This window comes from Nostoc sp. LPT (genome assembly GCF_017115165.1).
Classification (GTDB): Bacteria; Cyanobacteriota; Cyanobacteriia; order Cyanobacteriales; family Nostocaceae; genus Nostoc.
In genome coordinates this window covers 173015-226802 of record NZ_JABXKF010000145.1, presented here as the reverse complement: position 1 = coordinate 226802, position 53788 = coordinate 173015, and the positions used below count along the sequence as shown (strand labels likewise).

Below are 53788 nucleotides of genomic sequence, written 5' to 3'. Positions count from 1 at the left end.
TGCTAGATGCAAGTTTTCAGCTTACCTGCTTTGTATACCAATTAGATAGCTAGGGACTGTTAACAATTATTGCCAGAAGGCATAGTTTGAGAATGTACTGAAGCGGCTGATTAATATTCATACAAGTCAAATAAATTAAATAAAACTTTTGATATAGCAATCCTAATTGAGTTACGAACTGGGGTTTGAGTTGGGTAAAACCAGTCATCATTGCTTTGTTGGGTACTTTATCTAAATGGTTTATTGAAGGCAGTGGTTGCTGCAAACGAACCGCCGACATTTTAACTGCCATAAGAGCCAAAAATGATGCCATTGGGATTTACAAAAAACAGATTAGCTGTGCCATTAATACGAATTAAGCCATCAATATTAGAAATATTGTTATCAGTCATACGAGTAAAAATGTTCTAAATATCTAAAGGATTATTAAAATAAGCACTACTACCAGTAGGTACGTCTAATTCAGAGAAACTGTGAAACAAGTTCTCGCCTACTTGAGTGCCACCCTGGATAATTATAAAGCTGTCAGCGATCTTGACATTAGAAGAATTAACAATAGAGGCATCTGGGGTAATTTGAGCCAACACATAACTTCCAGGCAAAATACTGTACTTAGTTAAAGTAATACTAAGTACACTTCTTCAACAAGTAAAACGCCAGTTAAATATTACACGCCTCCACAACTATTACCAGTATTAAAGACTAGCCAACCATCAATCAGGTTACAAGCTTTTTATTATTTAGCAATTAACCTAATAAAATTTCATTCTCAAACTCAAATTTTTCGCAAAAACTTAAAAATTTTACAAACCTTTACAAACATAGCCCTTAAACTACGACGAACGCTACTCATCCCACTTCACCAGCACCCTATCCACACAAGCGATACCCCACTGTGGAAACTTCGCCAGTAACTTCTTGATCACGATCTGCAAAGCCGGATCATCATTCCAGCACTCCTGCAAAAAGTCAAAGCCCGGATTCTGCCCCGAATTCGCCGCAAGTTTGAGTTTCTGCATCCGCTTTGGTCGTGCATTTGACCGCGCAACAATCGTCTCGTTGCTGAGTTTCCAAGTCGTCGGTTTTTAAATCTCAAAACATTTACTGGCGTGAAGTTTGTGCCACAATGCTAGAAAGTTATCAGGAGACTACAAAACTTAGACGCAAAGCAACAGAACAAGGTTTTGAAATGAACGTTTATGTTCCCTTGGAGTTGCCAGATCGCTGAAAAAGCGGGAGTCTCGCGTGCACATCGGATACCGTCGGATCTATCCAGGCGATCGCATTGAGCGTTTGTGCTGTCGTCAGGGGGAAGAGTTAGCAGACAGTTTGATAGATAATGTTGTGGGATTGTGGTACGAAACCCGTAAAGGAAATCAAGCTGATTTTGGCACCCAAGCTAAATATCAGTCCAGCATTAATCGCCTTTTAGGTGTTTTTGAGCAAAAGTTAACTAACTCAGCCTACCTATTAAATCAATACTTCGGACAAAATTAGGCAGCAATAACACCGTAATCACGTAGGTTTTGGTAGTTAGGATGGGATTTAATTAGAGTCGGCGAAAGTCCTAACCTTGAAATAAAGGTGTCGAGCAAATGGTCATTGAGTGCGCGTCGCTTAACACTCGCCATTGAAAAAACAAAGGGTTTTTGACTCAACTGCTGTCGATGAGCATCAAGCTTGGCAATATTGAGGGCAGTGAAACTAGCATTGAAATGAAAGTCAAGCTTTTTGACATCACGGGCTTGACAATCACTTAGTCCAGTAAACTGTTTAGCATCGCGGAAGATAAATATGAGAGTGAAAACGCAGTTTGTAAAAACGATAAATCTCGTCTACCGATTGGTTAATATCTGTTGAGAATAAGACAGCGGAACTCGGTTTGTTAGGGTTACGGCAGTCGAGTAAATAGACCAGAGGGATCTTGCGTTAATCGGCAACACTAAACATAAACTAGTAACGCTTTCTTCAGAGACAATAGGAAAAGCCTATATAATATCAACGCAGTTATGACAACCACACTTACCTCTGCTGTTAAACCAAGAGCCGAAGATAGTTTTGCCATTACCTTTGCGCCGTTATCTCTGGAAGAAATCTACGCCAAATCTGACGATCCAGCCAATGGAGCTGTGGTTGTGATGAGTGGTATGGTTCGCAATCAAACCGATGGTAAACCTGTGATTGCTTTAGAGTATCAAGCTTATGAACCGATGGCTTTGCGGATATTTTATCAAATTGCTGCTGATATTCGCTTATCTATGTCTGATGTGAATCGAGTCGCAATTTATCATCGCGTTGGACGTTTGCGAGTTGGGGAAATCAGCGTTTTAGTAGCTGTGGGTTCTCCTCATCGGAGTGAGGCGTTTGAAGCTTGCCAATATGCTATTGATACGCTCAAACATGAAGCACCCATTTGGAAGAAAGAACATTGGCAAGATGGTTCTAGCACCTGGGTGAGTATTGGTGCGTGTGAAACATCAGGAGAAAATTGTTGATTTGACAAAGAATTCAGAAATCAGAATTCAGGAGTCAGATTGACAAAATCTTGACAAGCACAGGTAATATTATGTCCGGTTAAAGACTTATCATTAAGAAGGCAGTTCTTGCTGTTATTGCTGGGGGAGAAAGAGTTTTCAGGTTTTTACACAGATGCAAGAATCATAACTAATCAGCCGGACATGATATAAAATGCTATGCTCTTTTTGCAAATGTATTGAACTCATCAACACCACTCGCCAGAAACTTGAAAACCGTCATAACTTCGTTGACTGGTGTCGATTGTTTCCACAGTAAGGGTTTCAGGCTAGAAAATCGATTGCTTATTGATAATTACTTGATGGTTGTTGAAAATTTGAAAAGTGGTGTCGATTTTGTCGCTGTGCAAAAGTACTCTTAACGAACTCTGCAATCTCTATACGATTCCCACCGGGATCTCGGAGGAAAAACCGCACGCATCCTGGAAGTGGTCGTTGATCGGGAATAATTTCTATCCCATGCTCTTTTAGGTGTTCTTCAAAGGCGTTCAAGTTATCGACTTGGAAACAAAAATGCCGTCTAGATGCTTGGTTATTGGCGTTTTTCTCTCTACTAACGTGCAGTTCAATGTCTCCCAACTTGTACCACGCTCCTGAATCATTTTTGATCACATCAGGTCTGGCAATTTCAGTCAGTCCCAAAACTTCGCTGTATAAAGATAGCATTGCTTCCTCCACTTCAAAAGGATAGGTTACTTGAATATGATGAACTGCATTAAGCTTCATAAATTTTTTTCCTAATTTGGGTTAAATTTGGTACCGCTATAATCACCTTTTGCCGTAATACTGGCGTATTTCTAAAGTTTTTCTGTTCCGACTCACCAAACATCTATACGACAAGCTTTCCCATACTGATGCGTTCTTCTACGAGATAGCCAAGTTTTCTATAAAACTCAACTACTTCTGCGTTGGAGACACGAACTTGGAGATTGATTTTGAGGCATCCCATCGCGATCAATTCCTTCTCTGCGTGCTGCACTAGATTGCTACCAATACCCTGCCGTTGATACTGAGGACTGACCGCAACTGTGTATAGCCAACCGCGATGCCCGTCATATCCTGCCATGATAGTGCCTACAATTACAGAGTTAATCTCAGTAACGAAAAACAACTCAGGCTGTACAGCAAGCTTCTGACTGATTACCAATTTTGGGCTGCTGTGCGACGGGTTATTAGGAAACACCTCATCCCACAAAGCACTGACTAATTCAGCATCAGATTCTTGGTATAGTCTTATATTCATCTACATCTCTAAATCAAAGGACTTGCCTTTGCACATTGTTTGTGAAATACTAACCTTAAACTACGGTAAGTCGATATATTTTAAGTTGTATTGTACAAAAATTACCATAAAACATCGCGTCCTGAAAACAATTACAGGCTAATTCTAAGATGACAAACACAGAAATTCGCACTGCTCGAGTTAAAGTCCCTAACGGAGATTTGCAAATTGATGCTTACTTAGCTGAACCAGCCCAAAAGGGAACCTTCCCAGCCGTTATTGTGATTCAGGAAATTTTTGGAGTTAATATTCACATTCGGGAAGTTGCTGAGAAATTTGCCAAAGAGGGGTATGTGGCGATCGCACCGACTTTATTTCAACGCACCGCCCCAGGTTACGAGGGTGGATACACCCCTGAAGATATCCAGCAAGGGAGAGGGTATAAGGAGCAGACTACAGCAGATGAAATATTGAGTGATATTAAGGCTGCGATCGCCTATTTAAGAACCTTACCAAATGTGCAAGGAGATGCGATCGGTTCTATTGGTTTCTGCTTTGGTGGTCATGTCGTTTATCTAGCTGCCACTTTACCAGATATTAAAGTTACAGCTTCCTTCTATGGTGGCGGTATTCCCAACTCAACTCCCGGCGGTGGAGAACCAACCATCACCCGCACTTCAGAGATTAAAGGCCCCATTTACGCCTTCTTTGGTCTTGATGATCAGGGAATCCCCTTAGAACATACAGAACAGATTGAGGCTGAATTGAAGAAAAATCAGATTACTCATGCTATCTTCCGTTATCCCGGTGCAGGACATGGCTTTTTCTGCAATCATCGCGCCAGCTACAATGCCGAAGCTGCCGCCGATGCTTGGAAAAATGTTCAAGAACTGTTCCAAAAGAACCTTCAGCTTCAAAAAGTCTAAATCTTTAGATTAGAAGCAATACAACACTAGAGGCGCACACATGTGCGCCTCTACGACTGAACATAGACCAATATTAGCCAAATAAGTCAAAAGCAAATAAAAAACAAAGTATCACGTCCATGATTACCACCTTCAAACAGCCACGAGTTAAGATTTTCCAACGTTTTTCACTATTCCTTTTACCTGGATTATTAACAATCTCAACAACCTTAATCAGTTGCTCAGTCCAAACCCCAAATTCAGAAAATCAAACTACTGGTTTGAAAACCAAAGTTGTCCGAATGGGATATCAAAGTTCTGGGGATATTGTCAGACTTAAAGGATTGATCGAAAAACGTCTCAAGCCTTTAGATATTTCTGTAGAATGGGCGCAATTTGCCGCCGGGCCACAACTGATGGAAGCGATGAATGTGGGTAGGGTTGATATTGGCTCTGTAGGCGAGACTCCCCCGATATTTGCCCAAGCAGCTGGTACATCTTTAGTTTATGTTGCTAGTAATAAACCCAGTACTGGTAAAGGAAGCGGAATTATCGTCCAAAATAATTCATCGATTCGGACTTTAGCTGATCTCAAAGGTAAAAAAGTAGTTTTTCAAAAGGGTTCTGCTTCCCATTACTTATTAATAAAAGCTTTGGAAGAGGCTGGTTTGAAATATAGTGATATTCAAGCTATTAGCCTCCCTCCTTCAGAAGCCCGTGATGCTTTTATTCAAGGCAAAATAGATGCTTGGGTAACTTGGGACCCTTATTTAGCCGTGGCCCAAAAAAAGGCCAATGCTCGTGTTTTACGAGATGCTAGTGGCATTTCTACTCAAGGCGGATATTATATGGCTGCGCGAAAATTTGCCACAGAAAACCCGAAATTAGTGCGATTGGTTCTTGAGGAGATAGATAACACAGGTAAATGGAGTGAGAAAAACCGATCGGAGGTTGTAAAACTGACTATTCCTCATCTCAAAATTGATGAAGATATTTTAACAACAATGGTTGAAAGGCGAACTTACGGTTTAAGACCAATTACACCTGAAATAATGGAAAAGCAACAGAAGATTGCAGATTTGTTTGCCAAAGAAAAAGTGATACCTAAGCCAATTAATATTAAAGAAGCGATGCTGACTAGCGAACAATATGCAGCCATCACACCGGAAACCATTAGCCAGAAATAGCGCCAGGAGATAGGAAAATGGAAGTTTTTTGGTATTTGCCGACACAGGGAGATGAGCGTTATTTAGGTACTACAATCGGCAGGCGACCAGCCACTTATCCCTATATGCAGCAAATCGCCCAAGCTGTTGATAAATTGGGCTATGGCGGGATGTTGATTGGTACTGGACAAAAACAAGATACTTGGATTGTAGCTACTTCGTTAATTTCAGTTACAGAACGCTTACGGTTTCTTGTAGCCTTTCGTCCGGCAATTATGTCGCCTTCTTTGGCAGTTAGAATGGCTGCTACTTTTGACCAGATTTCTAATGGTCGAATTATTCTGAATGTTGTCACTGGTGGCGACACAAAAGAACTTGCAAAAGATGGGATTTTCTTAGATCACGATCAGCGTTATGAACTCACGGATGAGTTTTTGACAATTTGGCGATCGCTCATGCAAGGTGAAGAAGTAAACTATAGTGGTCGCCACTTGCAAGTTCAAGGCGCAAAACTTCAATTTCCTCCCATACAAAAGCCTTATCCCACCTTATATTTTGGTGGTTCTTCAGATGCTGCTCTCCAAGTTGCTGCCAAACACATTGATGTGTATTTAACTTGGGGTGAACCACCAGATCGAGTTGCTCAAAAGATTACAAAAGTACGCCGATTAGCAGCAGAACAAGGTAGAACAGTCCGCTTTGGGATTCGGATGCACGTCATAGTCCGCGAAACTACGCAAAAAGCTTGGGATGCAGCTAATGAACTGATTCAGTATGTGGATGATGAAACCATAGCAGCTGCACATCGGCGGTTTGCTGATTCGGAATCAGAAGGACAACGCCGCATGGCCCAACTGCATAAAGGTAATCGCAAAAACTTAGAAATTAGCCCCAACTTATGGGCAGGTGTTGGCTTAGTGCGTGGGGGCGCTGGGACTGCCTTAGTTGGAGATCCAGAGACAGTTGCAGCGCGAATGTTGGAATATACCGATTTAGGAATTGATACCTTCGTTTTCTCAGGGTATCCCCATCTCGAAGAAGCCTATCGAGTCGCAGAATTACTGTTTCCTCGCTTACCAGTGCAAACTCCAGCGATCGCATTACCGCAGCAAGTTGCAAGTACATTCAGTGAATTTGTTACCAAAACAGATTTACTCAAACCCCAACCTGTGTAAGCAATTCAAAATTCAAAAAACTAGCGTGTATTTAACTCATGACACCTTAGTACAACATTGCATAAATTCGGCAAAACTCTGCGTTCCTCTGCGCTTACTTTGCGTGCCTTTGCGTTTAAAAACATTATGATTTTACAGAAAAAAGCATGAGTACGAAAAAACCTCAACTTAGACTAGGTGCATTCTTGCCCAGCACTGGCCATCATGTAGCATCATGGCGACACCCCGAAGCACAGGCTAATGCTGGTTTGAACTTTCAGCATTATAAAAGGCTGGCACAGACGGCAGAACGCGGCAAATTTGACATGATCTTCTTTGCAGACGGTGTGGCTGTGCGCGATCGCAATCAAAGCGCCGACCTTTTGAGCCGCAATGGTAAACTCGTCCACTTTGAACCTCTCACCCTGTTGTCAGCTCTGTCTGTGGTGACGGAAAACATTGGTTTGACGGCGACAGTATCGACCACCTACAACGAGCCTTATCACCTCGCCCGCAAGTTTGCATCACTGGATTATCTCAGTGGCGGTCGTGCCGGCTGGAATCTCGTGACTTCTGCTACTGAAGCTGAAGCGCTAAACTTCAATCGGGAAAAGCACATGGAGCATACCCTACGTTATCAGCGTGCCAAAGAGTTTGTGGATGTCGTCACCAAGCTTTGGGATAGTTGGGAGGACGATGCCTTCTTACATGACAAGGAATCGGGTATTTACTTCGATCCAAATAAACTGCATGTTCCCAACCACAAAGGCGAACATTTTTCAGTACGCGGCCCGCTAAATGTGGCGCGTCCCATCCAGGGTTATCCGGTGATCATTCAAGCTGGATCTTCCGAGGATGGTAAGGATCTTGCTGCACAAACGGCGGAGGTAATTTTTACTGCCCAGCAGACCTTGGCAGAAGCTCAGGCATTCTATGCAGATGTGAAGGGGAGACTGGCTCAATACGGGCGCTCACCTGACCATCTCAAGATTATGCCAGGTGTATTCCCTGTTATCGGCAAAACCGAGCAAGAAGCTAAGGACAAATTTGATCGAATTCAGGAGTTGATCGATCCGGTGGTCGGCTTAAATTTGCTTGGCTCAATGATCGGTGGATTTGACCTATCCGGCTATCCATTGGACGGGCCGTTGCCGGAGCTACCAGAGACTAACGGGGGTAAAAGCCGTCAGCAACTTCTGATTGACCTAGCTAAGAGAGAGAATTTAACGATTCGACAACTGTATTTGTCGATAGCTGGAGCGCGTGGGCATCGTCAGATTCTGGGCACACCAGAACAAATTGCCGATCAGCTAGAAGATTGGTTTGTCAATGGCGGGGCAGATGGCTTTAATATCATGCCGCCCTGGTTGCCTGGAGGATTGGATGAGTTTGTAGACTTGGTAATTCCTGAATTGCAACGTCGGGGTCTGTTCCGTACAGAGTATGAAGCACGAACCCTGCGCGAGAATCTCGGTTTACCTCGTCCAGTAAATCAGTTTAGCAAAGTTGCTACTCGTGAAGCGGCGATCGCCTAACTTTTTCTAAAGCAAGTTTAGCAGCAAAAAGGCTCAAGCATTCCTGCCTGAGCCATGACTAAATTCAATTTATAGACTAGCTTCAAGAGCTATATCTTTCGATCGGTAGTGGATAAGCTCAGTTAAAATTTCTGGCTATAGTAATGGTAAGATGATTATCTGGATGATGTCTGGTTGAAATCTATAACCTAAACAAAGTCTAAATTACTAAAACTGAGAGTTGGGAAACTCCGGTGAAATTCCGGGACTGTGCCGCAGCTGTGATGGGATCGCCTAAGTCAGAATGCCAACTCTCAGGATGTCCTCAAGACACACTCACCGTCTACTCCCTGCGTTGCACGGGGAAGGAGTTCTAAGTTTGGTTTCTGGATTTGCCACTTGTCCTGGCTTGTTTTATGCTACTCCCGCCGCAGATGGTATATTATCTCGCGTTAGAATACCAGGTGGAATTATTAGTAGTCAGCAGTGCCGTGCGATCGCAGATATAGCAGAACAGCACGGGGGCGGTTATATAGATGTGACTAATCGAGCTAACCTGCAAGTTCGTGAAATCCGCACGGGGATAAATGCTGAGGTTTTGAAGTACCTACAAAATATGGGATTGGGTTCTGACAATACTGTTGTAGACCAAATCCGCAATATTATGACCAGTCCAACTGCTGGTATCGACCCGCTAGAATTAATCGACACTCGCCCTTTTGTCCAAGGTTGGGATGATTATATTGCAGCACATCCGGCGCTTTCGGGACTGTCGGCCAAATTTAGCGTTTGCTTTGATGGTGGTGGGATAATTCAGGTGGGCGATCGCTTGAATGATATCGCTTTTGCCGCTGTCTTACTTAACGATAATGTTTACTTTCGCCTCTATCTCAGTGTCGGCGAGAAGGGTCAACCGCCCAGCGATACGGGAGTTTTGTTAGCACCAGAGGAATGTTTGCCCGTCTTGGCAGCTTTGGCAAATGTCTATCTAGCTTATAGTCATACTACAAGTAAACGGCGGCTACGTTTGAGAGAGTTATTGAATACTTTGGGTTATGAAAATTATCTCCAGGAAGTTCAACAGCGTCTACCTTTTTCTCTTTTGTATAGTGAAACAAGAAAAGACCTACTCCCCCAGCAAGGCAAAGGAGAGAAATATCACCATATTGGCATCCATCCCCAACGTCAGCAAGGCTTATTTTACATTGGTGTCGTCTTGCCTCTTGGCCGATTAGAGAGTAGACAGATGCGGGGTGTAGCAGATTTAGCAGCAAAATACGGTAGTGGAATCAGGCTAACCCCTTGGCAAAATTTGCTCCTTACAGATATTCCTCAGCAATGGGTTGCTGATGTCCAAAGTGAAATTGCTTTATTAGGATTAGATTCCTCTGCAACCAACATCAAGGGTGGATTAGTTGCCTGTTCTGGAAAAAAGGGTTGCGCCGCTTCTGCTACCGATACCAAAAGTCATGCGTTGGCATTGGCAGGGTATCTTGAAACTCGCATTACTCTAGATTACCCAGTTAATATCCACTTTAGCGGCTGCGAAAAATCTTGTGCCCAGCACAGCAAAAGTGATATTACTCTCCTCGGCGTTAGCATTGAGGCTGAAAATAGAATTGTGGAAGGCTATCACGTTTATGTTGGTGACAGCAATCAGAAATTCGGACGTGAACTATATCAATATGTAACTTTTGCCGAACTACCTGCATTAATAGAGCGGATGCTATGTGTATATAAAATTCAACGCTTAAATTCTGATGAGTCCTTTGGGGAATTTGCTAATCGATTTGCACTGGCACAATTACAGCAATTATTTAATATAATCCCTCAATCAATTGCGAACAACAAGATTGCCACCTTTTCAGAAAAGTGGGCAATCTGAGCCTTTCGATTTTTATATGTCAATCCAAAATTTAAAATCCCAAATTTAATGCCCAACTATATCCGAGATGCCAACGAAATTTACCGTAATTCCTTTGCAATTATCCGGTCAGAAGCGAACTTAGATGTGTTGCCAACAGATGTAGCAAAAGTTGCTGTACGTCTCATTCATGCCTGTGGAATGACGGATATTGTCACAGACTTGGGATATTCACCAACAGCAGTACAATCTGCCAGGGCAGCACTGGCAGCAGGAGCGCCAATTCTGTGCGATTGCCGAATGGTTGCCGATGGCGTTACCAGACGACGGTTGTCTGCAAACAATCAAGTTATCTGTACCCTCAACGAGCCAGAAGTGCCAGAACTTGCCCAGAGTATGGGTACTACAAGATCGGCGGCAGCTCTTGAATTATGGCGATCGCACATAGAAAGCTCAGTAATCGCAATTGGCAATGCGCCCACCGCCCTGTTCAGATTGTTAGAAATGCTCGATGCAGGAGCGCCCAAACCTGCGATTATCTTGGGCTTTCCAGTGGGGTTTGTCGGTGCAGCAGAGTCGAAAGCCGCATTGGCAGCAGACAGCAGGAATGTACCATTTTTAACCTTACACGGTCGGCGCGGTGGAAGTGCGATCGCGGCAGCAGCAGTTAACGCTTTGGCAACGGAGGAAGAATGAATATCAAACCCAAAGGTCGTCTTTATGGAATTGGTGTCGGCCCAGGCGATCCCGAACTATTGACTCTGAAAGCGCTGCGGCTATTACGTGCTGCTCCTGTGGTAGCTTATCAATCAGCCACAGATAAAGAAAGTATTGCTAGAGCGATCGTCGCGCAGTATCTTCCTGGCAATCAAATCGAGGTGCTATTTCACCTCCCCCGCGCTTTGGAACCAGAAAAGGCAAAGTCTATTTATGACCAGGAAATTGAACCAATCGCCGACCATTTAGCGGCAGGTCGAGATGTTGTGGTTCTATGTGAAGGTGACCCCTTTTTCTATGGCTCCTTTATGTACCTGTTCACGCGGTTATGTGACGAGTACCAAACAGAAGTTGTCCCTGGAGTTTCTTCACTGATGGCTTGTCCAGTCGCCTTGGGTGTACCTTTTACCTACTACAATGATATTCTCACAGTTCTGCCTGCCCCACTGCCAGCAGAAGAACTGACTACACAACTGTTGATGACCGATGCAGCAGCAATTATGAAACTAGGTCGTCACTTTACCAAAGTCCGGGACATTCTGCATAAATTAGGGCTAGCATCGCGGGCAAGATATATTGAGCGAGCAACAATGACACAGCAACGTATTATACCCTTGGATGAAGTTGACCCCGCAGAAGTACCTTATTTCGCAATGATTGTAATTCCCACCAAAAATCGACTATAGGACTGCTATGTGATTGCCTGAAAAAACTCGCCTTAACAGATAAATTTTTCTTAACCCAAGCGTATTGCTGCTGGTTCTACTATTGTCGAACTCACATTCAGTTAATAAAGTAGGTAGCTTGAGTCAATAATATACAAAGATAAATCCATGCTCATGTTACTGTTTAACGTTGGCAACGAGCGGTACGCGATCGCCTCTCAAGAGGTTGTGGAAGTTGTACCGCTAGTTTTGCTCAAATCTTTGCCACACAAGCCAGAATACATCGCTGGTGTATTTAACTATCGCGGACGCATTACACCAGTCATCGATTTATGCCAGTTGATGCGGGGCGAAGCTTGTAGCCATAACTTGAGTACGCGGATTATATTAGTTAACTATTGTGAGTCTAATAATATTAAATATATTTTAGGTTTGATGGCACAACAGGTTGTGGAAACATTGCACAAGTCTGAAAGCGAGTTTGTTGATTCTAATATTCAGATAGATGCAGCACCATACTTGGGCAAGATAATCTTAGATGACAAGGGTATGATTCAGTGCATCCGGATTGAGTACTTGTTATCTGAGGCAGAGCAAATTAATCTCTTGCCTGAAAGTATTTTAAACACAGCAGTTTAGATTGGTCTGAAGACTACATAAATCGTGCAATCTGTCATCGAAGCTTTACTGAAAAGCAAAATTGGTTTAGACGTTAACTCAATTGGTTATGGTGCGATCGCTAGTGCTATTTATCAACGAATGGCAGATTGTGGTATCAAACAGATATCCAGCTATTTAGCACATTTACAGGATTCTCCGCAAGAATGGGACATATTAATTGACAGTGTAATTGTTCCAGAAACTTGGTTTTTTCGCGAACCAGAATCATTTGCATTTCTCAAACATTATGTTTTATCGGAATGGTTGCCAAAGAAACCCCAAGGTGTACTGCGGGTTTTGAGCGTACCCTGTGCCACAGGAGAAGAACCATATTCGATTGCGATCGCCCTTTTAGAAGCAGGATTAACATCTGCTCAATTTCACATTGACGCTGTTGATATTAGCAAACAATGTTTATTAAAAGCCCAACGAGCAATTTACGATAATTACTCGTTTCGCGGCAATCATCTTTTCTTTCAAGAGCGCTATTTTGAATCAAGAAATTCCAGATATTATCTCCGAAAATCAGTCAAAAACCTGGTAAATTTTATCAACGCTAACTTAGCTAATCCTCATTTTTTAGTTAATACACAGGTTTATGATGTAGTTTTTTGCCGGAATTTATTGATTTACTTTGATAGCGCCACTAAAGAACAAACTATTCACATCTTAGAAAGGTTGCTAATCGAAGGGGGTTTATTGTTTGTCGCCCATGCTGAAGCTGCGTTACTTATGAAAACTCAGTTTGTCTCAGTGCGGCAATCTTCAGCAATTGCCTATAAAAAGTTGAGTAACCATCAAAATTTGGTTGAGAAAACTTATACTATTCCCAGCAATTATAAATCAACATTCGATCCGCAGTTACCAACACAAAACCGCTATCAATTTCCGATTGAGAATAAGGTAGAAGTTCCTCCGCAGAAATCGGAGGCTGCAAACAACCTCAACACAGACTTATTAGAGTTAGCTAAAACTGCTGCTAATCGAGGTTGCTTAGATGAGGCAGTGCAACTATGCAACGATTACCTCAATCAAAATCAAATGAATGCTGAAGCTTATGTTCTTCTGGGCCAAGTGCAGCAAGCAATGGGAGACAATGAGCAGGCGGCGCAATATTTTCATAAAGCAATTTATCTACAACCTAGTCACGAAGCAGCATTGACTCATTTAGCATTACTCAAGGAACAGCAAGGAGATAGGATTAGTGCTAATCTGCTTTGGCAGCGCATCTACAGATTACAGCGTTAAACAATCGGTATGTGGCTGAATAAATAAGCTGTTTCACAGCTAATTTGCATATCTAAATTTTATAAAGTTAAGAATTGTTTACATTGTTTTGAGCAGCTTCATAAATTTCCTTAAATTTTAAAACTAGTAATTGTTAATTTGGTTCCTAATTTGGGAATTCTAGGCACTGAAGGCTTTTTTACCTTTGATATAAGTCTACGACAATCCATCTAATCCCAATTTTGAATTTTTGATTTAGAATTCAAAGTTTTTTGTAATTGGCTATTTCAAGTATCAACAACAATACTACCTAGTCTGATTTAACATCAGGTTAAAGAGTTTGAAATTGGGGCAATTATTTGTAGTGTATGTTAGGCTGGCGTTTTCAAATCATTAAATAGTCTAAACAAAAAATGCTTGCTAATTGGAAACTAAAAGACCAGACTTTATTAGGATTCTCTATCCCTACAATTTTAATTTTTGTTTTTAGTGTCATAGTTTATGCTACTACCAATCAGGTAGGAAAAAGTTATAGGCAGGTAGGAATTTCACACGAAGCCATCTTAGGAGCAAATAATATAGCTTTGAGCGTATCTAATATGAATCTTTCTATTCGTCGATATTTATTCGAACCGAAAAGGTATCAGGATGCTTTAGAAAGATATACAGATTTTAAAAAAGATTTTCAGGATGCTTTAAATCGTGCATCTAATGTTGTTGAAGATACATTACAAAAACAAAGATTAAAAGTAATGCAGAATATGTTTGAGGAATTTGATGATTTGGTTCAAAATACTATTGCAACACCAGATATCGACCAAAACAAACTTTTAGTCGATAAATATCTGGAAAAATCGAAAGATATAAACGATAAATTACTTAAACTCAACGATGAGTTTAATAATCGAGAAAAAGAAATTATGGGACAAAGTATTGAAACTACAAAAGCAATGCTCAACTTTCTGGGCTTATTAGCGGTGTTGGTGACACTTTTAACTGTAGCGATCGCCATTTTTATAACTTCCCTAATTTCCAAGTCTTTGGGCAGTAGAGTATCTACTGCTGTAAATGTAGCAGGTAAGATTTCTGCTGGTGATTTAACCCCATCTTTGGCTGATAGTGAATTTAATAGTAAAGATGAAATTGGACAACTCTTGGAATCTTTTAAAACTATGATTCAAAAGCTGAGTACCTTGATTCGTCAAGTACAAGGCTCAGGTATTCAGGTAACAACCTCAGCCACGCAAGTAGGTGCTTCCGGCAAACAATTAGAAGCAACACTCGCAGAACAAGTGGCTTCGACAAATCAAGTCACAGCCACGGCCAAAGAAATCGCCGCCACTTCTAGAGAACTGGTCAACACAATGGATCAAGTGGTCACAATGTCCCAAGCCACAACAACCGCCGCCAACATCAGCCAAAAAGATTTAATGCAAATGCAAATAAGTATGCGGCAGTTAGCAGAAGCAACAAATAGTATTGCTGCCAGATTGGGAATTATCAGCGAAAAAGCTAACAATATTAATAATATTGTTCTCACAATTACCAAAGTAGCCGACCAAACTAATCTACTGTCGTTGAATGCAGCCATCGAAGCCGAAAAAGCTGGAGAATATGGTTTAGGTTTTGCCGTAGTTGCTAGAGAGATTCGCAGATTAGCAGACCAAACCGCAGTCGCCACCCTCGACATTGAGCAGATGGTCAAACAAATGCAATCTTCCGTATCTACAGGGGTGATGGAGATGGATAAATTCGCGGCTGAAGTTGGGCGCAGTGTGGCAGATGTCGGCAATATTAGTACCCAGATTGGACAAATTATTCAACAAGTGCAGGATTTAAACCCACGTTTTGAATCTGTAAATAAGGGAATGGAAATTCAATCAGTAGGGGCACAACAAATTAGTGATGCAATGACGCAGTTGAGTAGTACTTCTATACAAACAGCCGATTCACTGCGGGAAATTAATCATGCGATCGCTCAACTTAATCAAGTCGCCCGTAGCTTACGTCAAGAAGTTTCTGTCTTTAAAGTTAATAACACGATTGTTGAACCTACCCCATCGTAATTTAAAAATAATTATCCTCAATTACGAATATCAATCTTTCTCTTCGGTAAATTTTCTGAATTGTTGGAAAATATAGGTTTTAAAGGTTATATAAAATTTGCTGTCAAGGATTTTACAGGGACAATATAATGTTCAAGAACATGACTTTGCAAACGCGAATGGTCAGTTCGTTTTTATTTATGGGGCTGATAGTACTGATTGTTGGCTTGTTGGGATGGTTTACAACCAGCGAGTTAAATCAGTATATTGACAGCCTTGGTACAAATCACATACCCACTATGAACGGGTTATGGAAGATAAACGAAGGACAGACACAAATTCAATCGGCAGAGCGCTTCCTCTTCGATCCGGAAATCACTGTTGCTGAAAGACAGAATACATTAACTCAGATCCAGCTTGCTTGGAAACAAATTGACGAAGGTAGTAAGGAGTACGAAGCAACACCATTTACCGAACAAGAGAAGAAAGAGTATGACGCATTCCAACGAAGTCTGACTCTCTGGAAGCAAGCCCACGAGAAATTTTTACAAATTGAGCAACAATACAATCAACTCGGTATTCGCAATCCCTGGAAAAAATCTCTAGAATTAATTCGTCAGAAACAAGAAAATTCATCAGAGTTTACTACCATTCAAGCTGCATTAAATTTACGCCAGCAGATGGATTCTGAAGGAGCGAACAACGAAGAACCTTTATTTGTAAAAACAAAAGAGCAAGCATCTAGTCTGTTGTAACTTACTCAAAGTTTCATATTAGATATACAACAAGAAGTTAAGAATAACCTGGCTCACAGCATCTTCTGGGTTTCTTTGGGAATTATTATCGGCCCGATTACTGCCATCGTTTTGGGACTTGCGATCGCTCGACAAATTGCCACTCAAATTATCGGTGTTGTTAGGGTTGCAGAGGAGATTTCCCAAGGAAACTTGACCAACCAAATCAGTGCTGACTCTAGCAGTAAGGACGAGATGGTTAGGCTATTAAGTGCTTTCTCCACAATGACCCAAAATCTGAATGCCTTGATTACTCAAGTACAAAACTCAGGAATACAGGTGACTACCTCTGCTACCCAAATAGCTGCTTCGGGTAAGGAATTAGAAGCAACGATCGCCGAGCAGGTAGCCTCCACTAATCAAGTGAGTGCTGCTGGCAAAGAAATTGCTGCTACCTCCAAAGAGTTGGTAAACACAATGGAACAAATCGTCACCATGTCACAACTGACAACCACAGCCGCAACTGTTAGCCAAAAAGACTTAATTCGCATGGAAACCACTATGCGACAGTTATCAGAAGCCACTAATACGATTGCGACTCGACTGGGAGTCATTAGCGAAAAGGCCAACAATATTAATAATATTGTGGTGACAATTACCAAAGTCGCAGACCAAACAAATCTACTGTCGTTAAATGCCGCCATTGAAGCTGAGAAAGCTGGAGAGTCTGGTTTAGGTTTTGCTGTGGTTGCCAGAGAAATCCGCCGATTGGCAGACCAAACCGCAGTTGCGACCATCGACATCGAGCAGATGGTCAAGCAGATGCAATCTTCGGTCTCTACAGGCGTGATGGAGATGGATAAGTTTGCCGCAGAAGTGGGAAGAAGTATGGCAGACGTTGGCAGCATCAGTACACAAGTTGGACAAATCATCCAGCAAGTACAAGACCTGAACCCGCGTTTTGAGTTGGTGAACCGGGGGATGGAAACTCAATCTGTGGGAGCGCAACAAATTAGTGAAGCAATGGTGCAGTTGAGTAGTACCTCAGTACAAACTGCCGATTCTTTGCGGGAAATTAATCGGGCGATCGCTCAACTCAATCAAGTTGCACAAGGTTTGCGTCAAGGAATTGCCCGGTTTCAGGTCAAGGTCGAATCTTCCACCTCTGCACTCTTAGTCTCTTAAGCAACTGCCATGAATACTATCACTACCCAATTAAATATAGAACGTTGCTGGAATTTTATTGGCATTGAAGGCGATCGCTCTTGTCCCCAACTATCTACATACGTTCATTGTCGCAACTGCCCGGTTTATTCGGCATCTGGTCGCTACTTACTAGAACGCACGACACCAGAACAATATCGCCATGAATGGACGCAATTACTGGCCGAATTGAGAGTCGAGAAAAATCCGCAAATGTCTTCCCCTGCTGTGCGTAGCACAGAAATGACAGTTGTGATTTTTCGTTTGCAACGGGAATGGCTGGCGCTTCCGGCTCAAGTCTTCAAAGAAACGACTCCTGTGAGCGTTATCCATACTTTACCCCATCGCAACAACCAAGTTTTACGGGGATTAACCAATATTCGCGGGGAATTGCTGTTGTGTGTTTCCTTAAGCCACTTGTTGAATATCGAATCTAGCGATACTCCCCTGCAAGTACTAAGTCCAGTGGTGCATTCGCGGATGATGGTAATTGAAAAGGCTGGTAACGCTTGGGTGTTTCCAGTAGATGAACTCTATGGCCTACACCGAATTAATCGTGAAGAATTGGGCGATGCTTCCAAGAATATGACTCAAGCAACCCAAACCTACACTAAAGGGTTATTTTCCTGGCAACCTGCTAATTTTCAGACTTCGCAGCAGGAAGTACGTTCGCAGACTGTCAGCTATTTGGATGATGAACTATTATTTACCACTTTGGCGAGGAAGGCGCAGTAATGATAGAAGATTCCAATCTCAGCCAGCTTTCTTTGTTGGATTTATTCAACATGGAAGTCAAAACTCAGGTTGTGGCGCTAAACAACTTTTTGTTGGCGCTGGAAACAAATCCTGACCCCAAATTAGAATTAGCAGCCTTAATGCGGGCAGCCCATTGTATTAAAGGCGCAGCGAGAATTGTCCAAATTGAGCCAGCTGTCACCCTAGCCCATGTGATGGAAGATTGTTTTAGTGCGGCTCAAGCAGGAACAGTGAGTTTAACTGCTGATGGCGTTGATGTGTTGTTGCAAGGGGTAGATATGCTGCAACACATAGCCGAAAACCCAAATCTGCAACAAGGGAATCATCCTGATATTCAATCGCTAGTTAAGGCGATCGCTAATCTTTCGACTTCTGTAACTATCCCGGCTATTGTTCCCCAAGTCAATATCTTGCAGCCAACGCCGCAGATAGAATCTGTGCAACCGGAAATCGCCCTGTCCCCAGTTGAAGAATTAGTTACTACCCAAAACCGAACAGTGCGAGTAAGTACGGATAATCTCAATCGTTTAATGGGATTAGCTGGAGAAACAATAGTCGCAACCAAATGGTTAGAACCATTTACGAACTCTTTTTTAAAAGTCAGAGCTAATCAAGTAGAGCTATTTAACCTAGTGGGTAAGTTACAGGAATTATTGAGCGATCGCCCACTTGATAAACACATTAAAGAACATTTGAGTGCGGTATATCAAAAAACTAGCGAATGTAGTCAGTTGATTAGCGATCGCCAAAACGAATTAGAATCATTTTCTCAACGTTCTGGTAATCTGGCCGATCGCCTGTACCGGGAAGTAATTGCGATCCGAATGTGTTCCTTTGCTGAGGGCGGAAAAGGGCTTCCACGCATGGTACGCGACCTCTCTCGGCAGTTGGGTAAACGCGTGAAGCTGGAAATTAAGGGTAAGTATACTCTAGTAGACCGAGATATTCTCGACCGATTAGAAGCGCCGTTAACTCATATCCTGCGAAATGCGATCGACCACGGAATCGAATTTCCCCAAGACCGAGTAGCCGCAGGCAAACCAGAAGAAGGAACAATTGAAATAGAAGTTGTTCATCGCGCTGGGATGTTATTTATCACCATCTCTGATGATGGACGGGGAATTGATATTGAGTTTTTGCGTCAAGAAGTCGTCAGAAAACAAATGACGAATGCAGAAATGGCAGCCCGGCTTACTGAAGCTGAGTTAATGGAGTTTCTGTTATTACCCGGATTCTCTACCACGCAAATCGTTACAGAAATTTCTGGTCGCGGTGTGGGGTTAGATATCGTCCACAGCACAGTGCGGGAAGTTGGCGGGACGCTGCGGGCAGTTTCTCGTCTGGGAAAAGGTATGGCTTTTTACTTGCAGTTACCGCTTACCCTATCAGTAGTTCGCAAATTGTTAGTTGAGATTGCTGGAGAACCCTATGCTTTTGGGCTGACAAAAATTGAACAAGTGCTGATGTTATCCAAATCAGAGATTGCTGTCTCAGAAAATCGCCCGTTTTTCTTGCTAGACAATCAACCTGTGGAGTTGATTTCGGCGCGTCAAGTTTTAGAGTTACCGTCACCTGCGGTAAGTCCAGATTTACTACCAGTGGTTGTAATTAGCGATCGCCTCAACCATTATGGATTAGTTGTTGACCGATTTATCGGCGAACACAGCTTAGTAGTTCGACCTCTAGATTCCCGCCTGGGTAAAGTCCCCAACATTAGCGCCGCCGCCTTGATGGATGATGGTTCTCCAGTTTTAATTATCGATGTCCAAGATTTAGTACGTTCTATTGCCAAGGTGTTTTCTAGTGGGCAACTTAGCCAGGTGAATCAGTCGGCGTGTCAAGTACTGACTAAAACCTACAAGCGCGTGTTAGTCGTCGATGATTCAATTACCGTCCGCGAAATGGAACGCAAACTTTTAGAAAATAACAGTTATAAAGTTGATGTCGCAGTTAATGGTATTGATGGTTGGAACGCAGTTCGCAGCAGTGATTATAACTTGGTAATTACGGATATTGATATGCCACGCATGAATGGTTTTGAACTCACTAGCCAAATCAAAGCCCATGCTAAGTTCAAGCAAATACCCGTGATTATCGTTTCCTACAAAGACCGTGAAGCAGACCGAATTCAAGGGTTAGAAGCAGGTGCAGATTATTATCTCACCAAAAGCAGCTTTCACGATCACACTTTGTTAAAAGCCGTAATTGACTTAATCGGTGAGGGATAAGTAATGAGAATTGCCATTGTCAACGATATGCGGATGGCGGTGGAAGCACTGCGGCGGATTTTAGCCACAATACCAGAGTATGATTTAGCTTGGGTTGCCTACGATGGTGAAGAAGCTGTCTGCAAATGTGCAGTTGATACCCCTGATTTAATATTGATGGATGTTTTGATGCCGTGCATGGATGGCGTGGAAGCCACACGGCAAATTATGAGCCGATCGCCTTGTGCAATTATGATGGTGACTGCCAGTGTTAATCAGTACGCTGCCAATGTTTTGGAAGCCATGACTTACGGGGCTTTAGATGCTATCAATACACCTGCTGACGGTAGTGTAGGTTTACTGAAGAAAATTGCCACGATCGCCAAATTAATCGGTGCATCTTCCCAAAGACGAACACTCAAAAAATCGAGAATTTTTCCAAAATTATTACTACCACTAATTGTTATTGGCGCTTCTACTGGCGGCCCCCAGGCTTTAGTTAAGATTCTCTCACATTTTCCTCAAGATTTTCCCGCTGCTGTAGTCATTGTTCAACATTTAGATGCTCAATTTGCTCCAGGTTTTGCAGCTTGGTTGAACGAACAAATTCCCTTAGCTGTAGAAATAGCAAGTACAGGTTCTACACCGCAAGTGGGAAAAATTCTTTTAGCTGGTACAAATCATCATCTTGTCATGGGATCTAACCTGAGTTTTAGCTATAACGAACAACCTTTAAATTGTCCTTATCGTCCATCAATTGATGTTTTATTCAAAAGTGTAGCAGTTCATTGGACTGGACAAGGAATTGGGGTATTACTTACAGGTATGGGACGAGATGGCGCTCAAGGTTTAAAACTCTTACAAGAAGCTGGATGGCACACCATTGCTCAAAACCGCGAAACTTGTGCTGTGTATGGTATGCCAAAAGTTGCGGTAGAATTAAAAGCCGCCGTAGAAGTTTTACCAGTTGATGCGATCGCTGCTGTTTGTACCAAGATATTACGGAACTCGCCAAACCCGCCTATATAAAATAATTTTTAATCCCGTAAGATTACTGTTTTTTACTTATTAAAAAACAATTAATACTAGTTAAAAAAGTATTTAAATAAATCTATTCTATGGAAGTATTTATACTATTTTTTAAATATCTCCCAACAAATCAATCTCCACATCACCGCGTTCTCACATCCCTGCATCATTATCTGTATACCTCTTTCGGAATAGTATTAATCTCATTTTATTTACGATATGTAAACTTATTTACTTTTATATATGTTAGATTATAATCAACCTAAACAAATACTTTATATATAGATATTTTTTTTAAAAAATTAGTAAAATTTACATGATAAAACCAGTCAACCCTATCTCTCAAGTCCAGCAAATAGAAATGTTATTACCTAACTTGAGTACCCAATTAGCATCACCACACTGTCTAAGTGAAGTAAATATTCACACAAATACAGTGAAAGTTATGTTAATTGACGATCAGGTAATAATTGGTGAAGCAATAAGTAGAATGATTGCTAACGAAACGGATATTAGTTTTAATTATTTCAACGATTCAACTCAAGCAATCCATCAAGCGATCGCCATTGAGCCAACGGTAATTTTGTTAGATTTGATTATGCCAGATATAGATGGCTTAATGCTGCTGCGTTGGTTTCGTTCTCATCCATCAACTCGTGATATTCCCATCATTATGTTGTCGAGTAAAGAAGAACCAAAGCTAAAAGCAGAAGCCTTTGCTGAGGGAGCAAATGACTACTTAATTAAATTACCAGACGCCGTTGAGTTAATTGCTCGCATTCGCTATCATTCCAAGGCTTACAATAACCTTAAGGCACTCTCAACTGCAACTGTAAATGCTAAACTCCAAGCACAGGAATTAGAACATACTGTACGTAAATTGCAAACAACTCAAGTGCAATTAATTCAAAACGAAAAAATGTCTAGCTTGGGCAGAATGGTTGCAGGTTTAGCCCACGAAATCAATAATCCTATCAATTTTATTCACGGTAATTTTCATCATCTTCACGAACATATTCACAGTCTTTTGAGTTTGATACAATTTTACCAAAAAGAGTATCCTGAGGCTCAAAAAAATATTCCAGATATTGGCGTTGACTTAGATTTTCTGATAGATGACTTTCAAAAAATTCTCGTTTCTATGAGATTAGGAACTGACAGAATTAAGGAAATTATACTTTATTTAAAAAACTTTTCTCGCCTCGATGAATCTGAGAAAAAAGCTGTAAATATTCATGAGGGAATTGAAAGTACGCTATTTTTACCAAACCATCGTCTGAAGCAAAAAATAGAAGTAATTAAAGAGTATGCTAATCTCCCACGAATAGAATGTTATCCTGCACAATTAAATCAAGTATTCATCAATGTGATTAATAATGCAATAGATAGTTTATTAGAAAATTCAAATTATCAACATCAAAAAGAAATTGTTATTAGAACTGAACTAACGGACTTAGAAACTATCAAAGTTAAAATTATAGATAATGGAGCCGGAATTGCTCCAGAAATCCAAAGTAAAATATTCGACCCTTTTTTTACAACTAAACCTGTTAATAAAGGTACAGGTTTAGGTTTAGCAATTAGCTATCAAATTATTGAAAAACATCATGGCAGGATTTACCTAAACTCTCAACTTGGTGATGGGGCAGAATTTATCATCGAAATTCCAGTTAGAGTCAGTAGTTAATATAGTTAAAAGTCAAAAGTCAATACGCTTGGTGTTAAGAATTTTTTAATGAACTGGCTAAGGACGCAGCGATTAGAGCAGAAGGTATCAAAATAGTGTCCTCCTCAGAGACGGGGGAGGCTAACGTCAATTTAGAGGTAGTAAGACTAATTAAGGGACACAAGTCTAAGACGCGGCATTTCTTAGTGAAGTTGGAAGCCCACACTTCACCGTCAGGTCGTATGGGTAATTCACCCCTAAAAATCAAGGGGTTTGAAGCCCTGCCTATGAAGACGAGCGTTTTGGGCGAGGTTTAAATACTCGCCCAAAACCTACTCTGTTGCCTGTTCCCCGTTAAAAGCATAAATTCATCTTTACAAGCGTTGTAGCAGGCTTAAACCGTGGCTATCAGTACCACAGGTATTGAAAAGAAAGTATTCATCAGCTAACTTTTGCACTTGTTCTGATTGCAAGGTGCTGGGTTTCCAGGGGTTAGGATTATTGTAAGCGTAGAAAGTTTCCACACCATCGATCCCCTTTTGCGCCGCAGCTGGAATTAAATCGAAAAGCGATCGCTTGTAACGAGCTGGATGAGCCAGAACTGCCAATCCCCCAGCTTCATGAATAGCGGTAATCACGTTACTTGCCTGATATTCTTGGCCTGTAGTCGCCCTTCTTTGCAGATAGGGTTTCATACTAGGGTGTTCTGTTGCAAAAGCATAAGCCAAAATGTGAACTTCTATATTTAAAAGGTTGGCATTAATTTCTACGCCACTCCACAGGTGAGGAATGCTTGCATTAGGATTATTCCACTTCCAATCTTCCAACCAAGCTTGGGCCGCTTGATAGCCAATAATACCATGATGATCGGTGATGGCTAAACCTTTTAGCCCAATAGCGATCGCCTGCTCGATCAATGCACTTGGCTGCAACCTTCCATCCGAGTGGACAGTGTGCATGTGAAAGTTGAACAACCTTGGACAACTATGTGCATCAATATTACGGAATACTTGCTTCAAAAGTTCTGCCGAAGCTGTAGTACGGGCCAAATTTACAACCATAACCCCCTCTGAAGAAAAATTTATTTTCTTAACACACCAAAATGCCACATCTCTAGATGAGAAAGAACCAACACTAAAAATTAGTAACGGCTGCTACTTTCTCAGCTTTCTCAGCAAATTTTTCAATATGTTAAGACTACGTTAGCAAATCTTAATCTCAGTAGTCATGAGTAGTTTGAACTACTTTATTATTAAGTAGTGGCAAATATGACATCTAAAATTTCATAAATATGCTTTTAGCATCTGTGGTAAATGACTTATAAAATAAAGCTTTAATAGAGTAATTATCTCTAATAAGTCTGAAATGAAATTATTTTTGTGTATAACAAATGCTATTTATCTCAGTAATTACAGCTTTTTTCTAATCAATAATGACTTTAGCGATTGCCTAAGTGAGTCTACACTTCGAGAAAACTAGCGATCGCTCGGCGCTCATTATACCCCTCGCGCAATTCCAAAAGAATCTCCCTTCAAGGTGACTCCAAGGGGTTCTACCACTACCTCGCGGGAAAGAGACGCTTCAACTCTTCCTGCAATCACAGCCGAAAGTTGATGCTCTGTTGCAAGCAAGACAATTCTATGTGCATCCTGCTCTGACTCTGTATAGAATGCGAATCCTGCACCGTAATTGAACACTGAAAGCATCGTCTCGGCCCCGCCTTCAAGATGACTTTCAACAAATGTAAATATCTCTGGTACTGGGAGCATCGTTTCAATCACATACCGAAGCGGCTTCACCGACCTCATCAGCTTTTGCCAGCCGTGACCAGTGATATTCTCCATCGCCGTGGGACGAATTCCCTCACTAAGCACAGCCTGTACAAGCGGCGTATAAAGATACGACGCAGCATTCATTGCTTCCCAGAACTCCTGCCCACTTGGGAGTTTTGTTCTATAACCATCAGGGAGCGACTCAGCAAGCTTTCGCAGTGGGGTAAAGCCGTTCTCATGGGGGCCCGAGCTTTCGACGAGAACAATGGTATTTCCGGCATCCAGACGCGAGCTATCAATAGGAGCGACACCAGCGGGCATAACCCCAAAAACCGAGCCAGCGATGTCGAGCCGCCCTGGAATCATCTTGGTTTTGAGTTGAGGAGTTTCCCCTGAGAGATAGACACATCCCACGCGTTTGCAGCCCTCAACTACTCCATCAAGAAACCCATCAAGGAAAGCGGGGGTAAAGATTGTTTCAGGAGTACTCGATGGCAGATAAAGACCGAGAAGTATAGTCTGCATACCTGAAGTTGCGGCATCGTTCGTCAGACACGAGATGATCTTAATCCCAATATTCCACCAGAATCGTTGAAGTTCTTCTTCAGAAAGATCGTCAGGGCGCGTATCGTCTGCGGTGCCCAGTCCTTCGGGGACAAGCGTCATAGAAAGTTCTCTAGCCCCGGCCTCCAAAAACGGAGCAAGGTTGAGGCTGAAAGCGTTAGCACTTGCTCCCAGACCTGACGCGGGCACGATGCCATAAGCGCTTGCAAAGCCAAGTGTGCGTTTTGCAGCATCGATGAAGCGTCGTTTTGCAGCATCGAGAGTATCGTAATCGACTTGATCGAGAGCTTGAGCCATCAGATTGCGTTTTAAGTTAGAAGTTAGGAGTCAAAAGTTAGGAAAACTCATAACTCATAACTCCTCACTTTAAAATACCTCATCTTCAATACCACGCCACCATTCCCCCAAATTCATCAAGTCTTGGTAAATATCTTCTAATTCTTTGATGTAGACATCATTTGTCAGGGTGGCTCGACGCTCTTGCAATTTTTTGAGGCGCAGTTGTACTAATACCCAAGGTTTAGAAATGCTATTTGTTGCTTCGATGTATTGCGCTAGTTCTTTACTATCCATATATTTTATATTTTGATTTTCATGTCACTACTTTTATTTAGGCGATGTCTGTCCCACTACTGGAAAACAGAAAAGGGAGAAATTAAAAAGAACTTCTCCCTTTCCTATTGGGCTTTCTGCTTCAACTTTTGTAAATTAACTTATTGCTTTTACTTTATATAGTCTGGCACAAGCGGCGTAGACACATTTAGCTTTGCCATTCTCAAAAGGTAAGAAGCAGTTTACTAAAAGGCATCGCACTCAGTTCAAAACTGAAACTGATTAAGCTTTAGCCAAGTTTTCAGCAGCAAAGTCCCAGTTGGCCAAGTTTTCTAGGAAATTATTGATGAACGCTGGACGGGCGTTTTTAAAATCAATGTAGTAGGCGTGTTCCCAAACATCCAAGGTTAGGAGTGCTTTCTGACCATGAGCTAGGGGATTTTCTGCATTTGCTGTTTTGATCACTTTCAGCGTACCACCATCATCGATCAGCCAAGACCACCCGCTGCCAAATTGAGTTGCAGCCGCGTTAGAAAACTCTTCTTTGAATTTGTCGAAGCTACCAAAATCTTTGTCAATTTTGGCTGCAAGTTCACCTGTAGGTGTGCCACCACCTTGTGGTTTCAAGGAGTTCCAGAAGAAAGTGTGGTTCCAAACTTGGGCAGCGTTGTTAAAGATTCCCACCTTAGAGGAGTCTTTAAAAGAAATTTTGATCACCTCTTCCAGAGACTGATCAGCAAGTTCTGTACCTTCAGTGAGCTTGTTAAGATTGTCTACATAAGCTTTATGATGCTTGCCATAGTGATAGTCAAAAGTTTCAGCTTTCATACCATAAGGCTCTAGAGCATCCTTTTCAAAGGGTAGTGGGGGCTGTACAAATGCCATTGTGTCAAATCCTCTCTTTACCGGTTTCCAGTTTTAAGCTATTGCAGAAGCTTAGGACATTAATAGCTTTTATTTTCAGGAGTTTTATGTCTTAGATCGTGGAACATAAAACTTAACATCGTCATTCTACTACCAAAGTGAAACGAAAAACAAAGTCTTTCTCTAATAAGTAAAATAAGTAAAATCGCTTGTATGCAATCACCATAAATAAAAATGGCTAATATTTCATATCTAAAGACATATATTACAATCTGATTTGAAACACATCAATTGCAAAGCTTATATTTTGGAATTTTCTTATAAGTGGCAGACTTCATAGTTCAGAAATCATTCAGGAGTGCTATGACAATTGGTATTAATTAATTAAAAGCAGCAATTAAAGCTTTGGAACTTCTACCTTTAGTAAGATTAATTGCTATTTAAAGAATCAGTCTAAGGCTGGATGAATTAATTTTAAAAGAAGTTATTACTTAAAATAATCGGCTAAATTTTGGCACTATCTCTGGGTGCAGGAAATCTAGAGTTAGGAAGGCAGGGCAGGGCAGCCGCATCATGTCAATAAGATTATTTCATTATCAATAAACTCCAAAACCATCTGATTAATCTCTGCTTATTGACAAAGATTTTAGAGATTGTCTTGAGGCTTAGAAAATTAAATCAAACAGTAAATGCTGTTTTTTTCGTTGATTCTTAACCTTGGTTACGAGAAAGAAGTATAATTTTGATGCGTTTGCCTTAGAGTCTGCCCTCTTTACAAAGCACAAAAAGAAACTAATGAAACACTTTACCCTGTTTACTTTTCTGTATGTAGTAGCAGGAGTTTGCTTAACGGCGATCGCACTTGGGCATCCTGACATCACTCCAAACCATAAAATAACCCTGCTAATTAATGCTGGACTGTTATACCTTGTCGCTGTCCTTAGTACCTTTCAATTTTGGCGACAACGCTTAATAGACCGCCAAGAGAGACTGCGCGATAAACCTGCTTGGGATCGGAATTTTTTCATGATCTTACTTTCACTCATCATTGGATTTACGCTTTTTACAACGATCCCTGACTTGGTGAATCACAACTGGGCAATAGAGGTGATTGCCAGAGTATCTGTCGCGCCACTGCTCATCCTGACAAGTACAGAACAACTCTTAATTAGAAGCCAAAATCGGCAATAATCCAATACGCTTGGGTTAAGGCTAAAATTCTTTGCTAAAGTCAATTTTTTTAACGTAGACGCAAAGCGGTGAAGCAGCGCGGTCTTCTCCCAAAGGGAGAGGCTAGCGCCAAGGGGGTTTTCCCCATGAGCGACTGCTGTTAGCGTAGCGTTAGCGAGGTACGAGCGTCACCCAAAGGGCTTGCCGCAGGCTACCGCTGAGGACGCGTTCGCGTAGCGTCTCGTAGAGAAGGACGCAAAGAGAAGAAATGTTTAACTGAACTGTATTGGGCAATAATCCTGATTACAGGTATTTTTTTTATTAGTGACCAGAAGAGTACAACAAAAGTGGGAGACAAGGTAGACAGTAGCAGAGATTGATTAAATGGTTGTTCCCTTGTCTCCTTGCTCTCTTCGATGACACTACTCAGATAGACGTTGCTGGTAGTAGTTAACTATTTTTGCCGTGACTTCTGACACGGCTAAACCATCAGTTTGCACTTCGATAGCATCTGCTGCTTTTTGCAAAGGAGAAACTTTGCGTGTACTATCTTTCCAGTCACGTTCGGCAATGTCGTGTTCCAGCTGCTCTAAACTCACTTCAGGTTGACCTTGGGTGTTAAAGTCTTGCTGGCGGCGACGGGCGCGTTCACTTACAGAAGCGGTTAAAAAGATTTTCACTTCGGCATCCGGGAACACGTGAGTACCGATATCCCGACCTTCAGCAACTAAACCACCTTTTTTGCCCCACTTTTGCTGTTGTTTAACCAGTGCTTGACGGACTGCGCTTTGTGCCGCGATCGCTGATACTTGAGATGTTACCTCAATCGTGCGAATTGCCTGGGTAACATCAGTGCCGTCAATCCAAACCCGCACGGACGATTGTAAATCCTGAGTGGGAGTAAGTTCAATTTTACACCGATTAGTTAATTCGGCGATCGCACACTCATCCTCAATAGGAATCCCCTTTTGCAATACTAACCAAGTGACAGCACGGTACATTGCTCCTGTATCTAAATATACTAAATTTAGGTTTGCTGCCACTTGCCGCGCCACTGTGGATTTCCCAGCACCAGCTGGGCCATCAATAGCGATAATGGGTTGACGATCGCGCAATATGATATTGTCAATCAAACGTGTAGCACCAAAACGAGCTGCGATCGCCAACATTCCTTCCTCCTCAACTTTTTCTAAAGACATCAACGTAGTCGGTTCAACCAATTCAATATATTCCACTGAGACCGTGTTGACCATTGCCACTTCTTGCTGTACCAGTGCTATCAACTTGTTACTATTGCGATCGCCTGCTTTGAATGCGGCTTGAGCTCGTTGCAAGCCCCGATATAACACCGTTGCTTGCTCTTTTGCCGTTGCCGTCAAATATTGATTGCGAGAACTGAAGGCCAGACCCGACGCTTCCCGTACTGTTGGACAAGCAACAATCTCTACTGGCAAATTTAAGTCAGCTACTAAGCGTTTAATAATTGCTAGTTGCTGACCATCCTTTTGACCAAAGTAGGCACGGTCAGGCTGTACCAAATTGAAAAGTTTGGTAACAATCGTAGCGACACCCTGAAAGTGACCTTGCCGAGAACGACCACACAAGCCTGTTATCATAGCAGATGGGGGGATAACTTGTGTAACCTTTGATTCTTGTATACTCTTCTGAGGAACTGCCATTTCTTCCGGAGTCGGTGCAAAAATGGCATCTACCCCAGCTTGTTCGCAAAGTTGTTGGTCTGGCTCTAAAGTGCGGGGATAGCGTTGATAATCCTCATTAGGAGCAAATTGCAGGGGATTAATGAAAATACTCACAATCACCGTAGAATTTTCGTGCCGCGCCCGTTGGATTAAGCTTAAATGACCTTGATGCAAATTCCCCATCGTTGGCACTAGACCGACTGCGGTCTGATACCAGCCAGTCATCTCATCTAATCTCAGATCCTCAGTAACTCCAATCAGCTTGTTTTCTGAGCAGTGTTTAGTTAAATAGCAGCGTAAAGCTGCGACTGTTGTCAGCAGGCGCACAAAAATACCCCTAGTTCTTATCGATCCCTCCCCCGTTAGTTTATATCCGAAATAGAGGGAAGAGATGATTTAACTAGGGGAATTAAGTGATACGGAACTGGGGATTGGGGATTGGGCATTGGAAAAACCTCTATTCGCTATTCCCTATTCCCTATTCCCCACTCAATTATTTCTCTAAGACTTCAATATGTACTGGTGCAACACCACTGCCCATCATTCCCAAAATCCGAGCCGCGCCGACAGACACGTCAATGATTCGACCCCGAATGAATGGGCCTCGGTCATTAATCCGCAACACTACAGAACGACCGTTGCGGGTGTTAGTTACACGCACTTGCGTACCAAAGGGTAAGCTGCGATGGGCGGCAGTCATTTCTTCTGGATTGAATCTCTGTCCGCTAGCAGTACGATTACCAGAGCCGTCATAACCGTAATAAGAAGCCATGCCTCTCAAGGTGGCTCGCACTACTCCGACGGCAATCTGTTGAGGCAGCTTTGGTATCGATACTGGTTGACGTACTGGTAAATTCGCAATTTCTTTTAAGGGAGATGCATTGCCTAGTAGCCTCCGCAGGCGATTCGTTGCTTGCAATGCATCTTCCGCTAGATCGTTGGTAGTACCTGCTAATCGCGTACCTTCGTTGATTTCTACCAACTCTTCACCATTAATTTTGATTACATAGCGCTCGCCATCTTCTTGGGCAGGGGCGCTTTTATTTTGCGCTTGATTAGCAGTAGATTTTTCCCCAGCTTTCCAACTGACGGTAATCTTACTCCCGTCCACATTTTCCCGATTCAACTGGTTGATCTTAGCTGCTATTACACCAGCTATCTGAACCGGGTCAACGTCAGCGGAGCTAATCTGGTTACTCGCATCTGTTAGGTTCCCAGTATTTAATACATTTGATGAATTGCTACTAATAAGGGCGTACGATTGTACGCCCCCAGTATTGCCAATTGCACCAACTTTTTTAGTTTCAAGATTCGTATTTGATACAGAACTTAAAAAGGTGAGAACAGGTATATTTCTGATAAAAAGGGTTGCCGCCTTACGTCCTTTAATGTTGTGAGGATGAATTTCTGTAATCACAGCATCCAAGGTTTGTTTCCCTGCTGTTGATTGGTACTCTCCCACCTTAACGACATCAGGGGCGGGTGATTTTTGGGATGCTAGCGCATTTCCCTTGATGGTTTGAGTGCAACCGACTGAGGGTACTCCCAAAACAGCCATAAACAGGGCAACAATAGTCCACAAATGTCTTTGATTCATGCGTCCGTTTTTGAAAGCGACTGTAGAACTTAAGTTTTATAACTTGCGGGATTTTTCACTAATGAAAGTGATTTCCCTATTTGAAAAACTCGAACTCGTTCCGTTTTCACTTTGTTTTTTATAACTGCAACAGACTAACACGAACCTTTTGGCTTGGGGATCAGGGTTTTAGCGTAACTATTGCCCGCTTTCTCAAATTTTCATTCCAATTTGAAGGGCGAAACCTTTCTCAAAAGCGGACTTTGGCTATGTAACGCTTTTTTGTGTAAGTCAAAAATTTCTTCAAAAAATTTTATGTTTATTTCATGCCAAAGTGACGATACCCTATTCACATTGGTTGTAAAGGTTCGCAACTACTCGTGTATTCTAGATTACATGTTTTTTTGCGATTTAATCTCGGTACATAATATAACTTTAATTAAATAGCATCGGCATAAATACCTAAAATAATTTATTTAAGGAAATATTTAGATTTAACTATGAATAACTCGTGATAGGAGTTACATCTTAAATAATTATGCAAATTAGTTTGAGTCTAATATCTTTTTTCAAAGTTTTTTCTACTTACATTAATCATTACTTTTATTCTCACAACTAGACTAATATTGGTGATAAATATAACTTGATATTACAGTATTGCTGAGTATAAAAAAAAGGCAATACTCAAGTTAATATTTTTCCGGATTAATGACTTAAAAATTAAGAAAACTTTGCGATCGCTTAGATAACAGATGCTATATGTAATATATATTACAATACCTTTTTTTTAACCTCAGTAATTACTCAAGTATGATTTTTGAGAGCAAACTGTTTTTGACAAAATCTTTGTAACTGTAGGGATGTACAGCTGCACCTCTTCTATATATAGTAGGTATTTTGGGAAATGCCATCAGCCTAATGACAAATCAAGGAGATATAGAAATAGAACCATCGCCATTAAAAGCTGTTCTCAACGAGTTGCATTCCCAGTACAAGTCACTGCGGGAGGGTGCAGTCGCAAAATACATTCCTGAACTGGCAAAGGCAAACCCGGATTTGTTCAGCATTTGCATTGTGACAGTAGATGGTCAGGTTTACAAAGTTGGGGACTACGAACAACTTTTTACTATTCAGTCAATTTCTAAGGTGTTTGCTTATGGACTTGCCTTAGAAGATCATGGACTGGATTATGTTTTGACTAGAGTTGGCGTGGAACCGACGGGGGATGCATTCAACGCGATTATTTTGGATGAGCAATCGAAGCGACCTTATAATCCAATGGTAAACGCTGGAGCGATCGCCACTACAAGCTTAATCAAAGGTTCTGGCCCTACCGAACGCCTCAACCGAATGCTGGATATGTTTCATCGATATATTGGCCGCGACGTGTTCGTTGACATTTCAGTTTTTACCTCAGAACGAAGTACAGGGCATCGCAACCGCGCAATGGCGCATCTGATGCTCAACTTTGGCATGATTGACCGGAACATTGAAGAGGCGCTGGATCTTTATTTCCAGCAGTGTGCTGTGATGGTGAATTGCCAAGACTTAGCGGTGATGGCGGCTACCCTTGCTAACAGAGGTATTAACCCCATTACCAAAGAACAAGCGGTAGATAAGCGTTACATCAAAGATATTCTGAGTGTTATGTATACCTGCGGCATGTACAACTTTGCAGGTGAGTGGGCTTATAAAATTGGGATTCCCGCGAAAAGCGGTATTTGTGGAGGGATTATCGCCGTTGTACCCAATAAAATGGGCATTGGAGTTTTTTCGCCACTACTGGATGTGCGTGGTAACAGTGTGCGGGGGGTAAAGGTGTGTGAAGAACTTTCCCAATGCTTAGGGCTACATCTATTTGAGTGTCAACAATGAACGAACCCAACGAATATTTGTTTTAATTGGCGACACAATTGAAGTAGAAATTTTTTCTAATGGAGAGGTAATGGTTAAATGACACAGCCCGATTATCAGGCAATGTCAGATAAGGATTTACTAGCTTATGTGCGATCGCATCCACAAAATACGGAGGCGTTTCATGCTTATATGGATAGGCTAGCAGCCAGACCAGGTGTAGTTTGCACTACAGACGAAGAAATTCAAGCCGAATTAAGGAAGCGAATCAATCAATCACATTGACCAATAATTCCAGCTCAATTTTCAAGATACAACTTGAAAACCAAGAACATATCAAAGTTATTTAAAGCCATCTATTATTGTTTGTAAATACTTTATAGAGGCGGCTTCGGCTTGAGAGTGTATAACTAACTGAGGCGTTGTTAAGGCAGAACGAAGCTGACGGTAAAAGACAATGGTATGCTGAAGCGATCGCGCAATTTCCTCTTGGTCATGTTTAGCGGGAATAGTCTGCCGAAAATCGCTCAAATAAGATGGAATTTCCCTTTCCAGATTTCTCACACCGCGTGGAAGCAGTCCAGCCTGTACCTTGGCTAATGGGGCCAGAACTTGCCCACGCAGAAAAGAAAGAAAATCAATTACTTCAAAGAGTTCACCTCTTCCTAATTTGGTTGCACCGTAGTGTACCCACACCCAGAAGCGGTCTTCAATCCACTGCGGGTCAAAAGGTGAATAGTTCCGTAGATTATCTGAAACAGCTAAGGTTAGTAGATTTCTTTGCTCCCATAGAATAATAGGATTTTCTGTGCGGTCTGTTTGAAAATCTTGTAAAAGCAAAAACTTCAAATCAACGTGTACAAGAGGACTGTCATAGAGACAGATTAATAATCTGGGTTCGCCGACGTGTTCACCGATAAAAGCTGCTAGAAGTTTCCCAAGGCTGCTGGCTAAAAGCTGACGCTCTTTTAAAACTTGCTCATAATGAACATCGTCTACAACAATAATGAGATCCAGATCGGAATACTCATCCATTTCTCCACTCAAATAGGAACCACCGATTGCTACCCCTAGCAAGCGGTCATCCGTCTTCAACTTTGCCAAAATCTGTTTTAGAAGCTCTCCTTGTGGTTCAGGAACAGGCATACTATCTCCAATTTTAGTAGCGATGCTTATGGCTGGCTACGCCTACGCGGCAGTCGGAGGGATTAGTTTAAACGCCAATCCCATCTATCTTTAGCTAGTTAGCCAGGTTTTCTTTAGCATATAAAATGCTTTTGAAACATGAGATTTTTATATTGGTGAGTTCTTCACTAACTGTTACAGATAGGCGAGATGGCTTGTATTCTATAGTTCTTTTAAAACGATAGTCAAGGTTAATATTATGTCGCTGTTAGCAGCCTAGAATCCCCCGAATCGAATTCGGGGGAGTATATCAAAATTCTTCTGCTTGGGGAAGCGGGAAGATTTCACCAGCCAAGTAAGCTTGAAAATGTTTTTGGAAGTACAACCAGGAAGTCATATCTTCCCCATCTATCAATGCTTTTGGGGCTTGTTTATATAGAGGAATACGGTTATTAATTTCGTCTTGCAGCACTAGGGGCAGTTGTGTTAAACCATTGACTTTGCTGCCAACAGCACTGTAGATCAGATGACCGGGGCGATCGCCCATTTTCATCCAGGGAAGCCATTGACCAATCCGATCCCAACTCAGTTTGAGTTGAGAAACTGATTTAAGTGCTGGGTTGAATAAATCTGCGGTTGGCACTGTTAATTTAAACAATTCCGCTGCCTGATAAATTGGATTTGGGCTGTATTCGGCAAATTTTGGATCGTCTACTAAGGGATTGGGGTAATAAGGAAATATATCAAAAACGAAGGTTGTACTGTCACCATCTACTTGTGCGGGGAAATTTCCCTCAAATTTTCCCTGTACAGGATTATTGGCAACGTGAATCACCGGAACTGTCTCGCCTGTCCAAGGATTTTCCCATTTGGGTAAAACCTCATCTGTTTTGGGGTTGAGGTAGTAAGTCAGTTCCCTAGAAGTAAAATCCCAGCTACCTTCTGCTGTGGGAATACATCGGCTAACGCTCAATCCCAGCATCTTAAACAGGAGTTGTCTTTTTTCACCGGGGATAAAGGCGTAAATTTTACCTTTCCAAATCAGGAAAGTCGATTCGGTAGGATCGAGGGAAGAACGAGTTTTAACCCAATGCTGGGCTTCAAGTTCTTGGATTTGGGCAACCATCTAAAGCATCCTTCGTATTTGGATAACAAAAGGATAAGCTAACCAGCATTCAAATTGCATCTTTAGAAGTTAAAAGGTAGGGGAGAGGTATAAGAAATATATTTTGAACTCCATTAATGAGTCTTTGAACTCCGTTAACGAGTCTTTGATACTCGTGAATGAGTCTTTGAACTCCATTAATAAGCCTTTGAACTCCATTAATGAGTCTTTGAACTCCATTAATGAGTCTTTGAACTCCATTAATGAGCCTTTGAACTCCATTAATGAGTCTTTGAACTCCATTAATGAGCTTTTGAACTCCATTAATGAGCCTTTGAACTCCATTAATGAGCCTTTGATACTCATAAATGAGCCTTTGAACTCCATTAACGAGTCTTTGATACTCATGAAGAAGCATAAAAACTCTACTCTTTTGCTCAATCCCCAATACCCCATGCCTTTATCAATTAAACTGGTTCAGAAAGTTGCTCATCTAGATGGCGAAACAAAAACAGCCAAAGAGGTAGAGAACTATTAATCGCAATTAATCGCACCAAATGACCAGTTGTGACAATTTCAACATTATGATTCAATGCCAGAGAAACTAAGATCATTTCTGCCGATCCTCCTGGTGCTGTGACTAAAAGACAGGTTAACCAGTCCCAAGAGGTTAATTGCATCGCAAGTATAGCAGCGATCGCTCCGGCGATGAGGGTCATGCCTACAGACATTAAGGCATAGGCGACAGTCCGCTTTCTAAAGTTGGGTTTGTCTCCCCAATATTCACCAATAGTAATTCCTAGAAGCATTTGACCCAATAAGTTAATTAAAGGCGGCGGACTAAAGCTAATATCACCCACAAAAGGCAGCCAATGTAGCAAAGGATTAAACCCGATACCAATCAATAATGCACCAAAGAAATCGCCGGCGGGAATTTTAAATAATATAGCTGAATAAACTACTAATCCAGTAATTAGGAGTACTAACAAGAGTAATTCTAGTTGAGATGGATCGAAATTGAGCCAAGCGGCTTTGATTGGGAGTGTTTGCGGATAGTAATTACCAGCTGATGTCTTAGCGATGAAGGGAATTAGAACAACTACACAGGTGACGCGAATCGCCTGAACTAGGGCAACCAAGCTAACATTTTTATTGTAATCGGCAGCGATCGCAGCCATAATTCCTACACCACCAGGAACTGTAGCCAGCATTGCTGTAAATAGGTTGATTTTGCTGGCGCGGGAGTAAATGTAACCGATACAACTTCCACTCAGCAGCAAAAACAAGGTAAGAAAAATAAATATGGGAATACCGGAAGCAATACTAGCTAAATTAGCGTGGGAATTGGAAGCGCCGACAGTTAAGCCGACAAGTGCCATTCCCACTTTTCTAGCAGTGCGGTTAGGTTGGGGAGAATATTGATAAAAAATTCGACACCCTTGGAGAACCACTGTACCAGCGGCAATCCCGCCAAATATCCAGGCAATCCTGCCAATTTGGAACTTTGCGAGGAGTAAACCCAGAGGTAATGCCAGAAGCATTTCCAAGGCAAGGACAATTAGTTGCTTGCCAAATAGCTGTTGTTTGGTAACAACAAGATTTTCATGAGTGTGTTCTTCCAGACTGGGAGTACCACTTATACTTTGATTCATCGATACTAAGCTTTTTTTTAAGTCTAAGCTATAGGTGCAAAAGTGGATCTCCAGCGATGCGATCGCACATTACCAGCAACAAGCAAAATGATACAGGTGAAGGGTTTTAGTTCTAGTGGTGAGTTTATTTTAGATTTAGATTTAAGTCAGGTTTGGTAGCTCACCTCTTGCACCAGACAATTAAAATAGTGCCAGAGATATTCTACATCCACAGACAAAATTAAATATATGAACACAACTCCCTCTAAAAGAGAAACAGATGAAATGTTCAAGTGGTTAAATCGTAACCGCCAGATGTTATTAGATTTATATAAAAATCAATATATCGCTTACAATGCAAATGGAATAATTGCTCACAGCGAAAACTTACGCGAAGTTTTAACATTAGCTAATGCTGCAAAACAGCCTTTTTTAATTTACCTAGTTCCTCGTCAGACTGCTTCTATAGAAATAAATTTTACGAATTCGCTTCTGCCCAATACTGCGGTTGAGGAATTGAATAACCCTAAGACACTGTGCGGTGAACCTTTACTACCTGGATTGGTTTTAGATTTAAGTCAGGTTTGGTAAAATTAAATCAAAATCTTAAAGTTGATGTTAATAAACAGGTTTAGAGCTTGGAGCTATGGATGCAGGAGAATTACTCAGACGCTACGCCATAGGTGAAAGAAATTTTTCTGGTGTCAATTTTAGTCGTCTACACTTGGAAGAAGTTGATCTGTGTGGGGTAAACTTAAATGGTGCTGAGTTGACTGGTACTCATCTTAATGATGTGAATCTGAGTTACGCAAATTTGAGTAATGTTAGTCTACAAAGGGTTACGCTGCTTGGAGCAAATTTTGAAGGTGCTAATTTAAGTAATGCTCGTCTTGACGGAGCTGAAGCAGAGTACGCTAACTTCAAAGCAGCTAATCTGAGTCACGCCAACTTGTCTGGTCGTTTTCAAGGAGTGGATTTTAGCTATGCAGATTTGAGTAACATTTATATGGATCATGGCTGGATAGAAGAAGCTAATATTAGTTATGCCAACTTAAGCAATATCACGACATACCAAAGTACGTTAGATAAAGTTAACCTGCGAGGCGCAAATCTAAGCAATGCTTTCTTTAGTGATGGAACAAGACTACGGAAAGCAAATTTGATTGGTGCTAACCTTACAGGTATGGATATAGGTGAACTTCTTACAGACTGTATCTATGATACTGAGACAATAATTGACGAAAAAACAAGATATCTTTCTATACCTGGAATAGGTATTTTCGAGATTTTTGAACAAGCTATTTTTATTGGTTCTGGAGAAAATTTAAATTCTGCTAGCTTAGAAAATACCGACCTTAGTGATTTGGATTTAAGCGAGGCTGATTTAAGCTATGCAAATTTGAAAGGTACGAATCTAAGCAATAGCTCTCTTTTTCAAGCAAATTTAGAAGGTGCGGATTTAGAAAAAGCAAATTTCACAGGTGCTGACTTGGAAGGTGCAAATTTAAACAATGCTTATCTTTATAACGCTATATTTGACAGTACCGTTATGCCAGATGGAAGCATAAGGGATGATGATTGATAGCAAACAGGCTCAAGAATCTTACTTATTTTAAATTAGTATTGACTAGACTCATCAAAAATCGGGACTGAGAAATACATCTCAGTCCCGATAAAAAAGCGGGCTAACCGCTATTTATATGGTTAACCCGTGCAGCTTTGGGAACGCGCAGAGAAATTGTTATTGCAATACCAACTTCACATTGGCGTTTTGCAGACCGCGCTGTTTCACTTCAGCCAAAGTTTTGTTAACAGCATACTTTTGGTTGATTGAGTTTATCAACTCGGTTTGGTTGTGCTTCTTAGCAACGCCCCACAGGTCAGCGATTAGGTCAAAAGAACCATCGCCATTGCGAGACCAGCCGAGGTCATATTCGCCTTCTAATACGGCAACGATGTCAGAACGGACACGCTGACCGTTATAACCACGGACATCAGCTTCAGTCTTTACGCTGATACCGAGGTCGCGCAAGGAAGCCTTGAGGATTTCGGCATCGGTGATTTTGGTACGCAGGGTGCTAAAGTGAGACATTTGGGTTTCCTCCAATGAGAAGATTGAGAAAGACGACAACGGTTTGTTTTGGGCGAAGCCGCGCTTAAGCAGGATGCGGCTTTTCTTATAACTGCTAGCATTTTCAGCTAGCCTTTCCCCCTGGGATGGCAGAGGAAAGCTTTTAAAACTCCATTCGCTGATATTCAGCTACGGAGGATGCTGCGGGGCGTGCGCGCTGTCTGGCCCAATCTCTCAGAGCCGTTACTTGTTCTTGCATCGTTCGAGACAGCGGCAAAGTTGCCTTCAGTGCAGCAATAATATCTAGTTGGGTGAACTCCCGATCTTGGGCAAAAGCTTCATACATTGCCGCAACGATCGCTTGCTCTATTTCTGCTCCAGAAAAGCCATCAGACATCTTGGCTAATTGCTCAAGATCGAATCGAGAGATGTCTTCACGGCGTTTGGTCAGATGAATATTGAAAATATCCTGCCGTTCTTCCGGTGTTGGCAGATCGACAAAGAAAATTTCATCAAAGCGTCCTTTCCTCAAGAACTCGCCAGGTAAGCGTTCTACTCTATTGGCTGTTGCCATCACGAACACTGGTGATTTCTTATCTTGCATCCAGGTGAGGAAAGAGCCGAAGATTCTACTTGAAGTCCCCCCATCAGAATCAGAAGAACCTCCACTACCAGCAAAGGATTTATCCAATTCATCGATAAACAAAATCGCTGGGGAAATAGATTCTGCTGTTTTCAGGGCGTTCCGCAGATTTGCCTCGCTTCGTCCCACCATTGAGCCGTCGTAGACTCGCCCCATATCCAACCGCAACAATGGTAAACCCCACAGCCGGGAAGTAGTTTTGGCAATTAATGACTTACCGCAACCGGGAACTCCTAAAATTAACATTCCTTTTGGTTGAGGCAAACCATACTCTCTCGCTCTTTCTGTGAAAGCGTTAGAGCGTTGCTTGAGCCATCTTTTTAACTCTTCTAAGCCACCTACAGCATCAATAGTTTCATCTTCTTCAATGTATTCTAAGATGCCATTGCGCCGAATTAGTTGCTTTTTCTCAGATAAAACGATGTCTACTTCATCTTCTGTTAAACGCTCTTTAGTTACCTGTGCCTTACGGTAGACTTTCTCAGCTTCATCTTTAGTTAGACCTAAAGCAGCTCTTAGAAGTTTTTCTCTGGCTTCTGTTGTCAGTCGCCGACCACGATTTTGCTCTATATGGTGAGTTAAGACTTTATTCAACTCAGCCATATCTGGCAATGTAAAGTCGAGAACAACAACTTCTTTTTCCAGTTCTATAGGTACTTGTTGCATCGGAGACATCAAAATGATGTTCTTTTGCATACCTTTGAAACTAGCGATCGCATCACGTAACGATCTGTTAGTTGCAGGCGCATCTATAAAGGGATGTAAATCTTTAAGAATAAATATACTTGGTTCTTTCTGCCGGATGATCCACTCAATCGCCGCCTCTGGAGACACGGTATTATGCTGGGTGACATTCCGGGGTTGACCATACTCAACAATCCCGTGTGTTACTGTCCAAACAAATACTCGACGCTGGGGCTTTAATAACTGGGCGATTGTGGAAATTGCTTGCTCGGCCCGCTCTTCCTCGGAGGTAACAAGGTAGATTAAAGGGTATTGAGCTTGAATTAGGATCTTGAGCTCTTCGTTCATACTTCGACCTACTTGAGACCTTATAGAGACAGTAGAGACATTGCTTCTGGTAAAGACAACCGAATCATGAATATCTATTTAGTTAGCAAGGAACTAACTCTTCCTCACCCTTGGGATTGGTTTCATCTTCATCCATCTCATTCAGAGAAAGATGCTCTTGACCAATTACTCCTGGTTGATTGCCTAAAGTAACCAGTTCCCCATCACGTAAGACTAGCGAGCTATCACAAGTTGGGCATGAATAAACTCTATGAGTCCGCCCATAAGAAGAATCTTCTAACTCGTCAAACAATTCTTGATTGCATAGGTAAAAACCAAGGGCACGTTCGGCAAGTTCTGACATTGGCTCGGAATCAACTGCTGAACGAATTTTCAGTTTCCTGTGCAACTCTGGCGATAAATACAAAGTGACCTTTTGCTTAGTTTGCGTTTGCATATAACTCTTTAACGGTCTTACCCGGGTATGTATATCAAGTTATCGGTTCTTTTATTGGTTGTCAAGACGGTAAAACGTTTTAACGCTAGTTTTGTTACATTTATTTACATATTGGGGATAAAATGCTGTTTATTGAGTGATTGATCGCTCAATACAAAGCTCTCAGAATTAATTTTTGATGGGAATTAGTGATCGCTCAATAAACGATTGTCTAACTTGGCTTACTTTTTAATTCTTTGGAACGTCACCAAGTCGGTGATATGGTATTCATCCCCATTTATTCAAATTTGCGCGTGGATGTGAGATACCACATCCAAATCTGGTAAGCCAGAAATATCAAGAAATGTCAATATCTGGGGATTTTAGTCGTTTGGCTTACCGATGCAAACTACAGAGAGATTTGGCCGAAATTGCAAATATGTGTTTGTTTGGAAGTGAAAAAGCTCTAAATTTAGCCGATCTGTCTGAGATACACTGTCTATATTTGTGTGATAAAGCACTTTTTCTAAGCTTTTTATACCGATATTACCAAAGAGAATATTCATTAGGGGTGTAAGGTGAAGTCCTTTGGATTGAGACCAAAGGACTTCACGGTTGCCCTTTTTAGGCAGGGCTAAAGACTCATGCGGGTGGTTGGGGCTAGATATCCCCTACCACCATGCAACCCCACACCCCCACACCCGCCCCAACGGGGCTTGGTAAATATCCTGAATATTATTTATTGAATTTTTAATGAGTGCTCTTTTGGTGCATTTCCCGATTCGTGAATAACTCATAAATTAGTGAAGGTATCGATCTGAGTTTCTGGTATTTCTATAAAATCAGTAACTTTGGCAAAATGTGTGATGTAAATGGCTACTGCTAATAAAATCTCTAGTTTGGGGCGAAGAATTTATCGGTTTGCCGCCAGTGTTAGCGGAGTCATTGCCCTGTTAATCATGCTGTGGGGTTGTACTGCAAATGATTTTAACGCCGGAGCGATCGCCTGGAAAACTTATAGCAACTCTCGTTATGGCTTTGAATTTCCATATCCGAGTAACTGGACTTCATTAGCAGCATCAGAAAATGGTGATGGAATTGCGTTTATTTCACCACAGGATAACTCAGTGGAAATTCGCGGGTGGGCAAGTCATCAGCTACTAAACGATCGAGAATCCGTGAAAAAGATAAAATCCAACTTTCAGACCGCTCAAGGAGTATCTGGGGTGCTGATTGTAGAAGTTGATCAATTAGTAGGTTCAATGACACTGACACTAACTCAGAGTCAAGTTAAATACTATTGGCAGGGACGAAGCAAGAGCCAATATTTTCAAGATTACTATCGTTTGTTTTATTACATTGCCCAGCAGTATCGCATTTCAAAGTCTTGAAAGATGGGGCATTGGGCAAAACAGTTCCTCTTTTCCCAATCCTGAGTAAAGAAGCGAGATTTCCAACTCAGCACGGGCTAAACGCCCCGCTTCCGCTAACAGCACTCATCATGACTGGGCACTCTTGAGGGGCATTGGTTATTAATTCTTCTTCCTCTGCTTCCCCTGCTCTCTCATCTCCCTCATCTCCCTACTCCCCACTTCCCCCAAAATCTACATCTCTCCCAGAATGATGATTGAGAGGGGACAGAAACCTGATAGATTTAGCTATCAGCGAGTAAAAACTGGTGAAGATGAAAGTCCTGGTTATTGGTGGTGATGGATATTGCGGTTGGGCAACTGCTCTTTACCTTTCCAATCGAGGTTATGAAGTTGGAATTCTAGATAGTTTGGTGCGGCGGCACTGGGATAATGAACTTGGTGTCGAAACTCTCACTCCGATCGCACTAATTCAACAACGTCTCCAGCGCTGGCAAGATTTGACGGGTAAATCTATCGACTTGTTCATCGGCGATATTACGAATTACGAATTTCTTCAGAAAACATTACATCAATTTCAGCCAAATGCCCTAGTGCATTTTGGCGAACAGCGTTCGGCTCCATTTTCCATGATTGACCGAGAACACGCAGTTCTCACCCAGGTCAATAATGTAGTTGGTACGTTGAACTTACTGTACGCCATGCGGGAAGATTTCCCGGACTGTCATTTGGTGAAGCTGGGAACGATGGGTGAATACGGTACACCCAACATTGATATAGAAGAAGGGTATCTCACCATTGAACACAATGGACGCAAGGATACCCTACCTTATCCTAAGCAACCCGGTTCAATGTACCATTTAAGCAAAGTCCATGATAGTCATAACATCCACTTTGCTTGCCGGATTTGGGGATTGCGGGCAACGGATTTAAATCAAGGTGTAGTTTACGGCGTCTTAACCGAAGAGACGGGGATGGACGAACTATTAATTAATCGGCTGGATTACGATGGTGTGTTTGGTACAGCACTAAACCGCTTTTGTATTCAAGCAGCTATTGGACATCCGTTAACTGTCTACGGTAAAGGTGGACAAACTCGCGGATTTTTAGATATTCGGGATACAGTAAGATGTGTGGAATTAGCGATCGCTAATCCTGCACAACCAGGCGAATTCCGCGTGTTTAACCAATTTACCGAACAATTTAGCGTCGGCGATTTGGCATTGATGGTGAAAAAAGCTGGTAACGCTATCGGATTGAACGTAGAAATCAATCACCTAGATAATCCCAGAGTTGAAAAAGAAGAACATTACTTCAACGCTAAAAATACAAAATTGCTTGATTTAGGTTTACAGCCTCACTTGCTCTCTGATTCTCTCCTCGATTCTCTGTTAAACTTTGCTATCAAGTATCAGACGCGAGTCGATCACAAACAAATTCTGCCTAAAGTCTCTTGGCACAGAAATTAGTGTAAACCCCAGTAAATCGTGGGTCTAAAATTGGTCGTTGTATTCTAGCACAATATGACGACCAAATAGTTATTATTTATCAGGCGTATCGTCCAGCTATTACTAAATTTGCCGTTTACGACAGTGATTTTGACTGTGGAGAGTTGATATACACCACAAAAGAGAGTTTACTCTGTGTTTGATGCCGAAATGCAAGCAAAGCTGAGATTATCTGCCTGGACTGAATAGTTTTTTATGAGAATTGCCCTATTTACCGAAACCTTTTTACCCAAGGTTGACGGCATTGTAACGCGCCTGCGCCATACTGTTGACCATCTCCAGCGCAGTGGGAATCAAGTGTTGGTGATTGCCCCTGATGGAGGCATCACAGAACACAAAGGCGCTAAAGTTTACGGCGTTACTGGCTTTCCTCTGCCATTGTATCCAGAATTGAAAATGGCATTACCCCGCCCAGCCATTGGTTACATCTTAGAAGAGTTTAAGCCTGATATTATTCATGTCGTGAATCCAGCCGTTTTGGGTTTGTCTGGCATATTTTATAGCAAAATCCTCAAAATCCCCTTGGTCGCGTCTTATCATACCCATTTACCCCAATATCTCCAGCATTACGGTTTGGGGATGTTGGAAGGTTTTCTTTGGGAACTGCTCAAAAGCGCTCATAATCAAGCAGCTTTGAATCTGTGTACCTCCACAGCAATGATAGAGGAACTGACAGCACACGGTATTGAACGTGTAGATTTGTGGCAGCGCGGGGTGGATACGGAATTATTTCACCCCGATTTAGCTAGTGTAGAAATGCGATCGCGCCTATCAAAAAATCATCCAGAAAGTCCATTGCTACTTTACGTAGGACGGCTTTCTGCTGAAAAAGAAATTGAGCGCATCAAACCAATTTTAGAAGCCATTCCCGAAGCGCGGTTAGCATTGGTTGGGGATGGGCCCCACCGTCAAGCATTGCAAAAACACTTTGCTGGCACAAACACTTATTTTGTTGGCTATCTTATGGGGCAAGAGTTAGGTTCTGCCTTTGCGAGTGCTGATGCCTTCATCTTTCCTTCCCGTACAGAAACACTAGGCTTAGTACTACTAGAAGCGATGGCTGCTGGCTGTCCCGTGGTAGCAGCCCGTTCCGGGGGGATTCCTGATATTGTGACAGATGGGGTAAATGGATATCTTTTTGAGCCAACAGCAGATGTTCAAGGAGCGTTAGCTGCTACTGTTCGACTCTTAGAACAAAAACAACAACGAGATATCATCCGTCAAAATGCCCGCCAGGAAGCAGAAAGTTGGGGTTGGGCAGCTACCACTAAGCAGCTACAAGATTACTATCAAAAGGTGATATTTTCTGAACAATTGGCAAAATAGGGCATGAGGGAGATGAGGGAGATGAGGGAGATAAACAAAACTCCTAACTCTTAACTCTTAACTCCTAACTCAGCACGGGCTAAACGCCCCGCTATCCATGTACAGCACTCCTAACGCCCATGCCCAAAATCTAAAATCTAAAATCTAAAATCTAAAATTACCATGACACTTCCCAACCCTGGCAGCGTCTTGGCTACATTAACTGAACTAACTCAAGTTAATCGTACTCACGCTCTACTGCGTCGCGTCAAAGACTTATCTGTTAATGAATTTGTTTGCTTACTCGACTTTATAACTGCTGAGTTCCAGCAATTTCTGAGAGCTATTGAACTGATCAATAATGAAGCTCTAGAAACTATGTTGGAGAAAGTATTAGAAGCTATCACACTCAAAATTGGTCAAATTCTCCAAGCAGAACATACAGCCATTTTTTTAGTTGATTATGACAAAGGTCAACTGTGGTCAAAAGTTCCTCAAGATAATACTCAAAAATTCTTAGAAATTCGTACTCCCATTACAGTGGGTATCCCCGGTCATGTTGCCAGTACAGGTGAATATCTAAATATATCTGAAACTTATACTCATCCCTTATTTAGCCCAGAACTTGAAAAACAAATGGGCTACAAAATCCATAATATTTTATGTATGCCCGTTATCAGTAGCAAAAACCAGACTGTAGCGGTGGTTCAACTAGCTAATAAAACTGGGAATGTTCCGTTTAATCATGATGATGAAGAACGTTTTCGAGACTTTGCTGCTTCGATTGGTATTATCCTAGAAAGCTGCCAATCTTTTTATGTAGCGGCTCGTAATCAAAGAGGCGCAACGGCTTTGTTGCGGGCAACTCAGACACTGGGGCAAAGTTTAGATTTAGAAGCAACTTTGCAGATAGTCATGGAACAAGCTCGAATTTTAATGCAAGCAGACCGCAGCACATTATTTTTATATCGTAAAGAGCTGAATGAACTCTGGACGAAAGTTGCAATGGCAGCAGATGGCACAAACTTGATAGAAATTCGCATTCCTGCTAACCGTGGCATTGCTGGATATGTCGCTTCCACTGGTGAAGCTTTAAATATTTCCGATGCTTATAAAGACCCGCGCTTTGACCCGACTACAGATAAAAAAACTGGTTATATAACTGGTAATATTTTATGTTTACCGGTATTTAATTCTGCAAATGACTTGATTGGCGTTACACAATTAATTAATAAGCAACAAAGCAGTTTTACTGCTTCTGATGAAGAGTTTATGCGGGCTTTTAATAATCAGGCAGGAATTGCCTTAGAAAATGCTCGGCTGTTTGAAAATGTGCTGTTAGAAAAACAGTATCAAAAAGATATTTTACAAAGTCTGTCAGATGCTGTGATTTCTACAGATATGGCAGGACAGATTGTCACGATTAATGATGCAGCCCTAGAGTTGCTGGGTTGTCCGATAGGAGACGCTAATAGTAAGAACAACAAGCTTTTGTGGGAACAAAATTTGATTGGTCGCCTAGTTTGGGAAGTTGTGCCAATTGAAAATCTCCAAATGCGACTAGAAGATAGTCTAAAAACTGGAGCTAAACATTATGTGCCAGAGCAAAGTTTGATGCTGGGACTTTACCAGATGCTGAGTGAAAATCAGGACGGGCTAAACGCTCCGCTACCGTTAACAGGACTTAGGAATCAGCACTCAATTTTAGCAGTGCGCGATCGCACGAACCCCGATATTTTTATTCCCTGGAATCAACCCCTGACTCCCCAATCTGAGTTTCTCACTTCTAATGAAGTACAAACATTAGAGCGCAATATCAATCTTACTGTTAATCCCCTGACTAACCCAGAAGGCGGTGTACGCGGTGGTTTGGTGGTCTTAGAAGACATTACTCAGGAAAAACGGATGAAAACTACCATGTCCCGTTACCTGACGCCCCATGTCGCTGAACAAGTTATGGCACTAGGAGAAGATGCTTTAATGGTAGGCGAACGGAAGGAAGTAACTATATTATTTTCTGATATCCGGGGCTACACAACACTTACAGAAAATCTCGGTGCAGCTGAGGTGGTATTGCTGCTCAATCAGTATTTTGAAACGATGGTGGAGGCGGTTTTTAACCACGAAGGCACTCTCGATAAATTTATTGGTGATGCCTTAATGGCGGTATTTGGTGCGCCGCTACCATTGACAGAAAATCATGCTTGGAGGGCTGTACAGTCAGCTTTAGATATGAGACGCCGCTTAGAGGAATTTAACCAACGGCGAATTATCCAGGCGCAGCCGCAAATTCGTATTGGCATTGGGATTAGTTCTGGGGATGTGGTTTCGGGTAATATTGGTTCTCGCAAACGGATGGATTACACCGTCATTGGAGATGGTGTAAATTTAAGTTCGCGCTTGGAAGCGGTAACTAAAGATTACGGTTGTGATATTCTTTTAAGTGAATTTACTTACCAATTGTGCAGCGATCGCATTTGGGTGCGCCAGTTAGATAAAATCCGAGTCAAAGGGAAACACCAGGCAGTTAATATATACGAGTTAATTGGCGATCGCATTACTCCCCTAGATGCTAAAACCGAAGAGTTTTTGTTTCACTATCATACTGGACGCACTGCTTATTTATCGCGCAACTTCTCACAAGCGATCGCTTGTTTCGAGGCCGCCAAATCTATCCAATCCCAAGACCAAGCTGTTGATATCCACCTAGAGCGTGCGCGTAATTACCAACAAACGCCGCCTCCACAGTCCTGGGATGGTGTCTGGACAATGCTTACTAAGTAGTCATTTGTCATTGGTCATTTGTCATTGGTCAATTCCCCATGCCCAATGCCCAATGCCCGATTCCCCATTCCCCATTCCCCATTCCCCATTCAACCTTGAGTCTCTCCCTGGTCATCTTGAAAGGGATCTTCGCCAATTCCTAGCTCTTTTTTTGAGCGTTTCAACTGTTTCCACAGATCCTTTATTTGTTCGTAAGCTGCACCTGGAGGCACTTTTCCGCCTGTTTCTAAGTTGCAAATGTAACTTACCCGTTGAGCAAATTCCTGGAGATTTGCATTAAAAACCAAGTTTTCTGGCTTAACCTGACCGTAGTAGCGACCGCGAGGGTAGAGAAAATCATCCTTGTTCACTATTTTTTTGTCCATTTATTCAATTCACCTTGTGTTTGGGGTTCTGAAGCTGAATCACTAGCAAACCTAATCTTTCTTTTTGTCAGATTGGGGTAAATCAGATTGTCCAACTCCTTTTCCAATTGTTGATGCAAGAATTGGTTGATTCAGATTTTGAGACTAGAGGATAAAGCTTGAAATATTTTGTGTTGTCAATATTACAAAAAAAGTTTCTGCTAAAGTAACTATAGAGAACATTTTATTTTCCTCACGGTTATCAATTTATCTCATCTTAATTTATGAAGTTCAAATTGTAATTAGCTTCGGTCGAAACCTTTCAGGTACAAATTATTATCACATACCAGTATGTCTTAGTAACTTATTCTCTTAAAACTAATTAAAATCCTGATAGTAAAACTACTTAGGTGAGGATACTAGATACAAAAGCCAATTGTCTTCTGTTAAAAGTTAGAGATTTAGTTATAAATATTTGGCAACTGGCTATTAAGCAGCGATAGAGAAGAGAAAATGGGGCTGGGTATTGGTTATTAATTATTTTACCCTGCCCTTGCTTCCTCTTAAATAATCACCAATGGCCAATAGTTAATAACTAAAGATAAAATGGTGAAGCCTCAAAGGACAATTGTTGTCCATCGCCTAAAACATTACCTGCCACCATGTCTGTTAATTCCAAGTTATACGAAGGCAAAGCGAAAATTCTTTATACAACGGACGATCCAGAAGTCTTGTTGGCTGATTTTAAGGACGATGCCACGGCGTTTAACGCCCAAAAGCGTGGCAACATCGAAGAGAAAGGAAAAATTAATTGTAGGATTTCTAGCCAGCTTTTTAAACAGTTGGAGGCTTATGGTATAAAGACTCACTTTATCGATAGCCCAGCCCCGAATCAAATGCGGGTGAGAGCTGTAAAGATTTTACCCTTAGAAGTAGTGATCAGAAATATTGCTGCTGGCAGTCTGTGTCAGCAAACAGGATTACCAGTGGGTAAAATTTTGAAACAGCCTTTGGTTGAATTTTATTACAAAAACGATCAATTAGGAGATCCTTTGTTGACACGCGATCGCTTGTACCTGCTAGAACTAGCGACTGCGGAACAAGTAGACGCAATTACACATCTAGCATTGCAAATCAATGAATTTCTGAATAACTTTTGGCAGCGGTGTGGCATTACCCTAGTAGACTTCAAACTAGAGTTTGGTTTGGACTCACAACAGCAGTTGCTCTTGGCAGATGAAATTAGCCCCGACACCTGCCGTTTGTGGGATACCGCAGAAAAGGACTCAAATCGGCGAGTAATGGACAAAGATCGCTTTCGCCGAGACTTAGGAAATGTAGAGGATGCCTACCAGGAGGTTTTACAAAGAGTGCTAAACGCAGTAGAAACTATAAGTTAACCAGGTAAAAACCAAAAGCTGAGAAGGAATTATATTTAACTTTTGCCTTTTGCCTTTTGCCTTGTAAAGTAAAAAAGCAAAAGAAAAAAATTATGTTTTGAGTTTTACCTTGGGCATAAGGGCATTATTGCCTTGTGATGGTGTGTGTGTGGTCGTGAAGAGGAATATAAGTAAAATGCGTTTATCTCCCGTATTGCTGGCAGCAGTAGCAATTGCAGCCCCTTTGGGTGGCTCATTGAGTGCGAATGCAGAAACCGCCAACAATTCCAAACAGTCAACAGAAGTTTTGACACTAGAAACAAATCAGCAGCCAAAAAAGGACACTGGTCAGCTTAACTCTAGTAAAAGTCTAGAATCTCAACCTAAATCTACAGCAACTATAGAGGCAGAGCGTCCCCAATCCCGCGTCGTTGCAATTTACCCTGCCAACCCAGCAGCGATGCCTGCGGCGGGCTACGCCTACGCGACCCCAAAGGTAATTGTGCCAACCTCCACAACGCCAACAATTGCACAAACCCCCCTAATAAATCCCAACCCTACTCAACAGCCGTCTCCGGCCCCAGACATTCCACCGCCAGAAATTCAACAACCAACGCCTTCCCCAACTCCTGAGACCACTCCAGTTCCAGAAAATGTAAATCCACCGACAACAGAACCTTTATTACCCATAACTCCAGAACCATCAGCTACTCCAGATATTCCCCCCCCAGGTAGTCAACAAAGAACACCTGCGCCATTCCCAGGCGCTACTCCCAGTCCCCAGAATGTTAATCCACCCACAACTCCGAGCAGTACTCCATTCCCAGGCGCTACTCCCAGTCCCCAGAATGTTAATCCATCGACAACTCCGGGCAATACTCCATTCCCAGGCGCTACTCCCAGTCCCCAGAATGTTAATCCACCCACAACTCCGGGCAATACTCAACCCAACACAGCCCCAGAAGCCAATGACCCCCGCGTACTAGTATCGGAAGTAGTAGTTAGATCCCAGGCTGGGCAACTATCACCAGAATTGGAAAGCCAAGTTTACAGAGTAATTCGTACCCAACCAGGACAAACAACAACTCGCAGCCAACTGCAAGAAGATATTAACGCCATCTTTGGTACTGGCTTCTTCTCCAACGTCCAAGCAGCGCCAGAAGATACCCCCTTGGGAGTGCGGGTGAGCTTTGTTGTGCAGCCTAACCCCGTCCTCAACAAAGTAGAAGTGCAAGCCAATCCTGGCACTGGTGTCCCTTCTGTACTACCAGCTAACACTGTGGATGAAGTATTTCGGGAGCAGTATGGCAAAATCCTCAATTTGCGTGACTTGCAAGAAGGCATCAAGCAGTTAAACAAGCGGTATCAAGACCAAGGTTATGTACTAGCCAACGTGATTGGAGCGCCACAAGTCTCTGAAAGCGGAGTTGTTACCTTACAAGTAGCAGAAGGGGTAGTAGAAAACATTAGAGTCCGGTTCCGCAACAAAGATGGTCAAGAAACAGACGAAAAAGGACAACCAATTCGGGGACGGACACAAGATTACATCATTACACGAGAAGTGGAGTTGAAGCCAGGACAAGTATTCAATCGCAACACAGTGCAAAAAGACCTACAGCGCGTGTATGGACTGGGACTGTTTGAAGATGTGAATGTGTCCCTTGATCCTGGTACCGACCCCAGCAAGGTGGATGTAGTAGTGAATGTGGCTGAACGCAGCAGCGGTTCTATTGCGGCTGGGGCAGGGATTAGTTCTGCTAGCGGACTTTTTGGAACAGTAAGTTATCAACAGCAAAACCTGAACGGTAGGAACCAAAAATTGGGGACAGAAATACAGGTGGGAGAACGGGAACTGCTGTTTGACGTGCGGTTTACCGACCCCTGGATCGCAGGAGATCCTTACCGGACTTCCTACACAACCAATATTTTCCGTCGCAGTTCTATTTCGTTGATTTTTGATGGTCAAGATGAAGACATTAGGACGTTTAATCCAGATAATCCCACCGATGTAGATTCTCAGGATCGCCCCCGCATTCTCCGTGTAGGCGGTGGTGTCACCTTTACCCGTCCTTTGTCTGCCAATCCTTATAAAACTTCTGTCTGGACTGCCTCAGCGGGTTTACAGTATCAACGAGTTTCCGCCCGTGATGCTGATGGTAATCTTAGAAAAACAGGAGCGGTATTTGATGATGATAATGGAAACCGCATCAGTGATGAAATTCCATTGACTCTCTCTAGCGGCGGTCAAGACGATTTACTACTGTTGCAAGTGGGGGCACAGCGCGATCTCCGTAATAACCCGCTGCAACCCACTAGTGGTTCTTATCTCCGCTTTGGAGTCGATCAGTCAGTCCCTGTGGGGCTAGGCAACATTTTACTCACTAGATTCCGGGGTAGCTACAGCCAATATTTACCCATAAAGTTGATTAGCCTTAGCAAAGGGGCACAAACCTTAGCATTTAACCTGCAAGCAGGAACCATTCTCGGTGACTTGCCTCCCTACGAAGCTTTTACCCTTGGGGGTAGCAACTCCGTCCGGGGTTATGAAGAAGGAGCATTAGGTAGTGGACGCTCTTATGTGCAAGCATCAGTTGAGTATCGGTTTCCAGTTTTTTCAGTAGTCAGTGGCGCACTATTTTTTGATCTCGGCAGTGACCTGGGAACTAGTACTAGGGCTGCTGAAGTGTTGAACAAAAATGGCAGTGGCTATGGTTATGGTCTTGGCGTTCGCGTCCAGTCTCCACTAGGGCCAATTCGGATTGATTACGGTATCAACGATGATGGTGATAGCCGGATTAATTTCGGTATTGGCGAAAGATTTTAATTTGTCATTAGTCATTAGTCATTGGTCATTAGTGAATTACAAAGGACTAATGACAATTCTCTTTCCTAATGAGCTTGCTAATTTTTACATTTACCTCAATACTGTTCCGATAAAGGGATTAATGAGATTTTTCGGGGAATATCAGGGATTTTACCAAAATAGACGATGAACAATACTAAAGGAAATATATTAACTTTTCGACTATGCAACAGCACACTCTAGCAGCCCAAATCACCCAAACAGGGGTGGGACTGCATAGCGGTGTGAATACCCAGGTGCGGATATTACCAGCCGAAGCGGGAAGTGGACGCTACTTTGTGCGGGTGGATTTACCGGATTTGCCGATTATTCCAGCCCAAGTTGCAGCAGTTAGTCACACTGTTCTCTCAACTCAGTTGGGTAAGGGTGAGGTATGTGTTCGGACGGTAGAGCATTTGTTAGCAGCACTTTCAAGTATGGGCGTGGATAATGCCCGAATTGAAATTGATGGCCCAGAAGTCCCACTTTTAGATGGTTCGGCAAGTGTGTGGACAGCTAATATTGCCCAAGTTGGCTTAGTCTCACAACTCGTTAACAACCAAGTTCCCTTGGCTATTACAGAACCCTTATGGGTCTATCAAGGTGATGCCTTTGTATGTGCCCTCCCAGCAGCAGAAACCCGCTTTAGTTACGGTATTGATTTTGACCTGCCTGCCATTGGCAATCAATGGTATAGTTGGTCACTAACTGCTGAACTAGGAAAAACTTCTGCTAGCTTTGCTGCAGAAATTGCTCCTGCTCGTACTTTTGGATTACTGCATCAAATTGAACACTTACAAAAAACAGGATTAATTAAAGGTGGCAGTTTGGATAATGCACTCGTTTGTGGCCCAGAAGGCTGGCTAAATCCACCGTTGAGATTTGCAAATGAGCCAGTCCGTCATAAAATCTTG

General features: G+C 42.1%; 49 protein-coding genes, 3 pseudogenes and 1 riboswitch (1 of these 53 only partly in view). Of the genes and pseudogenes, 32 read left to right on the top strand and 20 right to left on the bottom strand.

What is annotated here, in order from left to right; genetic code table 11:
* Positions 1-49: 49 nt before the first annotated feature.
* The 3 genes and pseudogenes from HWQ58_RS28470 to HWQ58_RS28455 all read right to left on the bottom strand — a co-directional run bounded on the left by HWQ58_RS28470 (position 50) and on the right by HWQ58_RS28455 (position 1019).
* Positions 50-292 (bottom strand): hypothetical protein, encoded by a 243-nt coding sequence (locus HWQ58_RS28470; RefSeq protein ID WP_292870525.1) that lies wholly within the window; start codon positions 290-292, stop codon positions 50-52.
* Positions 282-587, bottom strand: a pseudogene (locus HWQ58_RS38590) (filamentous hemagglutinin N-terminal domain-containing protein). The gene HWQ58_RS28470 and the pseudogene HWQ58_RS38590 overlap by 11 nt, the downstream one beginning before the upstream one ends.
* A gap of 258 nt (positions 588-845) precedes the next feature.
* Complete coding sequence (locus HWQ58_RS28455) at positions 846-1019, bottom strand: hypothetical protein (protein WP_292870516.1); 174 nt, start codon at positions 1017-1019, stop codon at positions 846-848.
* A gap of 226 nt (positions 1020-1245) precedes the next feature.
* On the opposite strand from HWQ58_RS28455, the gene HWQ58_RS28450 reads away from it, so the two are divergent.
* Positions 1246-1497: a hypothetical protein gene (locus tag HWQ58_RS28450; protein WP_292870513.1), complete on the top strand. Its 252-nt coding sequence runs from the start codon at positions 1246-1248 to the stop codon at positions 1495-1497.
* Here HWQ58_RS28450 and HWQ58_RS28445 read toward each other — a convergent pair.
* On the bottom strand, positions 1494-1631 hold the full coding sequence (locus HWQ58_RS28445) for a hypothetical protein (RefSeq protein WP_292870510.1): 138 nt from the start codon (positions 1629-1631) through the stop codon (positions 1494-1496). The two genes, HWQ58_RS28450 and HWQ58_RS28445, sit on opposite strands and share 4 nt — an antisense overlap.
* Positions 1632-2009: 378 nt before the next feature.
* On the opposite strand from HWQ58_RS28445, the gene HWQ58_RS28440 reads away from it, so the two are divergent.
* The gene (locus HWQ58_RS28440; RefSeq protein WP_292870507.1) at positions 2010-2495 is read left to right on the top strand and encodes a molybdenum cofactor biosynthesis protein MoaE; all 486 of its coding nucleotides are present in this window, start codon (positions 2010-2012) and stop codon (positions 2493-2495) included.
* Between the two features lie 324 nt (positions 2496-2819).
* Here the strand turns inward: HWQ58_RS28440 and HWQ58_RS28435 are convergent, their stop codons facing one another.
* Positions 2820-3260 (bottom strand): VOC family protein, encoded by a 441-nt coding sequence (locus HWQ58_RS28435; protein ID WP_292870504.1) that lies wholly within the window; start codon positions 3258-3260, stop codon positions 2820-2822.
* Positions 3261-3363: 103 nt separating this feature from the next.
* Positions 3364-3777 carry a GNAT family acetyltransferase gene (locus HWQ58_RS28430; RefSeq protein ID WP_292870501.1) on the bottom strand — a complete coding sequence of 138 codons (414 nt, stop codon included), beginning with the start codon at positions 3775-3777 and terminating at the stop codon, positions 3364-3366.
* A gap of 149 nt (positions 3778-3926) precedes the next feature.
* On the opposite strand from HWQ58_RS28430, the gene HWQ58_RS28425 reads away from it, so the two are divergent.
* The 16 genes from HWQ58_RS28425 (at position 3927) to HWQ58_RS28350 (ending at position 23289) form a co-directional block, all read left to right on the top strand.
* Positions 3927-4682: a dienelactone hydrolase family protein gene (locus HWQ58_RS28425; protein WP_292870498.1), complete on the top strand. Its 756-nt coding sequence runs from the start codon at positions 3927-3929 to the stop codon at positions 4680-4682.
* Between the two features lie 119 nt (positions 4683-4801).
* On the top strand, positions 4802-5848 hold the full coding sequence (locus HWQ58_RS28420) for a sulfonate ABC transporter substrate-binding protein (protein WP_292870495.1): 1047 nt from the start codon (positions 4802-4804) through the stop codon (positions 5846-5848).
* Between the two features lie 17 nt (positions 5849-5865).
* Positions 5866-7002: an FMNH2-dependent alkanesulfonate monooxygenase gene (gene ssuD / locus HWQ58_RS28415; RefSeq protein WP_292870492.1), complete on the top strand. Its 1137-nt coding sequence runs from the start codon at positions 5866-5868 to the stop codon at positions 7000-7002.
* A 146-nt stretch (positions 7003-7148) separates the two neighbouring features.
* Complete coding sequence (locus HWQ58_RS28410) at positions 7149-8516, top strand: LLM class flavin-dependent oxidoreductase (protein WP_292870489.1); 1368 nt, start codon at positions 7149-7151, stop codon at positions 8514-8516.
* 178 nt (positions 8517-8694) lie between these two features.
* Positions 8695-8826: riboswitch (cobalamin riboswitch) on the top strand.
* Positions 8800-10380 carry a precorrin-3B synthase gene (gene cobG, locus HWQ58_RS28405; RefSeq protein WP_292870486.1) on the top strand — a complete coding sequence of 527 codons (1581 nt, stop codon included), beginning with the start codon at positions 8800-8802 and terminating at the stop codon, positions 10378-10380. (Overlaps the previous riboswitch by 27 nt.)
* 48 nt (positions 10381-10428) lie before the next feature.
* A complete protein-coding gene (locus HWQ58_RS28400; RefSeq protein ID WP_292870483.1) occupies positions 10429-11055 on the top strand; it encodes a precorrin-8X methylmutase in 627 nt (208 codons plus the stop codon).
* 2 nt (positions 11056-11057) lie between these two features.
* Positions 11058-11762 (top strand): precorrin-2 C(20)-methyltransferase, encoded by a 705-nt coding sequence (locus HWQ58_RS28395; protein WP_292870543.1) that lies wholly within the window; start codon positions 11058-11060, stop codon positions 11760-11762.
* Positions 11763-11909: 147 nt separating this feature from the next.
* Positions 11910-12380, top strand: a complete 471-nt coding sequence (locus HWQ58_RS28390; RefSeq protein WP_292870480.1) for a chemotaxis protein CheW — start codon at positions 11910-11912, stop codon at positions 12378-12380.
* Between the two features lie 24 nt (positions 12381-12404).
* Entirely contained in the window at positions 12405-13649 is a 1245-nt protein-coding gene (locus HWQ58_RS28385; RefSeq protein WP_292870477.1) for a CheR family methyltransferase, read from the top strand.
* A 392-nt stretch (positions 13650-14041) separates the two neighbouring features.
* Positions 14042-15694, top strand: coding sequence for a methyl-accepting chemotaxis protein (locus tag HWQ58_RS28380; protein ID WP_292870474.1), 1653 nt, complete (start codon positions 14042-14044; stop codon positions 15692-15694).
* Positions 15695-15822: 128 nt separating this feature from the next.
* Positions 15823-16428: an MCP four helix bundle domain-containing protein gene (locus HWQ58_RS28375; protein WP_292870471.1), complete on the top strand. Its 606-nt coding sequence runs from the start codon at positions 15823-15825 to the stop codon at positions 16426-16428.
* Between the two features lie 75 nt (positions 16429-16503).
* Positions 16504-17592 (top strand): methyl-accepting chemotaxis protein, encoded by a 1089-nt coding sequence (locus tag HWQ58_RS28370; RefSeq protein WP_292870468.1) that lies wholly within the window; start codon positions 16504-16506, stop codon positions 17590-17592.
* 9 nt (positions 17593-17601) lie between these two features.
* Entirely contained in the window at positions 17602-18345 is a 744-nt protein-coding gene (locus tag HWQ58_RS28365; protein ID WP_292870464.1) for a chemotaxis protein CheW, read from the top strand.
* Complete coding sequence (locus HWQ58_RS28360) at positions 18345-20594, top strand: hybrid sensor histidine kinase/response regulator (RefSeq protein ID WP_292870461.1); 2250 nt, start codon at positions 18345-18347, stop codon at positions 20592-20594. Before HWQ58_RS28365 ends, HWQ58_RS28360 begins: the two co-directional genes overlap by 1 nt.
* Before the next feature lie 3 nt (positions 20595-20597).
* Positions 20598-21602, top strand: a complete 1005-nt coding sequence (locus HWQ58_RS28355) for a chemotaxis response regulator protein-glutamate methylesterase (RefSeq protein WP_292870458.1) — start codon at positions 20598-20600, stop codon at positions 21600-21602.
* A gap of 316 nt (positions 21603-21918) precedes the next feature.
* Positions 21919-23289 carry an ATP-binding protein gene (locus HWQ58_RS28350; protein ID WP_292870455.1) on the top strand — a complete coding sequence of 457 codons (1371 nt, stop codon included), beginning with the start codon at positions 21919-21921 and terminating at the stop codon, positions 23287-23289.
* Between the two features lie 353 nt (positions 23290-23642).
* Here the strand turns inward: HWQ58_RS28350 and HWQ58_RS28345 are convergent, their stop codons facing one another.
* The 4 genes from HWQ58_RS28345 to HWQ58_RS28330 all read right to left on the bottom strand — a co-directional run bounded on the left by HWQ58_RS28345 (position 23643) and on the right by HWQ58_RS28330 (position 27041).
* Complete coding sequence (locus HWQ58_RS28345) at positions 23643-24329, bottom strand: PHP domain-containing protein (protein WP_292870452.1); 687 nt, start codon at positions 24327-24329, stop codon at positions 23643-23645.
* Between the two features lie 435 nt (positions 24330-24764).
* Positions 24765-25901: an AIR synthase related protein gene (locus tag HWQ58_RS28340; protein ID WP_292870449.1), complete on the bottom strand. Its 1137-nt coding sequence runs from the start codon at positions 25899-25901 to the stop codon at positions 24765-24767.
* 69 nt (positions 25902-25970) lie between these two features.
* Complete coding sequence (locus tag HWQ58_RS28335; RefSeq protein ID WP_292870446.1) at positions 25971-26177, bottom strand: hypothetical protein; 207 nt, start codon at positions 26175-26177, stop codon at positions 25971-25973.
* A gap of 261 nt (positions 26178-26438) precedes the next feature.
* Complete coding sequence (locus HWQ58_RS28330) at positions 26439-27041, bottom strand: superoxide dismutase (protein WP_292870443.1); 603 nt, start codon at positions 27039-27041, stop codon at positions 26439-26441.
* Between the two features lie 774 nt (positions 27042-27815).
* Between HWQ58_RS28330 and HWQ58_RS28325 the strand changes: the two genes are divergently transcribed.
* Positions 27816-28211, top strand: coding sequence for a hypothetical protein (locus HWQ58_RS28325; RefSeq protein WP_292870440.1), 396 nt, complete (start codon positions 27816-27818; stop codon positions 28209-28211).
* A 401-nt stretch (positions 28212-28612) separates the two neighbouring features.
* On the opposite strand, the gene HWQ58_RS28320 is transcribed toward HWQ58_RS28325, so the two are convergent.
* Both HWQ58_RS28320 and HWQ58_RS28315 read right to left on the bottom strand, forming a co-directional pair.
* Positions 28613-30217: a bifunctional pantoate--beta-alanine ligase/(d)CMP kinase gene (locus HWQ58_RS28320; RefSeq protein ID WP_292870437.1), complete on the bottom strand. Its 1605-nt coding sequence runs from the start codon at positions 30215-30217 to the stop codon at positions 28613-28615.
* A gap of 166 nt (positions 30218-30383) precedes the next feature.
* The gene (locus HWQ58_RS28315; protein ID WP_292870434.1) at positions 30384-31487 is read right to left on the bottom strand and encodes a septal ring lytic transglycosylase RlpA family protein; all 1104 of its coding nucleotides are present in this window, start codon (positions 31485-31487) and stop codon (positions 30384-30386) included.
* Positions 31488-32375: 888 nt separating this feature from the next.
* Between HWQ58_RS28315 and glsA the strand changes: the two genes are divergently transcribed.
* Positions 32376-33341: a glutaminase A gene (gene glsA, locus HWQ58_RS28310; RefSeq protein ID WP_292870540.1), complete on the top strand. Its 966-nt coding sequence runs from the start codon at positions 32376-32378 to the stop codon at positions 33339-33341.
* 78 nt (positions 33342-33419) lie between these two features.
* Complete coding sequence (locus tag HWQ58_RS28305; RefSeq protein WP_292870431.1) at positions 33420-33605, top strand: hypothetical protein; 186 nt, start codon at positions 33420-33422, stop codon at positions 33603-33605.
* Between the two features lie 57 nt (positions 33606-33662).
* Here the strand turns inward: HWQ58_RS28305 and HWQ58_RS28300 are convergent, their stop codons facing one another.
* From HWQ58_RS28300 to HWQ58_RS28285, 4 genes are all read right to left on the bottom strand, one after another.
* Positions 33663-34466 carry a nucleotidyltransferase domain-containing protein gene (locus HWQ58_RS28300; RefSeq protein WP_292870428.1) on the bottom strand — a complete coding sequence of 268 codons (804 nt, stop codon included), beginning with the start codon at positions 34464-34466 and terminating at the stop codon, positions 33663-33665.
* A 289-nt stretch (positions 34467-34755) separates the two neighbouring features.
* Positions 34756-35571, bottom strand: a complete 816-nt coding sequence (locus HWQ58_RS28295) for a DUF1838 domain-containing protein (RefSeq protein ID WP_292870425.1) — start codon at positions 35569-35571, stop codon at positions 34756-34758.
* A gap of 49 nt (positions 35572-35620) precedes the next feature.
* Positions 35621-35968 carry a hypothetical protein gene (locus tag HWQ58_RS28290; protein ID WP_292870422.1) on the bottom strand — a complete coding sequence of 116 codons (348 nt, stop codon included), beginning with the start codon at positions 35966-35968 and terminating at the stop codon, positions 35621-35623.
* Between the two features lie 49 nt (positions 35969-36017).
* Positions 36018-37202 carry an AbrB family transcriptional regulator gene (locus HWQ58_RS28285; protein WP_292870419.1) on the bottom strand — a complete coding sequence of 395 codons (1185 nt, stop codon included), beginning with the start codon at positions 37200-37202 and terminating at the stop codon, positions 36018-36020.
* Positions 37203-37430: 228 nt separating this feature from the next.
* On the opposite strand from HWQ58_RS28285, the pseudogene HWQ58_RS28280 reads away from it, so the two are divergent.
* The 3 genes and pseudogenes from HWQ58_RS28280 to HWQ58_RS28270 form a co-directional block, all read left to right on the top strand.
* A pseudogene (locus HWQ58_RS28280) lies at positions 37431-37622 on the top strand (DUF5678 domain-containing protein); the annotation flags it as partial.
* Positions 37623-37676: 54 nt separating this feature from the next.
* Positions 37677-37772 (top strand): annotated as a pseudogene (locus HWQ58_RS28275) (Uma2 family endonuclease); the annotation flags it as partial.
* A 55-nt stretch (positions 37773-37827) separates the two neighbouring features.
* Positions 37828-38763 (top strand): pentapeptide repeat-containing protein, encoded by a 936-nt coding sequence (locus HWQ58_RS28270; RefSeq protein ID WP_292870416.1) that lies wholly within the window; start codon positions 37828-37830, stop codon positions 38761-38763.
* Positions 38764-38922: 159 nt separating this feature from the next.
* On the opposite strand, the gene HWQ58_RS28265 is transcribed toward HWQ58_RS28270, so the two are convergent.
* From HWQ58_RS28265 to HWQ58_RS28255, 3 genes are all read right to left on the bottom strand, one after another.
* On the bottom strand, positions 38923-39273 hold the full coding sequence (locus tag HWQ58_RS28265) for a DUF1257 domain-containing protein (RefSeq protein ID WP_094350625.1): 351 nt from the start codon (positions 39271-39273) through the stop codon (positions 38923-38925).
* A 142-nt stretch (positions 39274-39415) separates the two neighbouring features.
* Positions 39416-40927, bottom strand: coding sequence for an AAA family ATPase (locus tag HWQ58_RS28260; protein WP_292870414.1), 1512 nt, complete (start codon positions 40925-40927; stop codon positions 39416-39418).
* 82 nt (positions 40928-41009) lie between these two features.
* A complete protein-coding gene (locus HWQ58_RS28255) occupies positions 41010-41363 on the bottom strand; it encodes a hypothetical protein (protein WP_292870411.1) in 354 nt (117 codons plus the stop codon).
* 851 nt (positions 41364-42214) lie between these two features.
* Here HWQ58_RS28255 and HWQ58_RS28250 point away from each other — a divergent pair.
* The 5 genes from HWQ58_RS28250 to HWQ58_RS28235 all read left to right on the top strand — a co-directional run bounded on the left by HWQ58_RS28250 (position 42215) and on the right by HWQ58_RS28235 (position 48309).
* Entirely contained in the window at positions 42215-42733 is a 519-nt protein-coding gene (locus HWQ58_RS28250) for a hypothetical protein (protein WP_292870408.1), read from the top strand.
* A gap of 293 nt (positions 42734-43026) precedes the next feature.
* On the top strand, positions 43027-44181 hold the full coding sequence (locus HWQ58_RS28245) for an NAD-dependent epimerase/dehydratase family protein (protein WP_292870405.1): 1155 nt from the start codon (positions 43027-43029) through the stop codon (positions 44179-44181).
* A gap of 29 nt (positions 44182-44210) precedes the next feature.
* Positions 44211-44363, top strand: coding sequence for a DUF4291 family protein (locus tag HWQ58_RS38585; protein ID WP_366838788.1), 153 nt, complete (start codon positions 44211-44213; stop codon positions 44361-44363).
* A gap of 52 nt (positions 44364-44415) precedes the next feature.
* On the top strand, positions 44416-45546 hold the full coding sequence (locus HWQ58_RS28240) for a glycosyltransferase family 1 protein (protein ID WP_292870402.1): 1131 nt from the start codon (positions 44416-44418) through the stop codon (positions 45544-45546).
* 162 nt (positions 45547-45708) lie between these two features.
* Positions 45709-48309, top strand: coding sequence for an adenylate/guanylate cyclase domain-containing protein (locus HWQ58_RS28235; RefSeq protein WP_292870399.1), 2601 nt, complete (start codon positions 45709-45711; stop codon positions 48307-48309).
* A gap of 89 nt (positions 48310-48398) precedes the next feature.
* On the opposite strand, the gene HWQ58_RS28230 is transcribed toward HWQ58_RS28235, so the two are convergent.
* The gene (locus HWQ58_RS28230; RefSeq protein ID WP_292870396.1) at positions 48399-48674 is read right to left on the bottom strand and encodes a hypothetical protein; all 276 of its coding nucleotides are present in this window, start codon (positions 48672-48674) and stop codon (positions 48399-48401) included.
* 641 nt (positions 48675-49315) lie between these two features.
* Here HWQ58_RS28230 and purC point away from each other — a divergent pair.
* The 3 genes from purC to lpxC all read left to right on the top strand — a co-directional run.
* A complete protein-coding gene (gene purC, locus HWQ58_RS28225) occupies positions 49316-50053 on the top strand; it encodes a phosphoribosylaminoimidazolesuccinocarboxamide synthase (RefSeq protein ID WP_292870393.1) in 738 nt (245 codons plus the stop codon).
* A gap of 175 nt (positions 50054-50228) precedes the next feature.
* A complete protein-coding gene (locus HWQ58_RS28220; protein WP_292870390.1) occupies positions 50229-52856 on the top strand; it encodes a BamA/TamA family outer membrane protein in 2628 nt (875 codons plus the stop codon).
* Between the two features lie 203 nt (positions 52857-53059).
* Positions 53060-53788: the 5' portion of a UDP-3-O-acyl-N-acetylglucosamine deacetylase gene (gene lpxC / locus HWQ58_RS28215; RefSeq protein WP_292870388.1), read on the top strand. It continues 132 nt past the right edge of the window; 729 of the gene's 861 nt are visible here — the first part of the coding sequence; its start codon is at positions 53060-53062; the stop codon falls past the right edge of the window.

What these genes read in the sequence shown, in the direction of transcription:
- HWQ58_RS28470 (WP_292870525.1), bottom strand. Translation starts at nt 292, where the DNA reads ATGGCAGTTAAAATGTCGGCGGTTCGTTTGCAGCAACCACTGCCTTCA.
- HWQ58_RS28455 (WP_292870516.1), bottom strand. Translation starts at nt 1,019, where the DNA reads ATGCAGAAACTCAAACTTGCGGCGAATTCGGGGCAGAATCCGGGCTTT.
- HWQ58_RS28445 (WP_292870510.1), bottom strand. Translation starts at nt 1,631, where the DNA reads ATGGCGAGTGTTAAGCGACGCGCACTCAATGACCATTTGCTCGACACC.
- HWQ58_RS28440 (WP_292870507.1), top strand. Translation starts at nt 2,010, where the DNA reads ATGACAACCACACTTACCTCTGCTGTTAAACCAAGAGCCGAAGATAGT.
- HWQ58_RS28435 (WP_292870504.1), bottom strand. Translation starts at nt 3,260, where the DNA reads ATGAAGCTTAATGCAGTTCATCATATTCAAGTAACCTATCCTTTTGAA.
- HWQ58_RS28430 (WP_292870501.1), bottom strand. Translation starts at nt 3,777, where the DNA reads ATGAATATAAGACTATACCAAGAATCTGATGCTGAATTAGTCAGTGCT.
- HWQ58_RS28425 (WP_292870498.1), top strand. Translation starts at nt 3,927, where the DNA reads ATGACAAACACAGAAATTCGCACTGCTCGAGTTAAAGTCCCTAACGGA.
- HWQ58_RS28420 (WP_292870495.1), top strand. Translation starts at nt 4,802, where the DNA reads ATGATTACCACCTTCAAACAGCCACGAGTTAAGATTTTCCAACGTTTT.
- ssuD (WP_292870492.1), top strand. Translation starts at nt 5,866, where the DNA reads ATGGAAGTTTTTTGGTATTTGCCGACACAGGGAGATGAGCGTTATTTA.
- HWQ58_RS28410 (WP_292870489.1), top strand. Translation starts at nt 7,149, where the DNA reads ATGAGTACGAAAAAACCTCAACTTAGACTAGGTGCATTCTTGCCCAGC.
- cobG (WP_292870486.1), top strand. Translation starts at nt 8,800, where the DNA reads ATGCCAACTCTCAGGATGTCCTCAAGACACACTCACCGTCTACTCCCT.
- HWQ58_RS28400 (WP_292870483.1), top strand. Translation starts at nt 10,429, where the DNA reads ATGCCCAACTATATCCGAGATGCCAACGAAATTTACCGTAATTCCTTT.
- HWQ58_RS28390 (WP_292870480.1), top strand. Translation starts at nt 11,910, where the DNA reads ATGCTCATGTTACTGTTTAACGTTGGCAACGAGCGGTACGCGATCGCC.
- HWQ58_RS28380 (WP_292870474.1), top strand. Translation starts at nt 14,042, where the DNA reads ATGCTTGCTAATTGGAAACTAAAAGACCAGACTTTATTAGGATTCTCT.
- HWQ58_RS28375 (WP_292870471.1), top strand. Translation starts at nt 15,823, where the DNA reads ATGTTCAAGAACATGACTTTGCAAACGCGAATGGTCAGTTCGTTTTTA.
- HWQ58_RS28365 (WP_292870464.1), top strand. Translation starts at nt 17,602, where the DNA reads ATGAATACTATCACTACCCAATTAAATATAGAACGTTGCTGGAATTTT.
- HWQ58_RS28360 (WP_292870461.1), top strand. Translation starts at nt 18,345, where the DNA reads ATGATAGAAGATTCCAATCTCAGCCAGCTTTCTTTGTTGGATTTATTC.
- HWQ58_RS28355 (WP_292870458.1), top strand. Translation starts at nt 20,598, where the DNA reads ATGAGAATTGCCATTGTCAACGATATGCGGATGGCGGTGGAAGCACTG.
- HWQ58_RS28350 (WP_292870455.1), top strand. Translation starts at nt 21,919, where the DNA reads ATGATAAAACCAGTCAACCCTATCTCTCAAGTCCAGCAAATAGAAATG.
- HWQ58_RS28345 (WP_292870452.1), bottom strand. Translation starts at nt 24,329, where the DNA reads ATGGTTGTAAATTTGGCCCGTACTACAGCTTCGGCAGAACTTTTGAAG.
- HWQ58_RS28340 (WP_292870449.1), bottom strand. Translation starts at nt 25,901, where the DNA reads ATGGCTCAAGCTCTCGATCAAGTCGATTACGATACTCTCGATGCTGCA.
- HWQ58_RS28335 (WP_292870446.1), bottom strand. Translation starts at nt 26,177, where the DNA reads ATGGATAGTAAAGAACTAGCGCAATACATCGAAGCAACAAATAGCATT.
- HWQ58_RS28330 (WP_292870443.1), bottom strand. Translation starts at nt 27,041, where the DNA reads ATGGCATTTGTACAGCCCCCACTACCCTTTGAAAAGGATGCTCTAGAG.
- HWQ58_RS28325 (WP_292870440.1), top strand. Translation starts at nt 27,816, where the DNA reads ATGAAACACTTTACCCTGTTTACTTTTCTGTATGTAGTAGCAGGAGTT.
- HWQ58_RS28315 (WP_292870434.1), bottom strand. Translation starts at nt 31,487, where the DNA reads ATGAATCAAAGACATTTGTGGACTATTGTTGCCCTGTTTATGGCTGTT.
- HWQ58_RS28305 (WP_292870431.1), top strand. Translation starts at nt 33,420, where the DNA reads ATGACACAGCCCGATTATCAGGCAATGTCAGATAAGGATTTACTAGCT.
- HWQ58_RS28300 (WP_292870428.1), bottom strand. Translation starts at nt 34,466, where the DNA reads ATGCCTGTTCCTGAACCACAAGGAGAGCTTCTAAAACAGATTTTGGCA.
- HWQ58_RS28295 (WP_292870425.1), bottom strand. Translation starts at nt 35,571, where the DNA reads ATGGTTGCCCAAATCCAAGAACTTGAAGCCCAGCATTGGGTTAAAACT.
- HWQ58_RS28290 (WP_292870422.1), bottom strand. Translation starts at nt 35,968, where the DNA reads ATGCTTCTTCATGAGTATCAAAGACTCGTTAATGGAGTTCAAAGGCTC.
- HWQ58_RS28285 (WP_292870419.1), bottom strand. Translation starts at nt 37,202, where the DNA reads ATGAATCAAAGTATAAGTGGTACTCCCAGTCTGGAAGAACACACTCAT.
- HWQ58_RS28270 (WP_292870416.1), top strand. Translation starts at nt 37,828, where the DNA reads ATGGATGCAGGAGAATTACTCAGACGCTACGCCATAGGTGAAAGAAAT.
- HWQ58_RS28265 (WP_094350625.1), bottom strand. Translation starts at nt 39,273, where the DNA reads ATGTCTCACTTTAGCACCCTGCGTACCAAAATCACCGATGCCGAAATC.
- HWQ58_RS28260 (WP_292870414.1), bottom strand. Translation starts at nt 40,927, where the DNA reads ATGAACGAAGAGCTCAAGATCCTAATTCAAGCTCAATACCCTTTAATC.
- HWQ58_RS28255 (WP_292870411.1), bottom strand. Translation starts at nt 41,363, where the DNA reads ATGCAAACGCAAACTAAGCAAAAGGTCACTTTGTATTTATCGCCAGAG.
- HWQ58_RS28250 (WP_292870408.1), top strand. Translation starts at nt 42,215, where the DNA reads ATGGCTACTGCTAATAAAATCTCTAGTTTGGGGCGAAGAATTTATCGG.
- HWQ58_RS28245 (WP_292870405.1), top strand. Translation starts at nt 43,027, where the DNA reads ATGAAAGTCCTGGTTATTGGTGGTGATGGATATTGCGGTTGGGCAACT.
- HWQ58_RS28240 (WP_292870402.1), top strand. Translation starts at nt 44,416, where the DNA reads ATGAGAATTGCCCTATTTACCGAAACCTTTTTACCCAAGGTTGACGGC.
- HWQ58_RS28235 (WP_292870399.1), top strand. Translation starts at nt 45,709, where the DNA reads ATGACACTTCCCAACCCTGGCAGCGTCTTGGCTACATTAACTGAACTA.
- HWQ58_RS28230 (WP_292870396.1), bottom strand. Translation starts at nt 48,674, where the DNA reads ATGGACAAAAAAATAGTGAACAAGGATGATTTTCTCTACCCTCGCGGT.
- purC (WP_292870393.1), top strand. Translation starts at nt 49,316, where the DNA reads ATGTCTGTTAATTCCAAGTTATACGAAGGCAAAGCGAAAATTCTTTAT.
- HWQ58_RS28220 (WP_292870390.1), top strand. Translation starts at nt 50,229, where the DNA reads ATGCGTTTATCTCCCGTATTGCTGGCAGCAGTAGCAATTGCAGCCCCT.